The 56,149-nt window shown below is 60.6% G+C and carries 57 protein-coding genes (2 of these 57 only partly in view); 26 read left to right on the top strand and 31 right to left on the bottom strand.

Annotated features, from left to right (window positions below):
* On the top strand, positions 1 to 300 hold the 3' portion of the coding sequence (locus E4631_RS15660) for a DNA/RNA non-specific endonuclease (protein ID WP_133656360.1). 552 nt of this gene lie to the left of the window's left edge; only the last 300 of its 852 coding nucleotides appear in the window; its start codon lies off the left edge, out of view; the stop codon is at positions 298 to 300.
* On the opposite strand, the gene E4631_RS25950 is transcribed toward E4631_RS15660, so the two are convergent.
* On the bottom strand, positions 297 to 461 hold the full coding sequence (locus tag E4631_RS25950; protein ID WP_166647988.1) for a hypothetical protein: 165 nt from the start codon (positions 459 to 461) through the stop codon (positions 297 to 299). The two genes, E4631_RS15660 and E4631_RS25950, sit on opposite strands and share 4 nt — an antisense overlap.
* A gap of 135 nt (positions 462 to 596) precedes the next feature.
* Here E4631_RS25950 and E4631_RS15655 point away from each other — a divergent pair, with 135 nt between their 5' ends.
* Complete coding sequence (locus E4631_RS15655; protein WP_133656361.1) at positions 597 to 1,328, top strand: hypothetical protein; 732 nt, start codon at positions 597 to 599, stop codon at positions 1,326 to 1,328.
* An 86-nt stretch (positions 1,329 to 1,414) separates the two neighbouring features.
* On the opposite strand, the gene E4631_RS15650 is transcribed toward E4631_RS15655, so the two are convergent.
* Complete coding sequence (locus E4631_RS15650; RefSeq protein ID WP_133656362.1) at positions 1,415 to 1,918, bottom strand: DUF4231 domain-containing protein; 504 nt, start codon at positions 1,916 to 1,918, stop codon at positions 1,415 to 1,417.
* 504 nt (positions 1,919 to 2,422) lie between these two features.
* Between E4631_RS15650 and E4631_RS15640 the strand changes: the two genes are divergently transcribed.
* From E4631_RS15640 to E4631_RS15620, 5 genes are all read left to right on the top strand, one after another.
* On the top strand, positions 2,423 to 2,638 hold the full coding sequence (locus E4631_RS15640) for a hypothetical protein (protein WP_133656364.1): 216 nt from the start codon (positions 2,423 to 2,425) through the stop codon (positions 2,636 to 2,638).
* 402 nt (positions 2,639 to 3,040) lie between these two features.
* Positions 3,041 to 3,508, top strand: coding sequence for a LexA family transcriptional regulator (locus tag E4631_RS15635; RefSeq protein WP_133656365.1), 468 nt, complete (start codon positions 3,041 to 3,043; stop codon positions 3,506 to 3,508).
* A 151-nt stretch (positions 3,509 to 3,659) separates the two neighbouring features.
* Positions 3,660 to 4,994 (top strand): Y-family DNA polymerase, encoded by a 1,335-nt coding sequence (locus tag E4631_RS15630; protein WP_133656366.1) that lies wholly within the window; start codon positions 3,660 to 3,662, stop codon positions 4,992 to 4,994.
* Between the two features lie 8 nt (positions 4,995 to 5,002).
* A complete protein-coding gene (locus tag E4631_RS15625; RefSeq protein ID WP_133656367.1) occupies positions 5,003 to 5,329 on the top strand; it encodes a hypothetical protein in 327 nt (108 codons plus the stop codon).
* A gap of 59 nt (positions 5,330 to 5,388) precedes the next feature.
* Complete coding sequence (locus E4631_RS15620) at positions 5,389 to 5,646, top strand: hypothetical protein (protein ID WP_133656368.1); 258 nt, start codon at positions 5,389 to 5,391, stop codon at positions 5,644 to 5,646.
* A 103-nt stretch (positions 5,647 to 5,749) separates the two neighbouring features.
* Here the strand turns inward: E4631_RS15620 and E4631_RS15615 are convergent, their stop codons facing one another.
* The 9 genes from E4631_RS15615 to E4631_RS15575 all read right to left on the bottom strand — a co-directional run bounded on the left by E4631_RS15615 (position 5,750) and on the right by E4631_RS15575 (position 10,874).
* Complete coding sequence (locus E4631_RS15615; protein ID WP_133656369.1) at positions 5,750 to 7,312, bottom strand: hypothetical protein; 1,563 nt, start codon at positions 7,310 to 7,312, stop codon at positions 5,750 to 5,752.
* A gap of 143 nt (positions 7,313 to 7,455) precedes the next feature.
* On the bottom strand, positions 7,456 to 8,121 hold the full coding sequence (locus E4631_RS15610; RefSeq protein ID WP_133656370.1) for a PD-(D/E)XK nuclease-like domain-containing protein: 666 nt from the start codon (positions 8,119 to 8,121) through the stop codon (positions 7,456 to 7,458).
* Positions 8,122 to 8,156: 35 nt separating this feature from the next.
* Positions 8,157 to 8,405, bottom strand: coding sequence for a hypothetical protein (locus E4631_RS15605; RefSeq protein WP_133656371.1), 249 nt, complete (start codon positions 8,403 to 8,405; stop codon positions 8,157 to 8,159).
* A 52-nt stretch (positions 8,406 to 8,457) separates the two neighbouring features.
* Positions 8,458 to 9,147: a hypothetical protein gene (locus E4631_RS15600; protein WP_133656372.1), complete on the bottom strand. Its 690-nt coding sequence runs from the start codon at positions 9,145 to 9,147 to the stop codon at positions 8,458 to 8,460.
* Between the two features lie 67 nt (positions 9,148 to 9,214).
* Positions 9,215 to 9,448 (bottom strand): hypothetical protein, encoded by a 234-nt coding sequence (locus tag E4631_RS15595; RefSeq protein ID WP_133656373.1) that lies wholly within the window; start codon positions 9,446 to 9,448, stop codon positions 9,215 to 9,217.
* 49 nt (positions 9,449 to 9,497) lie between these two features.
* Positions 9,498 to 9,812 (bottom strand): hypothetical protein, encoded by a 315-nt coding sequence (locus tag E4631_RS15590; RefSeq protein ID WP_133656374.1) that lies wholly within the window; start codon positions 9,810 to 9,812, stop codon positions 9,498 to 9,500.
* Positions 9,813 to 9,866: 54 nt separating this feature from the next.
* The gene (locus tag E4631_RS15585; protein ID WP_133656375.1) at positions 9,867 to 10,394 is read right to left on the bottom strand and encodes a hypothetical protein; all 528 of its coding nucleotides are present in this window, start codon (positions 10,392 to 10,394) and stop codon (positions 9,867 to 9,869) included.
* 48 nt (positions 10,395 to 10,442) lie between these two features.
* Positions 10,443 to 10,634, bottom strand: a complete 192-nt coding sequence (locus E4631_RS15580) for a SymE family type I addiction module toxin (protein ID WP_133656376.1) — start codon at positions 10,632 to 10,634, stop codon at positions 10,443 to 10,445.
* A 3-nt stretch (positions 10,635 to 10,637) separates the two neighbouring features.
* Positions 10,638 to 10,874, bottom strand: coding sequence for a hypothetical protein (locus tag E4631_RS15575; protein ID WP_133656377.1), 237 nt, complete (start codon positions 10,872 to 10,874; stop codon positions 10,638 to 10,640).
* 533 nt (positions 10,875 to 11,407) lie between these two features.
* Between E4631_RS15575 and E4631_RS15570 the strand changes: the two genes are divergently transcribed.
* From E4631_RS15570 to E4631_RS15555, 4 genes are all read left to right on the top strand, one after another.
* The gene (locus tag E4631_RS15570; protein WP_240734957.1) at positions 11,408 to 11,836 is read left to right on the top strand and encodes an SLOG family protein; all 429 of its coding nucleotides are present in this window, start codon (positions 11,408 to 11,410) and stop codon (positions 11,834 to 11,836) included.
* 1,075 nt (positions 11,837 to 12,911) lie between these two features.
* Positions 12,912 to 13,220, top strand: a complete 309-nt coding sequence (locus tag E4631_RS15565) for a hypothetical protein (RefSeq protein ID WP_133656379.1) — start codon at positions 12,912 to 12,914, stop codon at positions 13,218 to 13,220.
* A 287-nt stretch (positions 13,221 to 13,507) separates the two neighbouring features.
* Complete coding sequence (locus E4631_RS15560) at positions 13,508 to 13,813, top strand: hypothetical protein (protein WP_133656380.1); 306 nt, start codon at positions 13,508 to 13,510, stop codon at positions 13,811 to 13,813.
* A gap of 3 nt (positions 13,814 to 13,816) precedes the next feature.
* Complete coding sequence (locus E4631_RS15555) at positions 13,817 to 14,341, top strand: M15 family metallopeptidase (RefSeq protein ID WP_133656381.1); 525 nt, start codon at positions 13,817 to 13,819, stop codon at positions 14,339 to 14,341.
* A gap of 97 nt (positions 14,342 to 14,438) precedes the next feature.
* Here the strand turns inward: E4631_RS15555 and E4631_RS15550 are convergent, their stop codons facing one another.
* Positions 14,439 to 14,882: a hypothetical protein gene (locus E4631_RS15550; RefSeq protein ID WP_133656382.1), complete on the bottom strand. Its 444-nt coding sequence runs from the start codon at positions 14,880 to 14,882 to the stop codon at positions 14,439 to 14,441.
* 110 nt (positions 14,883 to 14,992) lie between these two features.
* On the bottom strand, positions 14,993 to 15,496 hold the full coding sequence (locus tag E4631_RS15545) for a hypothetical protein (RefSeq protein WP_133656383.1): 504 nt from the start codon (positions 15,494 to 15,496) through the stop codon (positions 14,993 to 14,995).
* Positions 15,497 to 15,812: 316 nt separating this feature from the next.
* Between E4631_RS15545 and E4631_RS15540 the strand changes: the two genes are divergently transcribed.
* The gene (locus E4631_RS15540; RefSeq protein ID WP_133656384.1) at positions 15,813 to 16,196 is read left to right on the top strand and encodes a hypothetical protein; all 384 of its coding nucleotides are present in this window, start codon (positions 15,813 to 15,815) and stop codon (positions 16,194 to 16,196) included.
* Here E4631_RS15540 and E4631_RS15535 read toward each other — a convergent pair.
* The 11 genes from E4631_RS15535 to E4631_RS15490 all read right to left on the bottom strand — a co-directional run bounded on the left by E4631_RS15535 (position 16,193) and on the right by E4631_RS15490 (position 25,883).
* The gene (locus E4631_RS15535; RefSeq protein WP_133656385.1) at positions 16,193 to 16,465 is read right to left on the bottom strand and encodes a hypothetical protein; all 273 of its coding nucleotides are present in this window, start codon (positions 16,463 to 16,465) and stop codon (positions 16,193 to 16,195) included. The genes E4631_RS15540 and E4631_RS15535 overlap by 4 nt on opposite strands.
* Positions 16,466 to 16,484: 19 nt before the next feature.
* Positions 16,485 to 17,483: a DUF4062 domain-containing protein gene (locus tag E4631_RS15530; RefSeq protein WP_133656386.1), complete on the bottom strand. Its 999-nt coding sequence runs from the start codon at positions 17,481 to 17,483 to the stop codon at positions 16,485 to 16,487.
* Positions 17,484 to 17,648: 165 nt separating this feature from the next.
* The gene (locus tag E4631_RS27050) at positions 17,649 to 18,443 is read right to left on the bottom strand and encodes a toll/interleukin-1 receptor domain-containing protein (RefSeq protein WP_133656387.1); all 795 of its coding nucleotides are present in this window, start codon (positions 18,441 to 18,443) and stop codon (positions 17,649 to 17,651) included.
* Between the two features lie 550 nt (positions 18,444 to 18,993).
* Complete coding sequence (locus E4631_RS26535; RefSeq protein ID WP_317129133.1) at positions 18,994 to 21,714, bottom strand: DNA methyltransferase; 2,721 nt, start codon at positions 21,712 to 21,714, stop codon at positions 18,994 to 18,996.
* On the bottom strand, positions 21,597 to 22,391 hold the full coding sequence (locus E4631_RS26960) for a hypothetical protein (protein WP_205704249.1): 795 nt from the start codon (positions 22,389 to 22,391) through the stop codon (positions 21,597 to 21,599). The genes E4631_RS26535 and E4631_RS26960 overlap by 118 nt, the downstream gene beginning before the upstream one ends.
* Entirely contained in the window at positions 22,369 to 22,857 is a 489-nt protein-coding gene (locus tag E4631_RS15515; RefSeq protein WP_133656389.1) for a VRR-NUC domain-containing protein, read from the bottom strand. Before E4631_RS15515 ends, E4631_RS26960 begins: the two co-directional genes overlap by 23 nt.
* Before the next feature lie 9 nt (positions 22,858 to 22,866).
* Positions 22,867 to 23,562 carry a hypothetical protein gene (locus E4631_RS15510; RefSeq protein WP_240734955.1) on the bottom strand — a complete coding sequence of 232 codons (696 nt, stop codon included), beginning with the start codon at positions 23,560 to 23,562 and terminating at the stop codon, positions 22,867 to 22,869.
* Positions 23,563 to 23,599: 37 nt separating this feature from the next.
* Complete coding sequence (locus E4631_RS15505; RefSeq protein WP_135318614.1) at positions 23,600 to 24,613, bottom strand: hypothetical protein; 1,014 nt, start codon at positions 24,611 to 24,613, stop codon at positions 23,600 to 23,602.
* Positions 24,614 to 24,625: 12 nt separating this feature from the next.
* The gene (locus E4631_RS15500) at positions 24,626 to 25,303 is read right to left on the bottom strand and encodes a hypothetical protein (protein ID WP_174805441.1); all 678 of its coding nucleotides are present in this window, start codon (positions 25,301 to 25,303) and stop codon (positions 24,626 to 24,628) included.
* Positions 25,304 to 25,316: 13 nt separating this feature from the next.
* On the bottom strand, positions 25,317 to 25,619 hold the full coding sequence (locus E4631_RS15495) for a DNA-binding protein (RefSeq protein ID WP_133656391.1): 303 nt from the start codon (positions 25,617 to 25,619) through the stop codon (positions 25,317 to 25,319).
* Between the two features lie 3 nt (positions 25,620 to 25,622).
* On the bottom strand, positions 25,623 to 25,883 hold the full coding sequence (locus tag E4631_RS15490) for a hypothetical protein (protein WP_133656392.1): 261 nt from the start codon (positions 25,881 to 25,883) through the stop codon (positions 25,623 to 25,625).
* A gap of 430 nt (positions 25,884 to 26,313) precedes the next feature.
* Between E4631_RS15490 and E4631_RS26530 the strand changes: the two genes are divergently transcribed.
* Positions 26,314 to 26,868 (top strand): S24 family peptidase, encoded by a 555-nt coding sequence (locus E4631_RS26530; RefSeq protein WP_240734953.1) that lies wholly within the window; start codon positions 26,314 to 26,316, stop codon positions 26,866 to 26,868.
* 480 nt (positions 26,869 to 27,348) lie between these two features.
* Here the strand turns inward: E4631_RS26530 and E4631_RS15480 are convergent, their stop codons facing one another.
* Positions 27,349 to 28,035 (bottom strand): RibD family protein, encoded by a 687-nt coding sequence (locus tag E4631_RS15480; RefSeq protein WP_133656394.1) that lies wholly within the window; start codon positions 28,033 to 28,035, stop codon positions 27,349 to 27,351.
* 374 nt (positions 28,036 to 28,409) lie between these two features.
* On the opposite strand from E4631_RS15480, the gene E4631_RS15475 reads away from it, so the two are divergent.
* The 5 genes from E4631_RS15475 to E4631_RS15455 all read left to right on the top strand — a co-directional run bounded on the left by E4631_RS15475 (position 28,410) and on the right by E4631_RS15455 (position 40,512).
* A complete protein-coding gene (locus E4631_RS15475; protein ID WP_133656395.1) occupies positions 28,410 to 30,587 on the top strand; it encodes a glycoside hydrolase 43 family protein in 2,178 nt (725 codons plus the stop codon).
* 83 nt (positions 30,588 to 30,670) lie between these two features.
* Positions 30,671 to 32,248 (top strand): alpha-N-arabinofuranosidase, encoded by a 1,578-nt coding sequence (locus tag E4631_RS15470; RefSeq protein WP_133656396.1) that lies wholly within the window; start codon positions 30,671 to 30,673, stop codon positions 32,246 to 32,248.
* 445 nt (positions 32,249 to 32,693) lie between these two features.
* Positions 32,694 to 34,001 carry a DNA/RNA non-specific endonuclease gene (locus E4631_RS15465; protein ID WP_240734951.1) on the top strand — a complete coding sequence of 436 codons (1,308 nt, stop codon included), beginning with the start codon at positions 32,694 to 32,696 and terminating at the stop codon, positions 33,999 to 34,001.
* A 67-nt stretch (positions 34,002 to 34,068) separates the two neighbouring features.
* Positions 34,069 to 38,643: a cellulose binding domain-containing protein gene (locus E4631_RS15460; protein WP_133656397.1), complete on the top strand. Its 4,575-nt coding sequence runs from the start codon at positions 34,069 to 34,071 to the stop codon at positions 38,641 to 38,643.
* 396 nt (positions 38,644 to 39,039) lie between these two features.
* Positions 39,040 to 40,512, top strand: a complete 1,473-nt coding sequence (locus E4631_RS15455) for an amidohydrolase family protein (RefSeq protein WP_133656398.1) — start codon at positions 39,040 to 39,042, stop codon at positions 40,510 to 40,512.
* A 167-nt stretch (positions 40,513 to 40,679) separates the two neighbouring features.
* Here E4631_RS15455 and alaS read toward each other — a convergent pair whose 3' ends face one another.
* Positions 40,680 to 43,436 (bottom strand): alanine--tRNA ligase, encoded by a 2,757-nt coding sequence (gene alaS, locus E4631_RS15450; RefSeq protein ID WP_133656399.1) that lies wholly within the window; start codon positions 43,434 to 43,436, stop codon positions 40,680 to 40,682.
* Positions 43,437 to 43,644: 208 nt separating this feature from the next.
* Between alaS and E4631_RS15445 the strand changes: the two genes are divergently transcribed.
* From E4631_RS15445 to E4631_RS15430, 4 genes are all read left to right on the top strand, one after another.
* The gene (locus tag E4631_RS15445; RefSeq protein WP_068334165.1) at positions 43,645 to 44,001 is read left to right on the top strand and encodes a MerR family transcriptional regulator; all 357 of its coding nucleotides are present in this window, start codon (positions 43,645 to 43,647) and stop codon (positions 43,999 to 44,001) included.
* A gap of 34 nt (positions 44,002 to 44,035) precedes the next feature.
* Positions 44,036 to 45,361 (top strand): S41 family peptidase, encoded by a 1,326-nt coding sequence (locus tag E4631_RS15440; protein ID WP_133656400.1) that lies wholly within the window; start codon positions 44,036 to 44,038, stop codon positions 45,359 to 45,361.
* Positions 45,362 to 45,463: 102 nt separating this feature from the next.
* Positions 45,464 to 46,609: a DNA-processing protein DprA gene (dprA, locus tag E4631_RS15435; protein WP_133656401.1), complete on the top strand. Its 1,146-nt coding sequence runs from the start codon at positions 45,464 to 45,466 to the stop codon at positions 46,607 to 46,609.
* 203 nt (positions 46,610 to 46,812) lie between these two features.
* Complete coding sequence (locus E4631_RS15430) at positions 46,813 to 47,616, top strand: aminotransferase class IV (protein ID WP_133656402.1); 804 nt, start codon at positions 46,813 to 46,815, stop codon at positions 47,614 to 47,616.
* A 30-nt stretch (positions 47,617 to 47,646) separates the two neighbouring features.
* On the opposite strand, the gene E4631_RS15425 is transcribed toward E4631_RS15430, so the two are convergent.
* From E4631_RS15425 to E4631_RS15405, 5 genes are all read right to left on the bottom strand, one after another.
* Entirely contained in the window at positions 47,647 to 47,841 is a 195-nt protein-coding gene (locus tag E4631_RS15425) for a hypothetical protein (RefSeq protein ID WP_133656403.1), read from the bottom strand.
* A gap of 621 nt (positions 47,842 to 48,462) precedes the next feature.
* Positions 48,463 to 48,978 (bottom strand): hypothetical protein, encoded by a 516-nt coding sequence (locus E4631_RS15420; protein ID WP_133656404.1) that lies wholly within the window; start codon positions 48,976 to 48,978, stop codon positions 48,463 to 48,465.
* A gap of 221 nt (positions 48,979 to 49,199) precedes the next feature.
* Positions 49,200 to 49,994 carry a thymidylate synthase gene (locus tag E4631_RS15415; RefSeq protein WP_133656641.1) on the bottom strand — a complete coding sequence of 265 codons (795 nt, stop codon included), beginning with the start codon at positions 49,992 to 49,994 and terminating at the stop codon, positions 49,200 to 49,202.
* A 62-nt stretch (positions 49,995 to 50,056) separates the two neighbouring features.
* The gene (locus tag E4631_RS15410; RefSeq protein ID WP_133656405.1) at positions 50,057 to 50,416 is read right to left on the bottom strand and encodes an ankyrin repeat domain-containing protein; all 360 of its coding nucleotides are present in this window, start codon (positions 50,414 to 50,416) and stop codon (positions 50,057 to 50,059) included.
* Positions 50,417 to 50,846: 430 nt separating this feature from the next.
* On the bottom strand, positions 50,847 to 51,095 hold the full coding sequence (locus E4631_RS15405; protein ID WP_133656406.1) for a hypothetical protein: 249 nt from the start codon (positions 51,093 to 51,095) through the stop codon (positions 50,847 to 50,849).
* Positions 51,096 to 51,237: 142 nt separating this feature from the next.
* Here E4631_RS15405 and E4631_RS15400 point away from each other — a divergent pair, with 142 nt between their 5' ends.
* The 4 genes from E4631_RS15400 to E4631_RS15385 form a co-directional block, all read left to right on the top strand.
* Positions 51,238 to 53,553, top strand: coding sequence for an RND family transporter (locus E4631_RS15400; RefSeq protein WP_133656407.1), 2,316 nt, complete (start codon positions 51,238 to 51,240; stop codon positions 53,551 to 53,553).
* Positions 53,554 to 53,698: 145 nt separating this feature from the next.
* Positions 53,699 to 55,009, top strand: coding sequence for an erythromycin esterase family protein (locus E4631_RS15395; protein WP_133656408.1), 1,311 nt, complete (start codon positions 53,699 to 53,701; stop codon positions 55,007 to 55,009).
* Between the two features lie 49 nt (positions 55,010 to 55,058).
* On the top strand, positions 55,059 to 56,075 hold the full coding sequence (locus E4631_RS15390) for a sensor histidine kinase (protein WP_133656409.1): 1,017 nt from the start codon (positions 55,059 to 55,061) through the stop codon (positions 56,073 to 56,075).
* A 46-nt stretch (positions 56,076 to 56,121) separates the two neighbouring features.
* On the top strand, positions 56,122 to 56,149 hold the 5' portion of the coding sequence (locus E4631_RS15385; RefSeq protein WP_166647989.1) for a LytTR family DNA-binding domain-containing protein. Its footprint extends 767 nt past the window's final position; only the first 28 of its 795 coding nucleotides appear in the window; the start codon lies at positions 56,122 to 56,124; the stop codon falls past the right edge of the window.

Genomic DNA, 56,149 nt, shown 5'->3' with positions numbered 1-56,149 from the left:
ACAGGCAGCGCGGGCTACCAGACCACAATTGCAGGCGGTAAGGTCACGGTGCCCGCCAACTGCTGGAAAGTGGTGGTGGTGCTGTCGGTGGGTAGCAACGATGTGGGTCGTATCACGAGCAGCACCCGCGTTATTGCTATCAACACGCCCAATGATAATAATATCAATTCAGCTTGGGGTGGTTACCGCACTACCATCAATGCGATTGAAGCGGCGTCCGGTTTAGACTTGCTTTCTGTCTTGCCGCTAAGCGTGCAGAACGTAGTGGAGGCGCGCATCGACACGGGGCCGACAAACTAGTGGTATGCAAGTTGGCCGCGCATCACCGGGGCGGACGGCTGCGCCCGCTGCCAGGCGTGGTAGGCACGCCAGCTTAGGGCCAGCAGCAGCAGGATGGCCACGGCGAAAACGGCGCGGCGGTTCCAACGGGTGACGTAGCGGTGGCGGCGGTAGGTGAGCATATTACTGTAAAGAAAAGCCACGGCCGGTTGGTCGAGGCTTTTCACCTGACTGCCTTGCCGGCGATGGTGGTGCAGTACTGGCCACGCTTGGGTTAGATAAGCAATGCAAACTCAATAACTAACCAATAAGATTTCATGGTTATATCTTGGAAACAGCAAGAGGTTAAAGAAACCAGTCAATTAGAAAACTTCTATTTTTTTCATGACTCAAACCCTGTTTGCAACTACAAGCATGTATTTCTAAGCTCTGTAACAAGCAGCAATTATTTTGGTGCTTACGTTGGCTGGACTTGGCAATACATGCGTGACAACTTAAAACGAACTATTGTTACAGAAGCTAATTGCAATGAGATGATTAACAATCCTCAGCTATATGGAGTAAACGATGTCATTTATAATCAATATGGCAATGAGTACTCTATTGTAAGTGGCCACCATCGAACTTGTATAGCTAAGTTCTTGGAAAGAAAATGTGTTTTTGTAAAAGTAAATGAATATCGTTTCGATAATGAGCTATTTGATTTATATCACAAACTTTGCAAAAGTAGAATCGAGATTAAGGCTAAAGATAAAGTAAGCCATCCTAAATGGGAATTATACTTCTCAAGCTTTAAAATCACAACCTCTAATCGAGAAGGAATTATTTCCTTTTCCCGGTACTATGAATCATTAAACCCTAACTTTTGGGAAAGCACTTTACTGCGGTTCAGCAGATTCAGGGACTGGATTACATCAAAAGACGACTATTATTACTGGGATATCAACAAGATTAGGCCTTCTCTGCGCTGGTTGTTGCTTATGTATAAGACAAATGCTTCCCAACTACCTCCTATTAATGAGGTAGCTCCATTGATATTGGCTAATTAGAAGCCCCGGCGGGCTTAGCTGGCTCGTCGGGGCTTCTAGTGCTCGATGCACGGTGCGGGCGATGGTGCAGGGTATCTGGGGATACCTTACTTCTTGGTGCCCTCATCATCTTTCGCTAGGCGAGTTTCTCGATAAAAGCTGTTCGTATCGGTACAGACTTGGATGTATTTTTTAAAAAGTATTTCCATTTGCTGCTGAGTCACATTAATATTTTTTAGGCCGGATTCTTTTAAGTAGTCCAGTTCGGCAAGGATAGATGCTAACTCATTCCTTGCTACTTTATATTGTGCCCACAAGTCTTTATAATCGAAGAAATTGTACAGCGTGGTTGCGCCAGACGCGATGGCACTGGTAATAAGTGCCCAGTTTACAAGTTGCTCTACCGTTTTTCCATCTACACCTTTCCAGCCGATTAGAATAGGGGTAGCAACAGAAGCGGCGACAATAAGTACCTTCACTATAGCAGCGCTGTACTTATTTCGCCGGCCTTTCCCGTTAAATTCTTCTATCTTTCTATTGACGCAATTTCTTAAAGCTGCGATTTGTTCCTGAGTGACAGGGCGTACTTCTACTTCAGAATTCGGCTGCATAGCTGCTTTGAAAAAATGGTATACAAACGCAATGTATGCAAATAATTTATTAAGCTACTAGCAATCGCTCGATTGGATAATACTTGATGCAGGATATGGGCGGAGGTGGTCATAGTTACTACTGGAAGATGAAATAGAGTACAGTATCATCCAACGCATTATCAAACGCTATACACGCCACGTCTCCGCTTGGCGCGTAACCCATAAAAGTTTGTGCAAACTCGTTCAGGTACTCGGTTCCGGCATTTTGCTCGAGCAGCAGGATTGAGTTGATGAGGTGCTGGTCACCCATCTCTTTGACACTAATCTTACCGCCTCCCTTCATCGTCCACAGCTAGGAATTATCGGTGTTCATGGTGCCTGGTGTAGGTGCTGCACGATGCCCACGGCTAACTGGTCAGTGCTAATCCGCTGCTCGGCTACGCACCGAAGCAATTTGCTGTACTTCTTGCGCCCGGCCGCCATCTGGTCAGGCGTTAACTCGTGCACCAATACCTGTGGCTCTTGACCCTTCGCTGGCTTCTTTTGCACAGCGATGAGCACCACGCGGTGCGCGCCCAGCGCGGCCTAGCGGTCGTAGCCATACTTATCTACCGTTTCGAGAAACTGCGCGAGGTCTTTGCAGCTGGTGGTTTTGAAGTCTACGAGGGTGCGGCGGCGGCGCTGGGGGCTGACGTGATGGTGGGCGGTTCGTCGACAAGGGATTGGCTTCGTCGGTAGCGGGTAGGTCGTCGGTAAACGCGTCGGCCTAGTCGGTAGCGGGCTGCTCGTCTGTATCGTCGGGATAGGAGTCGGCCTCGGCGGCAGGCTCAGCCGTCAGCCACTCGTCGTCCGGTGCCTGGAGGGACATTTTCAGGGAGGTTGCCATAAGGAAATAAGGTCACTAGCAGGGTAAGGGTACTACCAATTTAGGTAGTACTAACCTTATTGGCAAGTTGGATAGGCTGTGGAATTCAGTTTGCTAAGTGCTGCTAATTCGCTAAATTACCTTGCTATTACTAGACGCTAAAAATAATTTTTACCCTGAGCATCAGCCTACAATACTAATTTCACTGGTGGCCAAACAGACTAATTTGATTAGCAGTCGTTTACTTTGAGGATTATCCTCCATCCCCTCTCTTTATGTACGACGTGCTGCTTATCCCGGTGCAGGAAGCACCGCTACCCACCTGTTTGCCGGTATTCAGCTACCGGGTAACAGCGGGATTTCCCTCGCCGGCGACCGATGAGCTGGAAGGGCTGTTCGACCTGAACCGGCTGCTGTTTCGGCATCCGGACGCCACGTACCTGGTGCGGGTGATGGGCGAGAGCATGGCGGGCGCCGAGATTCACGCCGGCGACCTGCTGGCCGTGGACAAGCACCTGGAGGCCGACCACGGGCACATCGTGGTGGCGGTGGTGGACGGCGACTGCACCGTGAAGCGCCTGGAGCGCAAGGGCGACACGTGGTGGCTGATGCCGGCCAATCCGGCCTTCCGGCCCTATCAGATACAGACGGGTGAGGAGCTGCACATTTGGGGCGTGGTGACGCACGTGGTGCACGAGCTGATTCCGGGTAAGCTAACGGCGCTGCTGCTCAGCCGAGACTGATAGGCAGTAAGCAATGAACAGTGAGCAAGTAGTAGGGAGAAGTTATTCATCAACGACTCATTGCTCCTGACGCGCTAGTGCTACGGCCTTGCTCCTCTCCCACTGCTCCCTACTACTTGCTCACTGTTCATTGCTTATTGCTCCTTATTCTATGTTCGGGCTGATTGACTGCAATAATTTCTACGTGAGCTGCGAGCGGGTTTTTCAGCCGCGGCTGGAAGGGCGGCCGGTGGTGGTGCTAAGCAACAATGACGGGTGCATCATTTCGCGCTCGGCGGAGGCCAAGGCGCTGGGGCTGAAGATGGGCGACCCGTATTTTCAGGTGAAGGCGCAGCTGCAGCGCGAGCAGGTGCAGGTGTTCAGCTCAAACTACACGCTGTATGGGGATATGAGCCGGCGCGTGATGCACTACCTGGGGGCCACGGTGCCGAGCGTAGAGGTGTATTCCATTGACGAGGCCTTTCTGGATTTGAGCGGCCTGCAGCGGCACCTAATGCCCTACTTGGGCGACCTCGACGCGCTGGCCCGGCAAGTTCGGGCGGGGGTGCGGGCGCGCACCGGCATTCCGGTGTGCGTGGGCGTGGCCCCGACTAAGACGCTGGCCAAGCTGGCGAATCGGCTGGCCAAGAAAGACACAGCCCTGGCCGGGGTGCTATACCTGGACTCGGCGGAGCGGCGGGCCTGGGCGCTGGGGCAGGTGGCGGTGGGGGATGTGTGGGGGGTAGGGCGGCAGTACGCGCAGAAGCTGACGGCGGCGGGCGTGGACTCGGCGGCCGACCTGGCGCGGGTGAGCGAGGCCTGGGCGCGCAAGCACCTGGGCGGCGTGGTAGGGGCGCGGCTGGTGCGCGAGCTGCAGGGGTTTCCGTGCGCGGGGCTGGCCCCGAGTGAGGACGGGACGCTGCACCGGCAGAGCATCAGCTGTTCGCGCACGTTTGGGCGACCGCTGCGCGAGCGCGAGTTGGTACTGGGAGCGGTGGCCTCGTTCGTGGCGCGGGCAGCCGAGAAGCTGCGCCGGCAGGGCGAGCTGGCGCACGTGCTGACGGTGTTTATTAGCAAAAACCGATTCGGGCCGGACGCCGACGCGGCGGGCGGGCACTCGCGCTCGGCGGTGCTGACGCTGCCGGTGCCCACGAGCGACACGCGGGAGTTGACGGCGCGGGCCGGGCAGCTACTGGCGCGGCTCTGGGAGCCGGGGGCGGTGTACGTGAAGGCGGGCGTGGTGCTGGCGGGGCTGGAAGCGCCGGGCGGTCAGCAGCTCGGGCTGTTCGAGGCCGCGCCAGCGGCGCAGGCAGCCACTACGGAGCCACGCGGGGCGCAGCTGATGGCAACGCTGGACGGGCTCAATGAGCGGTTCGGGCGCGGTACGGTGCGGCTGGCGGCAGCGCTGGGGCCAAAGGGGGGCGGCCCGGTGCCCTGGCAGGGGCAAGCGGCGTGGCGCACACCGGCCTACACGACCCGGTTGGAAGACTTACTGACAGTTTCTTAATCTTATTTATGGCTACCCCTCCCTTACCTATCCCTGAGCCGGCTGAGCAGCCGGCACGCTTTACGACCAGGCGCTTTGTGCGGCGACGCCTGCACAACCGGCGCATTACGATGGTGATGACGCCTGAAGGCAACTACTATACCCACTTTGCGGCGGTACTGCAGCCCGGTGACGCGGCCGAAATGCGGCGAGCCGGCTATGTGGATAGACAGACTGACTATATCGTGCGGGACCGGGTGCGCTACTGGACACTGGTGCTCACGCCCGAGGCCTTCGGGGCGATGGTGGACTGCTGGCAGGAGCTGCGCGGTAAGCAGCAGCGCAAGCGGGGCTAACCCAGTACGTGGACTTTTTACCAGCCCCAGGGGCTACTACCTACTTTATGGAATCAAACGTGCGTTTTTTGATCGGGGTACAGCTGGAAGACCCGGCGGCGGAGTACCTGAACTTTGTGTTTCAGCAAGACCTGTGGGCGAAGCAGGTGTGGGCGGTGCGGGTGCCGCGGCGGCACTTAGATGAATTGGGGACCGCAGTGCTTGCGGAGCGGGTGACAACGTTTTACCTGTGGCAGTTTCCAGAGGAGTTGGAGCGAGTGGACCGGGCTACGGTGCTGGGGGCGGTGCGGCGGGCGCTGCTGCCGGACGAGAAGTAAAACGGAGTTGTGAGTAGAGGTTATATCTCTACTCACAAAAGGCCACAAGTTTTATTTAACAGCTAATGTATAACTGTTAAATAACTTAATTTCTAGTTGTTTATCAGCCACGACGCCGGGGCCTTTGGGCAATTGTCTTTGGTTTACGAGGTTTAGCAGCACCCTTTACTGCTGGTTGCGCGGCTGTAATTATAGGAGACGCAGGTTGAGTTACGGCAACGGGTTGAGGGACTGGTGCGGGGATTGTTACATCCAGTAAGTCATCCCAGGATTGGGGGTCATTAGACTGCAAACGGAGGTAAGTAGTACCGAATGTTGCCACAGTGCCGTCAGATAAAAAAAATCTGCCGTGAGTGGCAAAAGTCATTCCATCATTTCCATTAGGGTTTTTGTGCACATAAAAATGAATCCGAGAAAGATTATCAATGGTTAGGGTCGGTATATCTGCCGTTCTCATTTTCATGACTATGTTACCAGTACTATTAGGCTTTAGCTCAAGCTTTTCACCGGGGCCCCACTTACTGCCATCGGCAATGAGTAACTCACTTTGCGTTTTAACTTCAAAAGACATATTAGTATCATCATTTTTGCCATCAGCCCAGATAGGGACTTCGATAATAACTTCTCCACTAACAATTGTGCGCGGACGAGGCACAACGCTGACGGTTACTTTTTGCTTAGTAACGGTGCCACTAGCTGTTTTACCTGTTAAGGTATAAGTTGTAGACTGGGTTGGCTTGATAGTCCGGCTATCGATAGCATTAACAGCCTCATTATCTAATTTAATGTCGCTGAGCGCATTAGTTTCCCAACTGAGGTTGGCTACGTCGCCAGTATATAACTGAGTAGGAGAAGCTACAAAACGCACAATCACCCCTACCGGCGGCGCAGGGTAGGTAAGTGATTTATCACCACGGTTGGTATGCAACGTAACCTTTAACGTCTGACCAGGCTTGCGATTCAGGGTAACTGACTTGATTGCACTATTCAACAAGGCGTTTTTTCGTAGGCTATTGGCAGTGAGTGCAGTAGCTAACGTTCCCCCTGTAATCTCAAGAGCAGCCGTTAGCCGGGCATCGTCTACTCCTGCTTGGCCGACAAACTTCGCACGTAGCTCTACTTTCTTATCATCGACGGGATAAAGGCCAATTACCGGGCCGATTTCGTTCTTCATAGTACACGTAGTCCAAGCTTGAATGAGCGGCAAGGATGTGTAAGACCGAACACGGGCGTATGCCTGGTCATATTTAACATGCTGGATTTGCGTAGTACTATAGGTGTGGCGCCATTCCTGGTATTTTTTGCTATCAAAGTTGCCGCTACCGCCAAGAATTATATCCGTACCTGGGATGGGAACACTTAAATCTATTCCGGCTGAGGTGGCTTGGGAAGAACTTTGAAAATTAGCTTCGTATAAATAGTCGAGATAATCGCGCTGGTATTGTGAGTTACTCTTAATTTCATCGTAATTGTAAATACCATGACTCAGGATGGCATTACAATCGGTATTATCCTGCGCGAAACTGTAGGTAATAGAACTGAGGCACAGCGTTACCAAGCATATTAAACGCTGCATCTGGCTCGTAAAAACCAGTGGTTTCTCATTTGTTAACTCCGAAGTACACTGCTTTTGTGCAGTAGGGGCAGAAGCGGAATTGTACTGCATGGGATGGGTACATGAGCGTGAGAGGATGCCCAAAACTAGAACTTCCTTTTCCCCGATACATCGGTGCTAGCACTGAATTTTGTTTGACTTTTACATCACAGTATTAGGCAATAAATACCTCACGCAATATGACTTAAAGTTGCCTACTGGTTAGCGTAGCACTGCAAGAGCTTGCCGTACTTCTTGCGGCCAACCTGCATTTGCTCGTCGGTCAACTCATGCACCCACACGGCCGGCTCCTGGCCTACTGCAGGCTTCTTCTGCACCGCAATGAGCACCACGCGGTGCGCGCCCAGCGCGTCGGCGTAGAGCGCGCCCTGGCGGTCGTAGCCGTACTTATCTACCGTTTCGAGAAACTGCGCGAGGTCTTTGCAGCTGGTGGTTTTGAAGTCTACGAGGGTGCGGCGGCGGCGCTGGGGGCTGTCGATGAGTAGGTCGGGCCGCACCTTCACCGTGAGGCCGGTGGCCGCGTGGGTGGCCGTATATGATTGCTCGGCCTGGCCCAAATAGCAAACGTGGCGTGGGTAGCGGTGGCGTTTGATAACGCGGGCCAACTCGCCGGCCGTGGTCCACTGGCTGCGCTCGCGGCCGGCCAAGTCTTGGCCAATGGCTTGGAACTGCTCAGGCTCCAGTATGGCGCTGTGGAAATGGCTGCCGAAGGTAAGCGCGTCGGTGGTGTAGGAGTTAACGATGCGAAGGCGGCCCAGCAGCTGGTCAGCCAGGTTGCTCAAGTCTGTGTTGCTAATAAAGGGTAGGGCGCGGTGCTGCTCCTGGGTGAGGCTGGGGAGGTGCTGTAGGTTGGTGAACATGGCTTCAATTATCAGTTAGCAATTAGCAATTGGGGTTACTGGTAGTGGTCTAGGATGCAGGCCAGGCGGCGAGGGTCGTCAGCGCGGTGCAGCCAGATGTGGGAACCGCCGCAGCCGACTTCATAGGTAGGTTCGGGAAAGAGCTGGCGCACGGCGGGGGCCAAGTCGCGTAGGTCGGGCAGCGGGGCGGTGGTAGTCATGAGTTGGGCTAGCTGGGTGAGGCGGGCAGCCTCGGCCTCATCGCGGGCGGGCTGCTCTTGGCGGAGTTCGGGTAGCTGTAGCATAGGTCAGTAAAAAGTGGCCCCCTCCCCTGTCGGTGAGTCGGGGGCCGGTGGATTACTCGGTACCTGCAGCGGCTTCGGCGGTGGTGAGCTGCTTGGCGGCCCGCTGCTCGGGGAACTGGTAGCCCTCGGGGATGCGGTAGCCGTTGACCAGGCGCATATCAGCCAGGCCCGTCAGGGTTTCCTCGCGGTAGAGGTCGACATCTTCAGCAAACTCCTGGCGGGCCTGCACCTCGGCCGGGTCGGCGGGGGCGTAGCTGAACTCGGCAATGAAGTAGGTGGCGGGCTTGCCGTCCTTCTCGGTTTGCTTCTTGACGGGGGTAACGGTCAGCTCCACGTCGGTCAGGCTCAAGTCGTCGTAAAACAAGCTGGCGTTGAGCTTTTGCAGGTTCTCGACGCTGTAGCCGTGGAACAGCACGGCGCACACGGCCCCGGTCTTGTCAATGAAAAACAGCTCGGCCCACACCTTGCGGCCCATGCTCAGGATGTTGTCGGAGAAGATGCGCAGGGCCACGGGAATGAAGGTGAGCGACTTGCCCAGCACCTCTTGCCCGTTGAGGTTGAACACGCCGGCTTTGAGGTCGGCGCGAATCTGGCGGGGGTGGCCGGGGAGGTACTTGAAGCGGCTGGTTTCGGTCAGCTCACCGTCCTCGCTCACGGTAGCAGTGAGGTAGGCGCGGCTGGGAGTAACTGCGGCGGCCGGAGCGGCGGCGGGGGCATCGGGGGTGGTTTTAGTAGTTGCCATAATGGGCGGTGGTTGGGGAATGAAAAAGGTGGGGCCGCTCGGCGGCGCGGCCCCTGAGCCGTTTGGGTTAGTTAGTGGCGAGTACCTGGCCTGTGCCCTCGCAGTGGTAGCACTCGTAGATGTCGCCACCATGCACCGGCTGGCCGGGCGGTACGGCGTGCTGGCAGCCGGCCCCGTTGCACTGCGGGCAGTTACTGGTAGCGGGCTGCTCGTCGGGGCTGGTGGTACTCGCGAGGGTCTGAAGGGTAGCAGCTGCAGCGGTGCGGCACGGAGCGTAGGCGCTGAAAATGGGGGCTTTCATAAGATGCTGGTGGGGAATGCGGGGCCGACCTGCGCCGGCCCCTGGGTGGTTATTTGAATTGCTTGTCGTGGCACAGGATGGCGCGGCCGACAATGGAATCGACGCCCCGCGCTTCGGGCTGGTATTGATACCAGAGGTAGGTGGCCAGCAGGTTGAGGTAGGCGGGGTTGCGGAACTTGCCTTCCTCGTCGATTATCAAAATCAGCTCGCCGGTGAGGCGCACCACTTCGACGGTGCGGCAGTCGAGCAAGCGGTACAGCTCGGCTAGTTTGAAGCTCTTGCCATTGGCGGGGCTGATGAACTGGGGCTCGGCGCTGTGCGGGTCGAGCAAATGAGGCTGGTAGGTGGTAGCGGTGGTGGGCATGGTGCTGGGGAGAAAGTGGGGCCGGCGCTGGTGGCCAGCCCTTGGGTGGGTTTATCAATTCTGGCCGGCGCACTCGGGGCACAGCTTGCGGCCAAGGCGGCCGGTGCCGTCGCACACCTCACAGCCGCCGCATTCGTCCTCGTCACTGCTAGCGGCTGCGGCGGCCTCGGCGGCGCTGGGCCTGCCCGTGATGCTGCGTAGCCGCTGTATGGTGCGGGCGTTATCCTGCTCGGTTCGGATGGTTCGGGGCCAATCGGCCGCCTCCGTAGCGGCAGCCTCAGCGGCGGCGAAGCGGGCGGCTACGGGCTGGCCTTCGCTGGCGGCCCACGCCTGGCGGTAAGCGGCGCGGGCGGCGGGGGTGTCGTGGGCATCCTGGGCGGCCTGCTGCGCGTCGTACTCGATGAGCACCTGCGCCACGGCCCCAAGGGCGGCGTAGGGGTCGGGGCTGCTGCGCTCGATGCGGGTACCGCACACGATGGCGCAGGCTTTCCACCCGCCGCGCTGGCTGGTGTGGTAGATATAAGCGCCGGCTCCGAGCAGAGAGGCGGCGAGTTGGTTAAGGGTGATAGTGATAGCGGGCATGATGGGGGTAGTTGTGGCCCGCGCCGGGGTAGGGCGCGGGCCGGATGGCTACTGGACTGGGGCGGCGGTGATGATGAGGCGGCCGGCCTGCACCTCGATGGCGGCGACTGCGCCGGGAGTGAAGCCGGCGGCTTCCAGCCAAGCGCCCTGTAGCAGCAGCTTGCTAGTGATGCGGGTGTCGTAGCGGCGGGCGGCGAAGTGCGGAGCGACCTTGATGCGACGGGCGGTGTGCTGGGCCATGAGTTAGAGGAAGCCTTGCCAGCGGGCGGGGTCGGTGGCGGGCTCGTCAAGGGGGCTGGGCTGGTAGCTGCTGCGGTAGAGTGGGCGGGGTGGCGGGCCAGCGGCGGCGGCCGCTTCCTGGGCGGCAAGGCGGGCGGCCAACTGGGGGTAGCGCACGGCCAGCGCCGCTAACTGCTCGGCCCGCGTGGGGGCCGCGCCCTGAACTGGCGCGGCCGGCTGGGCGGTGGCGGGGCTATGCATGGGCAAAGCAGGCGCAACGGCTGGCCGCGTCGATGGGGCCAGCGCAGAAATGACAAATAGCGGGGGCCTGGGCTACAGGAGCGGCCCGCAAGGGCTGCCAAACCAACTGCGAAGGCACCCCGCCCGCGAGCTGCACAGCACGGGGGTACCACACGCCAACAGGGCCGGGGATGAACGGGAGCCCACAATAGCGGCGGTCTATGGTGCGCTGGGAGAAAGAGCCCCAGGCGGCACGGCGCTGGGAGCGGGCACGGCCTGCGGCAGTGCGGGAGTGGCGGCGGTGGCTGGCGGCCAAAGCGGCGACGAGAACGGGGCAAACAGTAGTGAGCATGGCTGTAGATGCTAGCCGTGAACTGCGCTGTAGTGCTGGCCGGGCCCAGCTGCACAACAGGGGCAAAGCGCCGGGGGCCTCTCCCCCTTTGCTATACAAATATACACCAAAATACACTATAATGGTATACTAAACGAGTGAATAAATGGAGTAAAAATGTAGTAAAATAGGAAGACAATAGGTAACTTGCAGCATGAAAAATGTGCAAAAAGAGACTGCATGTGCAGGTAGTGCCCGCGGGCTGGTGGTGGCGGTGGTAGGCAGCCGGAGCGTGACGAGCTGCAAAGCGCTGGGGCGCCGCCTGGATGCGCTGCACGCGCTAGGCAAGGTGGCCCAGGTGGTGAGCGGCGGGGCCGCTGGGGTGGACACGCTGGCGACGCAGTGGGCCATGCGCAACCTGGTGCCGCTGGTGGAGCTGCTGCCCGACTACCGCGCCCACGGCAAGGCCGCGACCCACCTGCGCAACGCTGAGATAGTGAAGCGAGCCGACCTGGTACTGCTAGTGTGGGATGGCGAGAGCCACGGCACGCTGAGCAGCGCGCGGGCAGCTGCCAAGCTGGGCCGGCACTGTGAGTGGCTGGGGGTAGCCGCGCCCAGCGCGGTCCCGGTGGCCGGCGGGCTGGGGCTGTAGGCCTGGCCCGCCGTGCGCGGCGGTGGTGGCCACGGCTGACGCGGTGGCCCCTGGCGGGGGCGGCCGACCTACCCCCTCTCAATGCCTTGCCCTGGGGGTTTGGGGGACGGGCTGAGGCCCCCAATAAACTCTCCGCGAAGCGGGCCTTGTGAGGCGTTAGCCGAGGAAGATGCTGGCCGGAGGCTGAGCATGATTAGGGGGTTTGGGGGGCCGCCCCCAACAGACACCGTGCGAAGCACACCGACTTCGGGCCGCTGCTACTGAGCCGCTGTTGCCGCACTAAGCCGCTGCTGCTGCATCAGGCCCGCCTTGCGCGCCGACCGGTGGGTGAGAAACGGCCAGGGCGCCCCGCATGGGAGGTGGTGACGTTAGGAGCCGGCGACCTTGCGGATTGGCGACCTGGGCCGGTGCCGGGGGCTGGCGTCCGCGCCATATGGCTATGCGGTGAGGGGAGCCCGACCAACGGGAGCGGCTCCCCCGACGCGCCGCATGAGGTGGAGCCCAGCAACCAGGAGTAACTGCAGAAAGTCCGCCGACACGGCTGCGTAAGCCGTGGCGTGGGGTGACCACGAAACCTAGTAGCTGCGGGGCCAAAGGAGCGGCTGACCAAAGGGAAGCGGCCCGCTACGTGGTGGGCGATTGGTAGCCACGCCTGGCCGACCAACGGGAGGCGGGGCGTGGCGTGGGGCTGCTGGTGAGCTGGCCGACCAACGGGAGGCGGGCGGGTGCGGAGGACTTGCGCTAGGGCCAGTAGCTGCTGGAGCCTGGCCGGGCTACGTGTCCCGTAGGGCGCGCTGCACGGCCTTGGAGTCGCTGATTCAGCAGAAGCGCGCTAGGGATGGGAAGGGCCGGCTAGGGCAGGTATCTGGAGTACCGTCGTGGCTGCTGGTGTCGTCGAGTATCGGCCCCGGCCGGGTGCGTAGCACCGTAGCAAAGCGGAGCCCTGAACAGCCCGGCCCGAAGGGAGCGCCCACTTAGAAAAAAAGTACAATTAACACGGTAGAAAGTGGCGATTAATAATTCCTCATCGACTTCCTACTTTTGTACGTACAAATTTATACTTCTCTACATTTTTATGCAATCTTCTGCCATGTTATTTAGCAGCAGCAAAACGGGTCATTTCGCCCAAATTCTCACCAGCGGCCTTTTGGGCGACGTGGTGGTGAACCAGCTTACCCCTCCTGACCCAGTGGTGATTCAGCAATGGGGGTCGATGATAATTCAGTTTCTGGTGGCCGGCGTGACTATCTGGGCCACCATTCGCAAGGCGCTGCAAAAGCCGGAAGCGGTGGTAAAGGTGCCGGCCGACGTGGTACCCGTCATTGCAGCGGCGGTGGTTCCGAGTGCTGTTTCATTGCCCGCTGCTGATGTTACGGGCGAGTAGAGCTGTGTTGCTGCTGCTGGCCCTGGCCGGCTGCCAGGCCAAACAGCCAGCTATCCAGGGTGGCGCTGAAGCCGCCGCCCGCCGCGATAGTGTCCACGCTGCGCGCCTTGATTCAAGTGCTCACCACTTGTACACCGCCGCGCAGGCCGCGGAAGATTCTGCCACTTTTTACCGCTTACAGAGCCATGCTCAAATTACTCCTACCCTTGATACTGCTACCCTGCGCCGCTTTTTCGCAGACTACGCCCGCTAGGCCAGCGGCTGGTAGTTCTACTATTTGCTTACCCGTGGCCCAGGCCGCTAAGGTGCGCGACAGCCTGCGCATGCTGCCGGTGGTGCGCCGCGAGGCGGCGGCGTATGCCTCGGCCGCCAGGCGCTACCGGGCTTCGGCCGATACGGCCCAGGCGGCTTACTTCTGGCAAACGCGGTCGCTGAATGGTGTGCAGCACGCTTTATGGGAGCAGAAAGCGGAGACTACCCGCCAAGAGGTTATGGTGAAGCAGTGGAAGGGGAAGGCGCGGCGGCGCGGCTTCTGGAACTGGGTTACGGTGGTATCGGTGGCGGCCTTGGTGGGGGTTTTTATTTCTCATTAAGTGATGGCTACTACACCGATTCAGTTGAACAAAACCCAGCAGGCCAGCCAGGCGGCCCGGCTCGCGCAAGTGCGGCCGGAGTTGGCGACAGCCTATGGGGTAGCGCTGGGGCGTTGGATGGGCGACCGGAAGCTGATGCTGTTGGGGCTGCCCATCGTGACGCAAGGCTACCGCAGCTCAGCCGAGCAGGACGCGGTATTTGCGCAGGGCCGCGAGACGCCGTACCAGATTCACTTGCTGCGCAAGGCGTGCGGGCTGGATGACGTCTCGGCTGCTGAAGCAAAGCTCATTGTCACCTACAAGCGGGGCGGGCAGAGCAACCACAACCACTTGCCCAGCTGGGCGCTGGATGTGGCGCACCTGCAGGCCGATGGCTCGGTTAAGTGGGATAATGCGGCGCTGCTGCTGTTTGCGCGGCTGATGCGGGCGGCAGATGAGCGCATTACGTGGGGGGCAGATTGGGACCGGGATGGTCAAACAGTCGATGAGCACTTTCAGGACTGGCCGCATTTTGAGTTGGTGGGGTAGCCGTTCTTATGTGACGGTCATGTGATTTCAGGCAACAAAAACGGCCTTCCTCATAACGGGAAGGCCGTTTTTTTATGTGATGGTCATGTGATTCTCTTTACTCTACTGGTGTTGCATCTGAAACCCCCATTGCAACAGTTGCCACATAACTGGGGGCATCTGTTTTGAGCTTAAACGGAATGGAATGCTTAGCGCGTACCAACTCGTAAATCCGATACTGTTTTGTATCAAGCTCCGTTTTGGTTTTTGAATACCATACTACTGTGAGAATGGGGTCTTTAAAAGTAGCCAGGGTAGCCGTATTCTTGATGGTGCCTTCGAGTACGAGTTGGTCTATGAAATTACGCCGAGAAGTGCCTTTTATTCGCAACTGCTCGTCTGGCGATTGTTCTTCTCTAACTAACAATTCAGCTCGTAATTCTTCGGCTGTTTTAGGTTGCTCAGCTGAGGCTTCATAACTGCCATGAGAATTTGCCTGGGAACAGGATTGTCCTATAACTGCCAAACCAAATAAACAAAGAGCAAGTAGTGTTTTAGGCATATAGAATATGTTTAAATTTGGAATTTAGGCAGCAAAATTTACCGTGACGCAATATAATATGCCTAAACACAAATACTTTCTATTATCCTACTACGAAGCATCAGCTTTTACTATAAACCGGCTCTACCCCGGTCAATAGTTATGCCCACTTTCACGGGTTGATTCGCCGTGAGCACACCTAATAGCTGGGCATCGGTGCGGTAGCGTGGGGCGGCGTTCGGGTCGGCTTCTGGGTAACTCCACGTCAACATGACGCGCTTACCTACCTTGAGTTTACGTGTGAAGCTACCTGGGTCGGCGTCGTACGCATCGGGGCCGACCGCGTGGCGGATGGTCCAGGTGGTGTCAGGCGGAATGGGCGTCAGCGTTGTACCGCCGAAGAGCTTACCTATTTCCTGCACCGAGTAGCTGTCGGCCAGATAGAACACGTTTACGTTGATGGCCGTGTTAAACTGGTTTAGGAAGATGGCGTCGTACACGCGGAAGGTGGCGTCGGCCGTGGGTACTGGGGTAGGCTTTGGGGCTACCATCATTGGGGCCGGGTCACACTCGTGGTCGTGGTGACAGGCCGTGAAGGTCAGTAGGCTTAGGCTTGCGAGTAGTAGTTTCTTCATAGAGTTGAGATTGAGACCAGAAAGATAAAATACTCAATGCTAGCTTAGCAGCATGATACAATTACAATACAGTTCTGTTCTGACTTGCGTATTCATTCTCTCGCTCTGCTGTCTACCTTTTGTACACGCTTCGTTTGGAATCAATTTACAACTTGTATCAGCCGGTTTCGCAATAGTATCGGGCCTTCTTCTTTGCTTACACGCTTGGAAGCGGCTCTTAGAACAGAATTTGCGAAGAATAATATCATTTGACTTATACGAGCAGTACTGGGACCCTACCAAGATTCAGATGCCACCTATTGATGTTATGAATTCCATGAACATCTACAACGGTATTGCACTCCGAAATTATTGGTTCTACCGGGCTCTTGGTGTGATAAGTCTAGCTTCTTCGTTATTTCTAGCGGTTTCTCTTGGCGGAGATAAGGGCGGTCTGATACCAGTGGAAGCAACTAAAATATTAGCGTTTATTTCCTCTCTCTCAACTGGTATAATATTCTCTTTCAACTTGGTGGAGAAAGGAAATCGGGCGCGTAAAGCATTTCGTCACTTACTCAATGCTGTAATGCAGTACCAGCATTGCGAAATCGACATGTCAGAGCTGTTGAAGCGGTATAAGGAAGCTGAAGAAATAATGGGAGATGATGAATTTAGGAGCGCTTCAGGAGGTGGAACATCTGCTGGCAATCCACAAGGCTAATAGCATTTCCTACACGCCCGCCGGCCCATGCCCTCAGCCTCGGCTACCGTCACGGCGTTCACGGTGTGGGTGCAGCGATTGAGGCCGGAACAGCTTTCGTAGTTGTGGTAGGCGTAGGCACTGCCGCCGCTGCACACGTACACCTTGGGACCAGTCGAGGGTGGCGGGCGCGTGGCCGTGGTGCGGTAGTGAGTGGTGTGGTGGTGCGGGTGAGCAGTTTGGGCGGTGGTGGCCAGCGAGGTGCCAAAGAGCAAAGCAGCGAGTAGCAATTGTTTTATAAACGGTGGATTAAGTAACATTTGTTAGTTCCGCTTTACGTACCACTAGTAAATTCGTCATTTCCGCCTCGCCTTTTGGCGTTAGAGACCAGTGAATATCTTTGTTCATACTGGACAATTTAATTAAACCAAGTGCTTTAAATTGAATTCTTAGTAACTGTTTTGACTCATTTGCAAGGTAATTACTATCATACTTGGTACTTGCCTTATTAGAAAATATCTGCGCACCATCGGCTATGTAGCCTGATAGTGTTTGCTCACTTTCAGAATTTGGTATATATGGACTTGCAATCTTGAAAAGCTGTGCCCATGATAAGCTTGCAGTCCAAGAGACTGCTGATTCTGATTCATACCAGCCCCCAAATCCTTTGATTGTCACTACTTCGTCTAATCCGGCGATATTATCCACCGCATATACATCGGCAGAACGCTTAGCAGCAGCTTCTTTTAATTCTTGATTCTCCTTTCGTAAGCTGCTTAACTCTTTATATAACGCAGGGTCTGCAGCACTGTCACCACGTATCCAGCCTATGGTTGGATACGTTTTAATGGTTTTTGATAAGCTTAAGGCTACCAACCCAGGCAATTCATTTGCCACACTCCAAGCCTTTACCAGTCGGCCACTTGCTACCTTTTCTCTAAAAGCGGCTAATTTTTTCTTGGAGCCCGTTACTTGTTCAGTCTTTTTTACGGGTAGTGAATTAGGGTCATTGTGGAGGAAAGCCATCACCTTAAGGCCTTTGTTAACGGCGTACTCATATTCCATCTCGGTGTAGCTCACTCCAGCGTCCGAAAGTGACCCATAGCGGCCACCGATGATTAGAATGTAGTAGTCACAATCATCAATTACTTTTTTGATAAACTCAAATTGTTCTTCATCAATAGCTGGAAATACCTCCATTCCGGCTGGAATGCAGTCCATTTCCATAATGGCTTGTTGGACTTTGGCTCTTTCATCTTGTAGGTCAGTAAACGTAGAGCTGATAAAAACTTGGTAGCGTTTTTCCATTTAATTCTCAATCGAGTGTTTCGGTATTTTGGAACTGTGAAAGGTAGCAAGCAACGGCGATTTTGGCGGTACTCGAGCGATATATTGGCCTTAAAAACAAAAGCCCCAACCAATTGGCTAGGGCTTTGATTAGCGTACAGGTGTTAGCCGTTGTGGGCAACGGAACTAGGGAGTGACCAACTCTGGAGCTACTAGTTCGGCTAGCTTGGCTGCTATGGCTGTCATTGACTCCTCTGCCGTGTCTAAGCCACTTCGCGAGCCGAGTAGAAGACTCACCTCGCGGAGGGCTTCATATGTCGTGTTATGCACAATGGGAATAAGTCTATCCTGTGCAAGTAGAGCCGAAAGTTCTTTGTCTGCGATGCCCATTTTTGGGAGGCCACGCAGAAATGCCGGGGTCACTAACACAATTCCAACTCGCGATTTTATTAGTCCTTTATCAATTTCGCGGAGTAATGTTGAACCGAGAATTACGTCCTTTTCACTAAACCAGACTGAGGCACCATGCGACACGAGTTGGTCATGCAACTCTTTAGCAGCCTCTTTCCGGTCATCCCACGCGTGGCAAAGAAAATAGTCCCGAGTGTCAGGTACGGGCAAGTGCTGCTCGACCAATTGCTTCTCGACGACCAATTGCTTCTCGACGTTTACGCGGACCGGTTCAAGTGCCCGCACCTCGGCAGGTGTGTACAGAATGACCGAACCACCTCCATACCCCGAACCACCTCGCGACCCCGAACCTCCCCGCGACCAGCGTGGCTTAATGGTTCTGCCGCCTCCGCTGCTCCGACTACCGGAACTGCTCCCCGACGAGGAAGGTGCTTGGTAGGAGGGTGTCGGGTAGGAGGGCCTAGAGTAAGAGGGGTAGGAACTGTAGCGTGAGCGACTACTACAAGCAGGACAGTTTGCTTCCGCTTCCGCTGAGTGGTGTCCTCTTACTGGTGCTGTACATCTTGACATACTTTTTGCCTTGTTAGAAGCTGCCCCAAACGTTTGGGGTTAGAGTCACAACCTCATCTGTTCTTCAAAAAGTTTCCTGCACCGTTGGCGTTGGCGGTGCCTTCCGGAATCCTCGGCCGACACCGCCCGTTCTGCCGCTGTATATAAAGAAAAAGCCCGGTTCGCATGTGCGTAACGGGCTTTCTTTCACCGGCAATAAGAGTAAAAACTATTTGCCAGGCGTGTGCTTGTGAGGTTTCAGGTCCGGGTATTTCGGCTGATTTGGTTCTGCTACCCTTCTTCTTTCGTCAAGGGTGCCGTCTTCTTTCTTTGGCTTGGGGCCGGGCTTGATGGGCATAACGGATTGTTGTTTTAATTAAGACTATCCGAAAAATCTCGGATTTATTTACAACTACATCTGAGCTTCAAATGGTTTCAAGCATCATTATTTTTAGCGAGACTGTAGTAGATACCTTACTAACTCATCTGGTGTATTTTCCAGAATCTGGCCCAGGATGCGCTGCTACTCGTGGGGCGGCATCTATGAGCATATCCCCAATAGATGTAGCTGCTAACTTGCTTTAGGTATGCGTGCCCTTGCTTTGGGCACGGCGCTAAGTACTGGGGCGCTAAGTTGCTGGTAGAGGCTGAAGAGGAATTCGAGCCGAGCCAGCTCGGTGGTGAAGGGCTGGGGGCGGTAGCAGCGGTCCACGGCGCGGTCAAGGGTTTGGTGGGCGCGGGCCAGGGCGGGGGGCATGGTATCGGGGTCGTAGAGGGCGGCCAGGCTTTCGGTGGGGAAGGCGGCGCGGGCGGCCAGCACGGCCTCGGCGGCGGCGGTGACGGCTTGGCGCTGGGCCTCGGTGGGCGTGGGCGGGAAGGGGTAGTTGTTGTAGACGATGCCCGCTGAATATCGGAAACGACTTTCTAAACGGCCGCATACCTGACGCATCCAAGCCATGTGCATCTCAGATGTGAGGATGCCAAAATAAAATGGGGTAGCGTTAGGCAGGATGTAAAGCTGATTTGAGGCCACTACGTCTGCGGTCAAATAGGCAATTGGCAAGTAACGGCGACGCTCTGAAGAAACTGTAGGAATGGCTAAATAATCGGAGTTGGGCTGCCTGATTTCTGCAAAAAGCGTGGGGGTAGCTGCCAGTGCTAACGTGTTTTGTCGTTGGCTTAATGCTCGCCATGCTCGGACGCGCTGCACCCGCTCTTTTATAGGTAGAATGGTCTGTATTTCGCTTGGCAGAGCATCTGCCAACCACAAGCAATAGCGTTGCTGCCCACGGATAAGCTCCTGAGCGCCTAGAAAAGGCCGAATGAATTTAGCTGTGCGCGGGTCAGCATTAAGTAAATTCTCTCGGTCAGAGGGAGACAATGTGTATTCGCCGTCGTCGAGGGCAAAGCTCCCATAGTTCAATGCTGGTGCTGCCGAAATGGGCGTTCTCCGATTGGGTAGTAGGACTGTTGCTGCGTCGACTAAGTAGGGATTTATGTTGCTGACCAAGCGTCGTTGAGGCAAGGAAGTGGGTGTTTCGTAGTCAAATAGCAGCTTTTGTCTTTCCTCCTGTACCCCGAACCCGATGATGACGCATTGAACGGCCGCGTTCCCTCGGGCTTCATTGGTCCATTTGAAAGTTCGGTGCGCGAAATTAATTTTAATATTGCGATTTAGTAACACATTCCACAGAAGCCCGACCTGCTCACCCTGAGTAATGGAGTTAGTGGATACAAAAGCAGCTTTGACATGCGTGCTATTCGGGCGGTTGATATACTCTTCCGCCTTCTTGTACCAGCCGCACACAAAGTCCAGAACACCGGCACCTTTGATACCGGTGAATACTCTGAGCAAATCTGCTTTCTGCGTTGCGGTCTGCTCTTTCTTCCCCACAAACGGCGGGTTGCCCACGATATAGTCCAGCGCTGGAAACTCGATTTCCCAATTCACGCGCAGTGCATTATCGTTGACGATGCGGGCGCCGCCAGTAAGGGGTAGGCGCACGTAGCGCTGGTCGAAGCGGGCCGACAGAGCTAGGTTAAGCTGGTGGTCCATGAGCCAGAGAGCCACTTCGGCGATGCGGGCCGCGAACTCCTCGACCTCAATACCGGCTACCTGTTCCACCTTCACCAGCTGGTAAAGAGCTAGGTTGATGCTCACGCCGCCGGCCGCGCCCCTGGCGTAGAGGCGGTCAAGGATTTCATGTTCGAGTATACGCAATTCACGGTAGGCCACCACTAGGAAATTACCGCAGCCGCAGGCGGGGTCAAGCAGGCGCAGACCGGCCACGCGCTGCTGCAGGCGGGTGAGGGCGGGGCGGTTAGTGCCGGCGGCGGCCAGTTCCTGGCGCAAGCTATCGAGCAGCAGCGGGTCGAGCACCTTCAGGATGTTGTGCTCGGAGGTGTAGTGCGCGCCGACGGTGCGGCGCTGCTTGGGGTCGGCAATGCTCTGGAACAGCGAGCCAAATACAGCGGGCGAGATACGCGACCAGTCGAAGTAGGTGCAGTCGATGAGCCGCTGCCGGGTGGCCTCGGTGAAAGCTGGCGGCCTGAAATTCTCCCGAAACAAGGCCCCATTGACGTAGGGGAAGTTGGCCAGGTGCGGGGCCAGGGCGCGGGCACGCTCGGCGGCCGGCGTGTCAAGCACGGCAAACAACTCGCCAAGCTTGGCGCCGAGGTCGTGGCCGTCGGGGGCGGTGTGCTCTTCCAGTAGAGCCCGGAACTCAGCTGTGTCGAAGATGGCGGTGTCCTCGGAAAAGAGGCAGAAGAGCAGGCGCACCAGCAGCACCTCCAGGGGGTGGCCGGCGTAGCCATCGGCCAGCAGCGCGTCGTGGAGCTGGGCCATTAGCTCGGCGGCCTCGGCGTTGGCGGGGTCTTCGGGGCGCTGGGTGCCGGCGGGGCGGTAACCGGTGAGGAAGCCGAAGAGGTGCAGGTGCTCGGGTAGCTCGGCCAAAGCAAAGTCGTGGCGCTCACCAGAGTCGAGGTCGTAAAGGCGCAGGCGAGCAAAATCGCAGACGAGCACGAAGCCGGGCAGGTGGGCCTGAGGCAGGCGGGGCAGGTAATCGAGGGCCTGCTGGTGGGCAGCGTCGAGGTCGCGGTCGCGGCTTTTCATCTCCACCAGCAGGGTGCCGGGCCATAGGGCGTCGATGTAGCCTTGGGAACCGTCAGGCTTTTTTACACGGGTTTCGAAGCGGGCGCGACGGTGACCCTGCGGGGTAAACACATCGAAGAAGTCGCGCAGAAACGTTTGGGCCTGGGATTTTTCGTTGTAGTCGTCGGCGTGCTGACGCACAAAATCGGCGGCGCGGTGGCGCAGTTCGGCAAGGGAAAAGGGCATGCGGGCGAAGGTAATGTAATTAGCTGTTTCACTAATTCTTGCGGTGCGTTCTCCAAAATCTGGCGTAGGATGCGCTGCTGCTCGTGAGGCGTCATCCCGCGGTAGCGGGCTACCCAGCGGGCCACCTTGCGCGTCTGGCTCTGGAACTCGGTGCGCTGCCAATGGCTGAGCTGGTCGGCGTAGAGGTCGTTAGGGTAAGTGCTCACCAGGCAGTCGACGCGCAGCCAGCGCACAGCGTCGAGGAACTCGCGGTGCTGCTGGTCGGTCATCTCGTGGTTATAGATGAGGCGCTGGCTCTTGCGGCTGTCGAGCGGGTAGGGTGGGTCGCAGTAAATGACGACGCGGCCGAGTTCGGGGCACTGTAGTGACTCATGGATGAAGTCGAGAGCAGGCAGGTTGTACACCTCCAGCTGCGTGCCGAGGTTGGCGGCGCGCCAGGCGGCCACCACCGCCACGTCGAGGTCGTTGACGAGCACGCGGCCGGGCCAACGCATGGCGCGGGTCACGGCGCAATTGCCCGCGAATGGAATCAGCAGCGTGTCGTGGGGCCGGATGTGGTTGATGATGCGCTGGTAGGTGCCGCTGGCTCCCTTTCCGCCAAAGTAGGTGTTAAGACCGGGTATTTTGAGCATGGTAAGGGGCGGGCTCGTCGTGGGTGGTGGTGAGGCCTGGCAGGCTCGTTGGGGGCGGCGGTACTCCAGCGTCGGGACTGGCGGTGGTGGCCATGGGCAGGTGCAAGCCGCGCTGCTCGAACGACCACACGAAGCCAGCGAAGTCGTAGGCCACGAATGGCAGGCCGCCGTGCTCCTTCAACTCGTTCAGAAAGTCAATCTGGAAGTTGCTCAGGGTGTCACGGCCGGCTTTGACTTCTACCCCGATAAACCGAGCATCTGACTTGCGGTAGCCGATGATGTCGGGCACGCCTACCCGGTTGTTGGGGTGCGGATACCACTTGCTGGTTTTGGGGTTGTAGCGGCCGCGGTTGTCCTGGGCCCACGCGACGAAGCCTTTGGCGCGTAGATAGCCCAGGATGTGAGCGGTTATCTCGTCGGCTTTGAGGTCGTACAACTCGATAGGAGTTTGAGGGGTAGGCTTCATGGTGCGGGGCTACTGGTTGGGCTGGCTGTACTTGGCTAGCAGGCGGCGGTCCTCGGTGGTGTTGCGGCTCTCGATGCGGCGCTGAGCGGCGGCGTGGGGCTGCCAGTCGGTGCGAGCCTTGCGCTGGTTGGCCTGCTGCACCTGCTGGCGCTGCTGCTCGGCTTGCTCGGGGGTGATGAGGCCGCGGCGGGCCTTGCCGTTGGTGATGGTGAGCTTGCGGCGTAGGCTATCGTGGTTGGGGTGGGTAGGGTCGAGGCGCTGGCCGATGCCGCCCACCGCCGCGCCCGCCGCTACCAGCTGCGCTACTGCGCTGTGCTCGGCGCTGGTGCTGCGGGCCTTGGTGTCGAGGTGCTGCGAATTGAGCCAGTCTACTTTCTTTTCGAAGTAGCTGCTCACGATATCGAACACCTTGCCCGCATCTACTGATTGGTAGAATTTGTAACCGCCTACCCTGGCCTCTTTCAGCGCCAGCATAATATCCTTGATGCTGTCGTGAGTGTAGGTAGCGGCCAATACCTCAGCGGTTTCTATCAGCTCGGCGGCGCTCAGCTTGTCGGGCACGCGCACCGAGTCGCAAAAGCATTTGAGCACTACCACCAGGAGTTTTATCACGGTAGCCTCGCCTAGCCGGTGCTTGAGCTGGAACACCTTGGGCGCGGCGGCGGCCTGGTGGCGGGTAAGACCCATGCTCAGGTCGGCTACCATCTCGCGCAGCTCGTCGCTGTTGCTACGGGCTAGGTCCCTAATCCCAGCGCTTTGAACGGTAGCCAGTAACTGGGATTCCGTCGACGGTTGAGCCAATGCTATTCCCTGGCTCGTGGCGCTGGGTGCCTGGGGCAAGTTTGAGGCGGTTGTCGGCTGCATCGTTGAGCATGAATTTGGTGGCGGTGGCTTTCCAGTCTCGGCGTAGGGGTGGCTCTCCGTCTTTGCGCCAGTTGGCGACCAGGGCGTGGTAGTAGCGCAGGTCGGCCAGGGCGTAGTCGCTGCCTTCAAAAGCAGCGGCAAAAGCTTCGGGGGTAGCTAGCTCGGACTCGGTGAAGGGCAACTCGGGGCGCTGGGGCCGGCCGCCGCGCCGGCGTGGCTCGGCGGTGACCGACGTGAGGGGGGCCTGCGGCCCCTGCCCTACCCCTTTCTTTTTTGGCGCAACTTTTTTCTTGGGGGCTGCACCAGGGACTGGTACTGGCTCGTTAAAACTGGCGGTGTCGTCGAGCACTTGCGCCTCTGAAAATCCTTCTCCTGAAAACACCTCTACCTGTTTTTTTTTCGTGCCGCCGCCGACGTTTGTAGTAGATGTTTGAAAAGAGGTTTGTACTAATAAGGAGTCTTGTGGCAAAACTGCCACAGGTAAAGCATCTATCGGGGGCAAATCTGCCCTAAGCGCTTGTGGCACTTCTGCCACAGGTGAGGGCTTTTTATCCGTGGCACTTTTGCCCCTAGTGGGCGTTTCTACCTGTGGCACTTTTGCCCCTGGTAACTCGGTGAGGTAACAGCGGCTGGCGTGATGCTTTGACCTGCTGGGCTGGTAGGTGAGCAGGCCCCAGGTTTCGAGGTCGTAGAGGGTGGCGGTGTAGGTGCGCTTGTTGCCGATGTGGGCCGCCTGCATGACGGCGGCGTGGTCGAGGTCGAAGCCGTTTTCGAAGTACCCAGCATTCCACGCGAAAAACAGCGCCCAGTACAGGGCGACGTGGTGCGGGCTGGCCTCGGGGCATGCGCGCAGGTGCTCGTGAGCGGCCATGCTGTGCTTGATGTAGTTCACGCTGGGCCTGCACTACTCGCCTATGCGCTTGGCCCTGCGCTTTTTAGTGGCCGGGAAATTTTTGGTCACCTCACCGAACTCGGCAATTACTTCCTCCTTGTTCTGCTCGGCGTCGAACAGGTCGAGCTGCTTACCTACCTCGCTGCACTTCCCACGCAGGGCCGCCTCTATCTCGGCTATTGCATCGAGCACCGCCGTTTCTAGCCGGCCGGCGTGCTCGTAGTGCCAAACATCAGTCTCTACTTCCTCTTCGGGCACTGGCTCAAAACTCACGTACTGGCTGGTCATGTTCAGCACTTTGCTGCTGCTCAGGGTTCGCTTACCCATCAGCGTCACGCCGTTTTTGCTACCCATGATGATGCCTGTTACCTCGTATGTTTCGAAGTGCTCGGGCAGTTCGTTGGTGTTTTCGTAGTTCGGCCAGTAACCAGCGGCGGCCTCGTACTCAGCATGCTCAACCAGCTGCTCGGTGAGTAAGCAGAAATGGGGCACTAGTTGGGCAAAGCAGCGTTCTAGGTCGGGGTGCACCAGCTCGCTGCCCTGCATCGTGAACTCGCGGGGCTTGGCCTCTAGGGTCAGCTGCTCACTGAACTCGGCGGCTAACAGTTGCTTTTTGATGGTAGCCTTCTGAATTTTGAGAAGGGAATTCGGGGCGCTGGGGCCAACGATGGGGGCTACTTGGGTGGTCATGGGTAGGGGTAGATTAGGCTGCTTGGGTGGCACGGTGGTAGCGGCGGGGGTAGGCGTCGAGGTCGCGGCGGCGGTACCCAAAATCCTTTTCGTTGAGTCGCACTCCTTGAAGCTTGCCGGCCCGGCGGGCGCGGCGCAACTGCTCAGGGGTCAAGCCTATGTGCGCGGCGGCTTGGCGCACGGTCAGCACCTCATTGGCATGGGCATCATCTTCGGCGGTGGTGGCTAGGCGGGCAGTTTCAGCAGCTTCGAGGCGGGCGAGGCGGGCGGTGAGGCTGTCCCACTCGGCGGCCGGCACGATGTAGGCGGGTTGCATGGGCTAGGCCTCGGCTACGAGTTGACGGGCGCGCTCCTCTATACCTCGGCGGCGGGCAAACTCGGCCTCAGCTACTTCAAAGAAGGCATCGACTACTTCCTTGCGGTGACTGCGGCCAGCAATGGCTTGGTAAAGTGCACTCTGGCTGATTTTAACGCCTGAATCTTGTAGTTTGGTTAAGGTGTCCTGTACCACCGTATTCTTTTTACCAAGCTTTTGTAGCACAAGCTGTAAAGCTGTCAACTCTTTTTCGTTTGGTTCCATACTATTTCCCGTTTGGGTTGTATATTGTACATGAAAGCGGCTGCTTTCATGTACAATACTACATAAACCCTGGTGTATTTTTTATACCAAAACAGGAATTAGCATGGAAGTTATTGGTAGTGAAGTAGAAAAGTTGCCGTCAATTGTGGGGCGGATACAACAACTATTCGATTACTACGGCTTAAACGCCAGTAGCGCAAGCAAAATGCTTGGGTACAGCACTACAAGTAAATTATATAAAATCCTACAAGGTTCGGAGCCCTCTCTTCCTACTTTGGTAGAATTTCTAGATAAATGGCCGGATGTATCTATCGAGTGGTTGGTGCAGGGGCGTGGGCCAATGCTCCGTGGTGAAACCGGTGGTGCGGCAGCATCTGCGCCCCAGGTGGTGACAGGTGACGGGCGGCTACCCGCCGTAAATAGCGGAAAGGTGCTAACCATCACGGTAGACCGGGATGGGAATGATAATACAGAGATGGTGCCGGTACAGGCCCAAGCGGGCTATGGGCTACAGCACAATGAGGCAGTATTCTTACAAGAATTGCCGAAATACCGCATTCCTGGGTTTGAGCACGGAACCTACCGGGCGTTTGAGGTAGCCGGCGACTCAATGGAGCCGACGTTGAACCACCGTGACATCGTGGTGGCCTCCTATGTCGATAACTGGCGGCTGCTGGAGCCCGGCGACGTGTACGTGGTGGTGACCAGCGAAAGCGTGATGCTGAAGCGCATTCGGGAGCGCATCACTGCGCACGACATGACGGTGATGCTTTACTCGGATAACCACCATCGGAAACCCTACCCGATGGATTGTGTCGACATCACGGAAATCTGGCGGGTGCGCGGCTATATCTCAACCTACCTGCCCAGCGCGCCGGATATCACTGCTGAGCGCTTATGGGAAGTTTTTGAGACCCTGGGCCTCGATAAAGGCGAGATACGGCGGCATTTGGAGGAAAACGCCCCTCCTGACGCCCCTCGCTAGAAATAACAAGCCTTTACCCATTTGGTAAACGGCTGATAATCCATAGTTTACCGAGCGCTTTGAGTGCATGGTTGAGCCCCGACAGGAGGCTCCCTTATTCCTTACCGGAGCACCCGGAAAACCGCTTCTCACGCCGTGAAAGCAGTTTTCCGGGTTTTTTGCGTCTGGGGGAATTGTTGCTATACTGCCAACGGGCTATTTGAGTGTAACGCCTACCCGCCGGTAGCCACCCCAAACACGCGGCAGAAGTTGCCGCCGCCCACTTTGCCAATCTCCTTCTTCGTGAAGCTCGTTTTAGGCAGCGCATCTACCACCGCGTAGTAGCACCCAACTTGCTGGTCGGATTATGCTTTTATCGACTGAACGGGGTAGGGGCCCGACACTTGGCGCAGCTGCCCCGCTTGGGCCACTCAGCCACTCGCTCCTAACGTTACGCAGAACGTGATGCTGAACTCAGTTAAAGCAGGAAAGCCTACCCCCCTACTTCTGCTTGAGCACCTGGTAGCGCAGCCACACGAAGCCACCGGGCAGCTGCGCTACGTGTAGCAGCTGCAGCGGCGCGGGCGGGCCAGGCTGCTCGCCTTGCTCAAATACGGCCGCCGAGCTGGCCGCCCCGTCGATGACGGGGTAGTGCAGCAAACTCAATTCATCAACCAAACCAGCCTGGAGCAGGGAACCATTGAGGTGGCCGCCGCCTTCGAGCAGAATGGTTTTGATGGGAAACAAGCGTCCCAACTTATCCAGCACGAGCGCAAAATCGAGCTCTTTGGCCCCGCCAAAAATGTAGGATACGCCCACGCGGCGCAGGTAGGCCAGGTACTCGTCGCTCACTTGCTCGGTGAGGACGCTGATGAGGTGGTCGGCGTCAATAGCGGCCGATTTCCAGCCTAGCTTGCCGTGGGCATCCACGGCGATGGCGAAGGATTCGGCGCCGTGGTCGGCCACGAAATCGTGGCGGTCGGGCGGCGCAGTACCGGGCCGAAGGTCGGGCGCGAGGCCGTCGGTGAAGTCCTTTTCCATCGTCACGCGGCCGCACATCCAGGCTTGGGACCCGAAGTGAGCGGCGGTAGTTTCGTAGGCTTTGAGGTTGGGGTTTGCGCCCCAGCGGGCAACAATAATGCGGCCGTCGAGCGAGGCTACCATGTGGCAGATGACGTGTGGTTTCATGCTAATCGGGGCAAAAAGAGCGTTGGGAAGCGCCGCTGGGCGACGGCTTTAGCGGTACGAGCCGGGCGAAGCGACCGTTGCCGAGGTAGTGAGTGTGCTTAAATTTTGGCAGTATCGGGCTCAAAATGATTTACGCAAACGGTTGTTGATAGCCTACACTACTCGTACTTGCTCTTCTTCTTCTGATTTCGCGCTACGAAAGAATATTTTTATTCTATTTACACAAACGATTGTGCTGACTACCGAACACGGGCTAGCTTTGCGCCTGGGCGGTACCACCGCCTGCCACGATACTTAGGGCCAAAGCTGGCCCCTTCTTTTCCCACCCTGCCCCACCCTGGCCCGAGCCGGGCGGTGCCATGCGCACTTGTTTCATGCCCCACGTTGCTCCTCTTTCGGGTGCGGGCCGCCGCCGGTTGCTGGCAGGCACCCTTTTGGTGGCCAGCCTACTGCCCCGGCCGGCCCTAAGCCAGCGCCGGGCCGCAGCCCCTACCCCCCCGGCCGCGCCCGAACGCACCTGGACGGCCGACAATGGCAACAGTACCTTCACCAACCCGCTGTTTTACGACGAGTTTTCGGACCCTGATATGATTCGGGTCGGCAACGATTTTTACCTCACCGGCACCACCATGCACGCCATGCCGGGCCTGCCGGTGCTGCACTCGAAGGACCTGGTGAACTGGGAGCTGCTGGGCTACGCTGCCGACCGGCTCGACTTTGGGCCGGCGTACCGGCTGGAAGCGGGCAAAAGCGTGTACGGGCAGGGCATCTGGGCGCCGTCGTTTCGGTATGCCAACGGGAAGTTTCACATTTTTACCAACGTGAACGGGCGCAAAACCCAACTGTATACCGCTACCAACCCGGCCGGGCCCTGGACGCACACCGAGTTGAAGCAGTCGTTTCACGATTTGTCGGTGCTGTTTGACGACGATGGCCGGGTGTACGTTATCTGGGGCTACGATGAGATTCACATCGCGGAGCTGACCGCCGACCTGACCGACATGCGACCGGGCTCCGAGCGGGTGCTGATTCCGAAGGGCAGCGGCGTGGGCGAGGGCTCGCACTTTTATAAAATCAACGGCAAGTACATCATTACCAACACCAACTACGACCCGGTGGGCTACATGGTGTGCGCCCGCGCCGACCAAGTGGGCGGGCCCTACGAGGTGGCCGTCATTAGCGCCGAGGAAACGCTGGGCACGGGCCTGGGCTACCGGCTGGGGCGCGGCACCCAGGTAGCGGCGTTTCCGCTGGTGCCGCCCGCCCGGACCTTTGCCGGGGCCAACCCGCTGCACCAGGGCGGGCTGGTGCAAACGCCGGCCGGCGAGTGGTGGGGCTTCTCGATGATGGACCACAACTCGGTGGGCCGCCTGCTGTGCCTTTCGCCGGTGACCTGGACAGGCGGCTGGCCCTACTTTGGCCTGCCTGGCAACCTCAAGCGCTCGCCCCAGACCTGGCTGAAGCCCGACGTGGGCCCGGCCGGCGCGGCGGTGGCGCCGCGCGCGCCGTTTCGGCGCGGCGACGAGTTTAGTGGCCCGTCCCTGAATCCGCTCTGGCAGTGGAACCACCTGCCCGACGATGCGCGCTGGTCGCTCCGCGAGCGCCGGGGCTACCTGCGGCTGCACACGCTGCCGGCCCCGGACTTCTGGCAGGCGCGCAACTCGCTGACGCAGCGCGCCATCGGCCCCGAATCGACCCCCACTACGGTGCTCGACCTGCGCGGGCTGAAGCCCGGCGACGTAGCCGGCCTGGCCCTGCTCAACTACCCCTATGCCTGGCTGGGCGTGGCCCGTACCGCCCAGGGCCTGGAGGTGCAGCAGGTGGACCAGCGCACCGGCCGCACCCTGCGCCAGCCCCTGCGCGCCAGCAAGGTATGGCTGCGGGCGCGCTGCAACTTCGACACCGAGCAGGCGCAGTTTGAGCTGAGCACCGACGGCCAGGCCTACCGGCCGGTGGGCGACGCGGTGACGATGGTGTTTCAGCTGCGCACGTTTCAGGGCGTGCGCTACGCACTGTTTGCTTATAATACGTTGGGCGCGGCGGGCGGCTACGCTGATTTTGACCGCTTTGCGGTGGCTGAGCCCCGCGCCAATGGCCAGGGCGCCGCTATTCCGCTGGGGCAGCTGATTACGCTCAGCAGCCCGGCCGATAGTACCGTGCTCATCAACTGGCGCGGCTACCTGCGGCCGGTGCCGCTGGGGAGCCCGCTGGCCCAGGGCGCGGCGGCGCAGTTTCGGGTGCTGGACCGGGGCCAGGGCCGCGTGGCGCTGGAGTCGGCGGGCGGCACCGAGTCGGCGGGCGGGCTCGTGACGGTGGAGCGCCTGGCCGGCATGGGCGAGGTGCGCATCGGGCCGGGGGGTAGCCCCGAGGCCACCACCTTTCAGTGGCAGGATATGCAGCGCGGCGACCTGATGCTAATGTCGCTCACCAACCACCGCTACCTGCTGGCCCCGCCCCGCACCGGCAGCCTGTGTGCCGCCGACGCCCCCGGCGCCACCCCCAGCCGCGACAACGGCACCTGCCTGCGCTGGCAGGTGGTGGCCAGCCAGTAGCGGCTTCGCTTTTTACTATGTACAGTACCGGCCTTGCGGCCCTACCCCCTCCCTTTTCACTCACTCGTTCCCATCAGTTGCCCATGTTCACTTTGGTAAAGAATTCCCCTACCCCCTTTCGCCGGCTCGCCTTTGCCGCCGCGCTCGGCCTGGCGCCGCTGCTGGCCCCGGCCCAGACCGTGCAGCTCACGGTGCAGCCCGGCAACCCTAAGCTGGTTATCAGCAAAGACATTCAGGGGCAGTTTGCCGAGCACCTGGGGCGCTGCATCTACGGCGGCTTTTGGGTTGACCCCGGCCTGGACGTGCCCAAGCAGGGGCGTATTCGGATGGACATTGTGGAGGCCCTCAAGAAGATTCACGTGCCCAACCTGCGCTGGCCCGGCGGCTGCTTTGCCGATACCTACCACTGGCACGACGGGGTAGGGCCCGCCGCCCAGCGCCCCAAGATGCTGAACCTGTGGTGGGGCAATACCCTGGAAGACAATAGCTTCGGCACCCACGAGTTTATGGAGCTGTGCGGCCTGCTCGGCACCGAGCCCTACCTGGCCGCCAACGTGGGCAGCGGCACGGTACAGGAAATGGCCGGCTGGATGGAGTACCTCAACTCGGACGAGGATACGCCCCTGGTGCAGGAGCGCAAGAAAAACGGCCACCCCGCGCCCTATAAAGTGAGCTGGTGGGGCATCGGCAACGAGAGCTGGGGCTGCGGCGGCAACATGACGCCCGAGTACTACTCGGACGTGTATAAGCGCTACGCCACCTTTGCCCACGACTACCCCGGCACCCGGCTCAAGCGCATTGTGAGCGGGGCCAACGGCGACGACGCCAACTGGACCGAGGTGTGCATGAAGAACATCGGCCCTAGCAAAATGTGGGGCCTCACCCTGCACCAGTACACGCTGCCCACCGGCAGCTGGAGCGGCAGCAAGGGCAAGGCCACCGGCTTTGGCGAGGATATGTACTTCAGCACCCTGCGCAACTGCCTGAAAATGGACGCCATCGTGACCAAGCACGCGGCCATTATGGACAAGTACGACAAGGAGAAGAAGGTGGCGTTGCTCGTGGACGAGTGGGGCGTGTGGACCGATGTGGAGCCCGGCACCAACCCCGGCTTCTTGTACCAGCAAAACTCGCTGCGCGACGCTCTGGTGGCCGGCACTACCCTCAACATCTTCAACAACCACTGCGACCGGGTGCGCGGCGCCAACCTGGCCCAGGCCGTGAACGTGCTCCAGGCCCTGGTGCTCACGGACAAGGAAAAGATGCTGCTCACGCCCACCTACCACGTGTTTGACCTCTACCAGGTGCACCAGGATGCGGAGTATCTGCCCCTGCAATTCAATAGCCCCGACTACGCCTTTGGGGGCGAGAAAATCCCGGCCCTCAACGCCTCGGCCTCGCGGGATAAGAACGGGGCGGTGCACATTTCACTCGTGAACCTCGACCCCAAAAAGACCCTGACCCTGGAAACGGCGCTGCCCGGCGTGAGCTTCAAGACCGTGACCGGCCGCGTGCTGACCTCGGCCAGCGTGAGCGACTACAACACCTTCGACAAGCCTAATACCGTGACGCTGGCCGCCTTCACGGGCGCCCGCAAGCGCGGCGATAAGCTGGCCGTGGCCCTACCCCCCAAGTCGGTGGTGGTGCTGGAGCTGAAGTAGCGCCGGCGGCAGCCGACAACTGTGCGAGGGCGCGTGGCTGCTGGGCCACGCGCCCTTCTTTTTGGCCGTGGCCCAGCACAACAACCCGTCACCAGGGACCTTTTTTTAGGATTTTACCGCAAATGAATTTGCTATGAAATTGCATTTCAATTACTTCGCCCCGCGACCGGCCGCTACCCAGGCACAGGCATGGTAGCCTGGGCAGGGCGAGAAAAACCTTGGGAAAGGGGCCTGGCTCAAGCCACAAGCGGGCTTTGCGCAATATGCGGCAGTATATTATACAAGCAAATTGCTTACTTATTTAAACGTTTTTTTCTTTTGATTTACAAAGTTTAATTTAATAATTCCGTAATTGACTTGCACTTTTTTTAGTGGTAAATTTGTAACTGGGCCTTGGACGCTTGGGCGATCTGAGACTTGTTCATCTACTTTTTTACCCTAGTACATGCCGCCATTCTTACGTCGCTCTTACCCCTGTTTGCTGTTGCTCGCGGGCCTGTCGTGGCTCCCGGCTCAGGCCCAGACAGCCACCCCTACCACCCAGGAAACGTTTGATACTGGTACCAAGCCGGACTACCCTACTGGCACGGTAGCCCTGCCCACCGGCTCCTGGACCTTCACCGACGCGCTGCTGGGCAGCGACCCGGCCGACCACAAAAACGGCGCCCAGGCCGCCCGCCTCGAAGGCAGCGGCCGCCTCACGATGGAGTTTTACCTAAGCGGCGGCGCCAGCACCGTCACGGTGCAGCACGCCGTGTACGGCACCGACGCCAGCAGCAGCTGGGAGCTGTGGGCACAGTCGCAGTCGTGCAACTGCAACAAGTGGACGAAGGTGGGCACCACCGTGTTTAGCACCAGCGCCACGCTGCAGGCGGCGGCGTTTACGGTCAATATTCCGGGCAGCGTCAAGTTTGAGGTGCGCAAGACCTCGGGCGGCGCGGCGCGGCTCGATATTGACGATTTTGCGGTGGCGCCCTATGGCGTGGCCCAGCCTTCGGTAGACAACGACAACCTGGCCCTGGGCAACCCCAGCGGCGCGGTGGCCGACGTGAACTACCCCAGCAACTACCTGCTGGTGAAACCGCAGTACGTGGTGGGCTACAACGCCCCCCAGGGCAAGCCCAACTGGGTGAGCTGGCACCTCGACATCTCCAACCGCGGCACCAGCGACCGGCAGAACGACTTCCGCAACGACCCCTCACTGCCCGAGGGCTTTTACCAGGTGCAGAGCACCAGCTACACGGGCTCGGGCTTCGACCGTGGCCACAACGCTCCCTCGGCCGACCGCACCAACTCGGTGGAGGACAACTCGGCTACCTTCCTCATGACCAACATGATGCCCCAGGCGCCGCAGAACAACCAGGGCCCCTGGGCCGACCTGGAGAACTACACCCGCAGCTTTTTGCCCGGCTACGAGGCCTACATCATTGCGGGTAGCTACGGGGTGGGCGGCACGGGCTCGTCGGGCTACATGACCACCATTGACCAGGGCCGCGTGACGGTGCCCAACCGCACCTGGAAGGTGATTGTGCTGCTGCCGGTGGGCGATAATGACCTGGCCCGCATCACGGCCACCACCCGCATCATTGCCGTGGACATGCCCAACGACAATGCCCTGAACCAGGACTGGGGCGTGTACCGCGTCAGCGTGGACGCCATTGAGGCCGCCACCGGCTACGACCTGCTCTCGAAGCTGCCCGTGGACGTGCAGGCCACCATTGAGGCGAAAGTAGACGCCGGCCCCACCAACTAGGCGGGCCCGCGCTTTCGACTTCCTTTTCCTACTGGTTTTTTGCGGCCTTGCGGTCCAGCTCTCTCTCATGAAGAAGAATTTTATTCAGGATTACCTTTCCGCCGGGCTAGCCGGCAAGCTCACGGCCCCGCTCGCTACCCTGCTGGTGGCGGCTGGCCTGGCCACGGCCCCGCTTGGGGCGCGGGCCCAACTGGTGCTCACGAGCGCCATCCCCACTACCGAGAATTTTGATGGCCTGGGCACCAGCGCCACGGCCACGGCGCCTTCGGGCATCCGGCTCTCGGGCGAGGCTGCCCCGACCTACGGCAGCGCCAACAACTACACCGCGACCACCGTGGTTGCCAACGGCAACAACTTCACGGCCGGCGGCACCTACAACTTTGCCGCCGCGGCGGGCTCTACGGACCGGGCGCTGGGCTTTTTGAACAGCGGCTCGTATGGCACGCCGCGCAGCATTATGCTGCAAGTGAACAACGGCACGGGCGCCGTCATTCAGGATTTGAGCGTGCAGTTCAACCTGGAGAAATACCGCTCGGGCACCCGCGAGTATAACTGGACCTTTTACACCAGCCTTGATGGCGTGACGTGGACGGCCCAGGCCGATGGCGCCCAGAATTACCCCGGCGACGCCACCAACACGGTGTATTCCTACCCCCCCCTAACTACCGCCAAGGCCGTAACCCTGACGGGTGTGAGCCTTGCCAATGGCGCAGCTTACTACCTGCGCTGGACCCAGATGGGCGTGGGCGGCAGCACCAACGGCCAGGGCGCGGGCCTCGACGACGTGACGCTGACCCCCACGTTGGCCGGCGGCACCACCCCTACCCCCACCGCCAGCATCAGCACCGGCGCGGTAGCCCCAACCTCGTACTGCGTGACGAGCACGGCGGGCAGCGCGCTGAGCGTACCGTTTACCAGCACCGGCACGGCGGGCACGTACAGCGTGCAGCTCTCGGATGCGGCGGGCGTATTTCCGGCCAGTACCACGGCCGGTATTATCGGCAGCGGTACTACTTCGCCCATCGCGGCGACCATTCCGGCGGGCACGGCCAGCGGCAGCGGCTACCGCGTGCGGGTGCTCAGCGACACCCCCGCCACCACCGGCACCGACAACGGCACCAACCTGACCGTGAGCCAGGCCCCGGCCAGCAACCCCGTAACGGTGGCGCCCGGCGCGGCCCAGACCGTGACGAGCACCGGCACCGGCGCTACCCTCATGGCCAGCACCGGCGCCACCGCCACCTACGCGTGGCAATACGGCACCAGCGCCGGCGGACCCTACACCGCCCTGGCCGGCGCTACCGGCGCCACCTACCAGGTGCGCGGGGCCGACCTGCCCGGCGCGGGCACCTACTACCTGGTGGCCCAGGCTACTACTACCTCGACCTGCGGCAGCCTCACCACCACCAGCACGCCCGTGACGGTGACCGTGACGGCCGCTCCTACCCCCCCCGCTTTAGCCGTATCGGTGAGCAGCCTGCCCAGCTTCGGCAACGTGGCCGTGGGCGCGGCTTCGCTGCTGCAATCCTTCACGGTGGGCGGCAACGGTCTGACCGGGCCGATTACCATTACGCCCCCGGCGGGCTTCGAGATTCGGACCGGCGCCACGGCGTTTGCCTGCTGCGCCATTGTGCTCACGCCTACTAATGGCACCGTGCCCAGCACGACCATTGAGGTGCGCTTCGTGCCCACGATGAGCCAGGCGTATGCCGCCACTATTCCGGTCGTTACCCCCGGCCAGCCCGACCAGGCGGTGGCCGTGTCGGGCACCGGCATCGACGCCGTGTACCCGGCTACGCTGCGCACGGCACCCATCACCGCCCTCACGCCCACTACCGCCACCAGCGGCGGCAGCATCCTCACCGATGGCGGCAGCCCCGTAACGGCCCGCGGCGTAGTGTGGGGCAAAACGGCCAACCCCGTACTCGGTACCAACCGGACAGTGGACGGCAACGGCCCCGGCGACTTCAGCAGCGCCATTACGGGCCTGCTGCCGGGCACTACCTACTTCGTGCGCGCCTATGCTACCAACGGCCTGGGCACCAGCTACGGCGATGAGCTGTCCTTCGCGACGGTGGCCGTGGCGATGGCCGATGAGCCCACCAACCCCGCCACCATCACGGCCAGCCAGGTCACCGGCACCACGCTGGTGCTGAACCTGGGCGGCGGCCCCAGCCAGAAATACCTGGTGCTGGCCCACCTCGGCGCGGCCGTGGATGCTACCCCCACCGACGCGACTACCTACACTGCCGACCCGGCTTTTGGCGCGGGCCAGCAGCTAGGCACCGGCAACTACGTGGTGTACAACGGCACCGGCAGCCAGGTAACCATCACGGGCCTGCGCCCCAGCTCGCCCTACTACTTCACGGTGTTTGCCTTCAATGACAACAACACGCCCTACGCCGAGAACTACCTGACCACTACCCCCGGCACCCTGGCCCAAACCACCCAGGCCCTGCCCGCCGCGCTGCTGCTGGAGGAGAACTTTGAGTACCCGGTGGGCGCCCTGCTCACGGCTAACAACTGGAACGCCCACAGCGGCGCGGGCACCAAGTCCATCACCGTGGTAGCGCCCAGCCTAAGCTACGCCGGCTACGGCCCCAACAGCGGCAACGCGGCGGCCCTCACCGGCAGCGGCGAAGACGTGAACCGCTCGTTTGCGCCAGTGTATGCCCGCACGCCGGTCTACGCCTCGTTTTTGGTGAACGTGAGCAGCGTGACGACCACCGGCGACTACTTCTTCCACCTCGGGCCGCAGGCCATTGGCAGCACCTACCGCGCCCGCGTATTTGTGCGCAAAGACGCCAGCGGCAAGCTGCAGTTCGGCATCAGCGGCGGCACGGGCACGGCCAGCTATACCCCAGCTGACTACGACCTCGGCGCGACTATTCTGGTGGTGGTGAAGTACACGTTTGACGAAACCGGCAACACCAGCCAGCTCTTTATCAACCCCACCACCGATACCGAGCCGGCCACCGCCACCGCCACCCAGACCGAAACGGGCTCTACCCCTGCCGCTCCCAACGACAACATTGGCAGCGTGGCCCTGCGCCAGGGCACTACCTCGCCGGTATTAGTAGTAGATGGCATCCGGGTTGGTACTACTTTCCAGGTGGTGAAAACGGGGGTTACCTGCCTCGCGCCGGTGCTCACGGTGCCCACGGTAGCTACCGCCACGGCCGGCTACGGCCAGAGCAGCGCTTCGGTGAGCTTTGCCGCCACGGCTACCGGCACGCCCGCGCCGGCCATTACGTACTCGGTGGTGACGAGCGGCACGACCACGGCCATCACCTCGCCCTACTCCTTCCCGGTGGGCACCACAACCGTGACGGCCACCGCCGCTAACAGCTGCGGCACTACCTCCAAAACCTTCGCCGTGACGGTGCAGGGCACTTCCCGCTCCATCACGGTGCTTTACCAGAATGGCAACGGCAACCCCACCAACAGCTCGATTGACCCCTTCCTGCAGCTGGTGAACACGACCAGCGCGGCCATTCCGTACCAGGAGCTGACCCTGCGCTACTACCTGACGGTGGAGAACTTCTCGCCCATTCAGGCCACCATTGGCTACGCGCAGCTGGGTACCAGCGGCGTGCAGGCCCGCTACGTGGCCCTGCCCCAGCCCGCCCAGGGCGCGCTCGGCTACATCGAGTACAGCTTCACTTCGCCTAAGCTGCTGGAAGCCGGCGCTAACTCGGGAGGTATTCTCTCGCACATCAATAAGCAGAACTACAGCGCCTTCAACGAGACCGACGATTACTCTTACAACACCAACACGACCTACGCCGCTACCGACCGCATCACGGTGTACCGCAACGGCACGCTGGTGGGAGGTATCGAGCCGGCCCCGATGACGGCCGTGGTGCAGCTCCAGGCCCAATCGGCTAACCAAACCACCGAGGACAGTCGCAATACCATCGACGTGGTGGCGCAGGTAGATAACCTGAGCACCCTGGCCGTACCCTACCAGGACCTGACTGTGCGCTACTGGTTCACGCCCGACGGCACCAGCCCCGTGCAGGGCGGGGTTGGCTACGCCCAGCTGGGCACCAGCGCCGTGAGCCTGACCTTCGGCCAGGCCGGCACCCAGCCCTACGCCGAGCTGCACTTCGCGGCCAGCCTGGGCAGCCTGGCTCCGCTCGGCAATTCGGGCCGGATTATTCTGCACCTCAACAAGCAGAATTACAGCAACTTCACCCAAACCAACGACTACTCGTTCCGCCCCGACAACATGCTGGCCGCCAACCTGCACGTGACGGTGTACCAGCAGGGCCAGCTGGTGTACGGCCAGGAGCCGGCCGGGGCCCAGGTGGCCACCTCCAGCGCCCGCGCCGCCGCCCCCACGACCGACGACGGCGGCCCGACGGCCCAGCTGAACCTCACACCGGTGTTTGAGGCCTTCCCCAACCCGTTCGTGGAGCAAACGGAGCTGCACTTCCGCGCGGCTACCAGCGGCCCGGCCCGCCTGGTGGTGTACAATGCCTTGGGGCAGGTAGTGAAAACCTTCTTCGACGGCCCCGCCGAAGCCGGCCGCGACTACCGCTTCTCGGTGCAGGGTGCCTCGCTCGGCGCGGGCGTTTACCTCGGCAGCCTTCAGCTAGATGGCCGGGTGCAAACCGTGCGTCTCCTGCTGACCCGCTAAGCCCACTGGCAGCACAACCGCTACAATTTGAAAAAAGGGAGCCCACTCGGCTCCCTTTTTTTGTGCCCGGCCGGAAGCCGGGGGGTAAGGCCGTTGGGGTACCCGGAACCGAGGGCCAGGCCGGGCGGCAGCCTGACTTAGCAAATACATTTCCAGGCCCTACCCCCCCTACGCGCCGCCGGCAAACCCGAAGCCGCCGCGGGGTACTTTTTGCTGTAAAGTAATTATTTTTAGTATATAAATACTCCATAACAACGCCCCCTAATACCCCTGCGCGCCCCTCACGCACTGCAAAATACCGGCGGCGGCTAGCCCTCAAACCTGGCAACCAAGCGCCTGGGGCGTAGTTTTGCCGCCAGCGCGGGAGTAGGCCCGCCGGCAAAGGGGGCACAAGGTATGAGCAGGATATTTTGGGAATCGACTTTTGGGCGACGCTGCCAGGTGGCCAGCCTGTGGCTGGTGCTGGGCCTGCTAACGCTGCAATGCCGGCGGCTGCCGGGGGTAGCCTACGCGGCAGGGCCCCACGCCGAGCCGGTGGTGGTGCGGCCCGCCGGCGCCACGCGGGCCCTGCTCATCCGGGCCACGCTGCTGCTGCCGCACCAGGTGCTGGCCCCCGGCGAGCTGCTGCTGGATGCCCAGGGGCGCATTGCCTGCGTCGGGCCCGACTGTAGCGCGCACCCCGCGGCCCAGGGCGCCACCGTGATAGAGGCCCCCGGCAGCGTCGTTTCGCCGGGCCTGCTCAATGCGCACGACCACCTGCCCTTCGACCACCTGCGGCCCCGGCCAGTGACCGAGCGCTACACCAACCGCCACCAGTGGCGAATGGGCCTCGATGGCCACGCCAAGCTCGTAATCGTCCCCGATAGCACCCCGGCCCGGCTGGTGTGGAGCGAGCTGCGCCAGCTGGTGGTGGGCACCACGTCCATCGTTGGCGGAGCGCCCGGGCCCGGCCTGCTGCGCAACCTCGACCGCGTCGACCACCGGCTGGGACTAACGCAGCCGACCGTGCAGTACCTCGTGTTTCCCCTTTGGGATAAGCCCACCGGCCCGCGCCTCAACGACTGCGGCTACCCGCTATTTACCAGGGCGCCGGCCCTACCCCCCACCGGCCCGGTAGGTAACCTGGTGGCCCACGTGGGCGAGGGCACCGACGCCGCTACCACCAATGAGTTTCGCTGCCTGGCGGGCCTGCTGCCCGGCAGCTACCAGGCCCTGCCCGATGGCAGTGTCCTCATCCACGCGATGGCCCTGGCGCGCAGCGATGCCCAGTGGCTGGCCGCCCACCGCATGAGCGTGGTGTGGGCGCCGCACTCCAATCTGGCACTCTACGGCCAGACGGCCCCGGTGCTGCGCTACGACTCACTGGGCATCAACCTGCTGCTGGGTACCGACTGGGCGCTCACCGGCTCGGCCACGCTGCCCGAAGAACTGCGCTATGCCGCCGCCTACAACCAGGCCCGGCTGCACAGCCACTTCACCGACCAGCAGCTCTGGCAGATGGTCACCCGCAACGCCGCCCAGGGCCTGGGCCTGGCCGGCCAGCTGGGCGAGCTGACCGTGGGCGCGTGGGCCGACGTGGTGCTCTACGACGGGCGCGGCTGCGCCACGCCTTACCAGGCCGTGCTGCGGGCCCGCCCCGCCACCACGCAGCTGGTGCTACGGGCCGGGCAGCCGCTCTACGGCGACGCGCGGCTGTTGCGCCGCCTGCCGGCCAGCCGGGGACGCAGCCAGCCACTCCGCATCGGCCGGGGCGGCCCACGCAAACGCGTCTGCCTGGACCCGGAAGTGCCCGTTACGCTCCAGGAGCTGCGCCGCGCCAACCGCACGGCTATCGCCCTGGACCCAACCCCGCCGGCCCCGGCTTTTTAGGGTTTTGGGCAAACGCTTTTACCTGCGACTATCACCAGCATAACAGGGGGTAGGAACCCGATAAATACACGCTGGCGCCCAGTTTTCCCAGCTCCGTTCCTACCAAAAAAAAGCGCACTGGCCCACTGCCAGCGCGCTTTTTTTAACTATACCGCCCTACCCCCGGCTTACGCGCCAGCGGCCACCAGGGCCTCGGCGCGGGCCAGGGCGGCGGACAGGCCGGCCGCGTTTTTGCCGCCGGCCGTGGCGAAGAACGGCTGGCCGCCGCCCCCGCCCTGGATATCCTTGGCCAGGTCGCGCACCAGGGTGGTGGCGTTGAGCTTGCCGGCCTTGGCGATGTCATCGTCGAGCATCACGGCCAGCTGGGGCTTGCCGTCGAGGTCGGCGCCGAGCACCAGCACGAGGCCGGGCACGGCCTGGCGCAGGTCGTAGGCCAGCTTCTTGAGGTCGTCGGCGCTACCGGCCTGCACCTGGGCGGCCAGGAACTTCACGCTGCCCAGGTCTTTCACCTGGCCCACGAGCTGGGCTTTTTGCTGGTTGATTTGCTGCTGCCCAAACTGCTCGATTTGCTTGCGCAGGGTAGCGATTTCCTCGGTCTGCTTTTCCAGCGAGGTGAGCAGATGCTGCGGGTTGCCAAGGGCCTCGCGCACCTGGCCGAGCAGGTCGAGCTGCTGGTCTACGAAGGCTTCGGCGGCGCCGGCCGTTACGGCCTCAATGCGGCGCACGCCCGCGCCCACGGCGCTTTCGGCCGTGATTTTAAAGTAGCCAATGCTGCCCGTATTGGCTACGTGCAGACCGCCGCACAGCTCCACCGAATACTCCTTATCGAAGGTGATGACGCGCACGAAGTCGCCGTACTTTTCGCCAAACAAGGCCATCGCGCCCAGGTTTTTGGCCTCGGCGATGGGCACGTTGCGGCGCTCAACCAGCGGAATCTGCCGGCGGATGCGCTCGTTTACTACCCCCTCAATTTCGCGCAATTGCGCCTCGGTCACCTTCGTGAAGTGCGAGAAGTCGAAGCGCAGCAGCTTCTCATTCACCAGCGAGCCCTTTTGCTGCACGTGGCTGCCCAGCACCTGGCGCAGCGCGGCTTGCAGCAAGTGCGTGGCCGTGTGGTTGTTGCGGATGAGCGTGCGCCGCGCCACGTCGGGCCGGGCGCGCAGCTCGGTGGTCAGCTCCAGCGGCAGGCTCAGCGTGGTGTGAATGATGAGGTCGTTTTCCTTCTTGGTGTCGATAACGCGCACCTTGTCGAAGTCGCTTTCGAGGTAGCCGGTGTCGCCAATCTGGCCGCCGCTTTCGGCATAGAAGGGCGTCTGGTCGAGCACCAGCTGGTACTCGGTCTTGCCCTTCTTGTCGATTTTGCGGTAGCGCAGCAGGCGGGCGGTGGCCTCGTCGTGGTCGTAGCCTACAAACTCGTTGGGAGCGTCGTGCTGGGTCACGGTCACCCAGTCGCTCTGCTCGGTTTCCTGGGCGTTGCGGCTGCGGTTTTTCTGCTGCGCTAGTGCCTCTTGAAAGCCCTTTTCGTCTACTTTAAAACCACGTTCACGCGCAATTAGCGCGGTCAAATCAAGCGGAAAGCCAAAAGTGTCAGACAATTCAAAAGCGGTTTTACCATCGATTTGACGCAGACGCTCTTGACGCTTATACCAGATGGCATATTCTGAATTGTTAGCATCTCCATCCTCTGGCGTGTAATCAAACTTATCGTTTTCTGCAATTTGAAATATTGCTTCGAGGCGGCGCAGGCCGGTTTCAAGCGTTTTCAAAAACGCAATCTCTTCTTCCTCAATCACGCGCGTCACGAAGGCCTGCTGGGCTTTCAGCTCGGGGAAGATGCCGGCCATCTGGTCGGCCAGCACCGGCACGAGCTTGTAGAGGAAGGGCTGCTTCTGATTCAGCGACGAGAATGCGTAGCGCACCGCCCGGCGCAGAATGCGCCGGATAACGTAGCCAGCCTTCACGTTGCTCGGCAGCTGGCCGTCGGCGATGGTGAAGGCAATGGCCCGGATGTGGTCGGCAATAACCCGAATGGCGATGTCAATTTTCTCGTCCTCGGTGGCGGGCAGGTCGGTAACGGTGGCCGGCGAGGTGCCGTGGTACACTACCCCCGCTTCCTTGGCGATAAACTGGATAAGCGGCTGAAATACGTCCGTATCGTAGTTCGATTTCACGCCCGACACGGCCATCATCAGGCGCTCGAAGCCCATGCCGGTATCCACGCTCTGGGCGGGCAGCTTGATGAGCGACTTGTCGGCCAGGCGCTGAAATTCCATGAACACGTTGTTCCAGACCTCCACTACCTGCGGGTGGTCGGCGTTCACCAGCTCGCGGCCCGAAGTGGCGGCGCGCTCCTCGTCCGAGCGCAGGTCGATGTGGATTTCGGTGCAAGGGCCACACGGACCCGTGTCGCCCATCTCCCAGAAGTTGTCCTTCTTGTTGCCGGGCAGGATGCGGTCGTCGGTGGTGTACTGCCGCCACAGGGCCTGCGTCTCGGTGTCGGGGCCGGTGCCGTCGGTAGCATCACCCTCAAAATACGTCACGTAGAGCCGGTCCTTTTCGAGCTTATACACGTCCGTGAGCAGCTCCCAGGCCCAGTTGATGGCGTCCTTCTTGAAGTAGTCGCCGAAGCTCCAGTTGCCCAGCATCTCGAACATGGTGTGGTGGTAGGTGTCGTAGCCTACCTCCTCCAAATCATTGTGCTTGCCGCTCACGCGCAGGCACTTCTGCGTGTCGGCAATGCGCTTGTAGGGCGCGGGCTTGTTGCCCAAAAAGTAGTCTTTAAACGGCGCCATGCCGCTGTTGATAAACAGCAGCGTGGGGTCGTCCTTGACCACGAGCGGGGCCGAGGGCACGATGTGGTGGCCTTTGGAAGCGAAGAAATCGAGGAACTGCTGGCGCACGTGCGCGGCGGTAGGGAGCGACATAGCTGAAGTAAAAACGGCCCGCCGCGACAACGCCGACGGCAAGGCAAAGGTAGCCTGCTTAAACCCGCGCGCGAAACCAGTGGTTCACGCCCCGGCGCTTGCGGCCCGCGGAGGGGGGGTAGGGAGCGGCCACGGGCCGCCGTGTATCTTGCGAAGCTGAACCGGACTTTTTCTGCTAACCAGCTACCCCGCCCCCGCCCCGCCCATTATGCCCTACAAAGAGCGCGACATTACCAAGCAATATTTCACCATCGGCGAAGTGGCCGAGCAGTTTGGCGTGGCCACGTCACTCATCCGCTTCTGGGAAACGGAATTTGACGAGCTGGCTCCGCGCAAGAGTAAGAAGGGCAACCGCCTCTTCACGCAGGCCGACGTAGATATCTTTCGCACTATCTATCATTTAGTTAAGGAGCGCGGCTACACCATTGCCGGCGCCCGCGAGATGCTAAAGCAGAAGGGCGGCCAACTCAAAGACAAGATTGACGTGATTCAGAGCCTGGAAAAAGTGCGCGGCTTTTTAGTAAATCTGAAGAAGGAAATCGACGCGGCGCAGAAGGGCGAGTAGGCCCGTGCCAGCCTCACAGGCAGCCATACTATACATGCACCTCACTACTAGCGCCTTTGCCTTTCTGGCTACTGCCCTGGGCATTGGCGTGGCGGCCTCCACCGGGGCAGCTTTGGCCGGGAGCCGCTACCCGCGGCCTACCCCCCCTGCGCAGGCTGTGCGCGCGGTGCCGGCGCACCACCCGGCGCAGGCAGTGCTTTTTGACGCGGCAGCGGCGTGGGCCGAGTTTACGGAGCTGCTCCGCACCAATTACGGGTACTTTTCCCGGCCCGGCGTGGCGGGCAGCGCCATTCTTGCTTATTTCGAGCCGCAAGCGCTAGCTGCCAAATCGAAGGAAGAATTTCGGGACGTGCTGCAAGTTGTGGCCCACAACTTTGCCGACCCGCATTTTATCGTGGGGCCGCTTGATGCGCAGGATTACAACGTGGTGCCTACCAGCTCGGACCTCTCGGCGCGGTACCGCGCAGGCCGCTTCGAGCTAGTAGACGTTCGGCGCGACAGCGACGCGGCGCAACAAGGCATCCGGCCCGGCGCGCAGATTATACGCATCGACGCACGCACGCCCCAGGCAGCCGTCGAAGCCGTGATGGGGCGGCCCCTGGCGGACCTCTCCCCCGTGCAAATCGATGCGGGCCTCAACATTGCCCTGGGCGGCTTGCGCCAGCATTCGCGGCAGCTCACGCTGGGGGTCGGAAAGGCGCGCCAGCAGTACCCGCTGCGCTCGCCCGGCGAGCAAGCCGAGCGGGTGCGGGCCGCTCCCCCCCTCAGCCTGGAGCAACGGGGCGAGGTAGCTATCATTCGCCTCAACAACTCGTTGGGTCGGAACGAAACCATCGCGGCCTTCCGGGAGGCGCTGCAACAGGCCTTGCCGGCGAAAGTGCTCGTGCTGGACCTGCGCAATACGCCTAGCGGTGGCAACACGACCGTGGCCCGCAGCATCATGGGCCACTTTGTGCAGCGCGAGCAGCCCTACCAAATCCACGTGGTGCCCAGCGAGGAGCGGCGCTTTGGCGTGCCGCGCAAATTTGTGGAATACGTGCTGCCGCTCGCCCCCTACTACCCCGGCAAAGTAGTGGTGCTTGGGGGCCACTGGACCGGCAGCATGGGCGAGGGCCTGCTGATTGGCTTTGATGCGCTGGGCATTAAAACCGCGGGCTCCGAGCTGGCCGACTTGCTGGGGGCGCTCTTTAATGAGCGCCTGGCGCGCTGCGAGGCCAAGGTAGACTTAGGGGAGGAACAGTTATTGCAGGTGAACGGCCAGCCGCGCGAGGACTTCATTCCGGCCCTTTACCGGGAAGCCAGTGAAGGCCGTGCCGACCAGGATGTGCTTTTAGAAGAGGCCATCCGGGCCGTGAGGTAAGTCGCCGGTCGGGGCGCTTGCGCGGGCCAGGCACCGGGCGGCACCTGTACTTTCCGAGGCATTAACCAGCTCACCAAAAGCGTAAGATTACCAACCGGTTGCATGACCCCTACCCCCCCTACGAGCACCGACGACCTCTACCACGAGCTGGCCCTGACGCTGCTGCCCGGCATCGGCCCGCAGCTAACGCGCCAGCTGATGAGCTACGGCAGCTCGGCCAAAAACGTGTTTGCGCTGCCGCCCGGCAAGCTGCGGCGCATTCCGGGGGTAGGCGAAGCCACTCTCAAAATCCTGACCGGCCCCGCGCGCGGCCAGGCGCAGGCCCAGGCCGAGGCCAGCCTGCGCAAGGCCGAAAAGGAGGGGGTAGCGATTTTATTTTACACCAGCAAGCAGTTTCCGGCGCGCCTCAAGCTCATTCCCGACGCGCCGGTGCTGCTCTACTACCAGGGCCCGGCCAACCTGAACGCACCCAAAACCGTGGCCATCGTGGGCACGCGCCAGGCCACCGACTACGGCCGCGAGCAAACCGAGGCGCTGGTGCGCGGCCTGGTGCCGCACAACCCGCTCGTCATCAGCGGCCTGGCCTACGGTATTGATATCCTGGCGCACCGCGCGGCCTTGCAGGAAGGCCTGGCCACAGTGGGCGTAATGGCCACTGGCCTCGACATAGTTTACCCCGCCGCGCACCGCAAAACGGCCGAAAAAATGCGCGAAACGGGTGGCCTGCTCACCGAGTTTGCCTTCGGTACCCAGCCCGACCGCTACAACTTTCCGCAGCGCAACCGCATCATCGCCGGCCTAGCCGATGGCACGGTGGTAGTGGAAGCCGCCGCCAAGGGCGGCGCGCTCATCACCGCCGAGTTGGCCCTGAGCTACGACCGCGACGTGCTGGCCATCCCCGGCAATGTGTCGTCGGCCGCCTCGGCGGGCTGCAATGCGTTAATCAAAAACAATAAGGCCGCGCTCTACGCCGAGCCCGCCGATTTGGAGCAGCTCCTAAATTGGGACGCCGCCCTGTACCAGACCGGGAAATTTCAGCCTACCCCCTGCTACTCGCCCGACGACTTCACGGGCGAAGAGTTTGCTCTGGTGGGTGTGCTGGCCGCCGCGCCCGGCCGGGAGCTGCACATCGACGAGCTGGCCTGGCGGGCGCAGCAGCCCATTCATACTGTAGCCGCGCTGCTGCTGGCGTTAGAATTCAGCGGAGTAGTGCGGGCGCTGCCGGGCAAGAAATTTGGGCTTATCTAACTGAATTTATTGTTGATGACCTTATAAGCGGATTTACGCAGAAGCGTCCGTCATTCTGAGCTTACCGCGTAATCGCGCGTTGGTGTAACGACGCCCGAACGACGAGGAGCGAGCCTCCCCAACGAGCCGGGCATAAGGGCCGGCCGGCTTCCCAACCAACTTTCACTGCAACCTCACGCAGCTTCTCCCTATCTTTAGTATCGATGTTACTTTATAATAACAAGCTACTAGCTACTGCTACCCTACCCCTACCCAACCGCGGCCTGGCCTTCGGCGACGGGTTTTTTGAAACCCTGATTTTTATGGCAGGGCGCCTGCGCCTAGTCACTGACCACCTGGCCCGCATGCAGCAAGCCGCCGCTACCCTGCACCTGGAACTGCCCACCGCCCTCGCCACCGCGGAGGCGCTGCAAACTACGCTGGCCCGGCTGGCCATTGCCAACGAGCTGCCCGCCGCCCGCCTGCGGCTGCAACTATGGCGCGCCGGCGGCGGCCGCTACACGCCGCCTACTGATGCGGCCGAGTGGCTGGCCACCGCCGAGCCGTTCGCGGCCGATAACTCTGCCCTGATGTACGTCGATTTTGCCCGCGAAACTACTACGTTGCCCTCCCCGCTGAGCTTTTGCAAAGGGCCACAGGCCTGGCTCTACGTGCGCGCCGCCCACGAGCGGCAGCAGCGCGGGCTGGATGAGATTATTCTCTGCGATGCGGCCGGGTATGTGGCAGAAACCGGCGCAGCAGCTATTTTTTGGCTAAAAAACAACGTTTTGTACACTCCGGCGCTGGCTAGTGGCTGCGTGGCGGGCGTGCGCCGGGCGGCCGTGCTGCGGGCGGCCCTGGCCGCAGGCCAGGCCTGCCAGGAGGGACTCTACCAGCGGGAAGCACTCCTGGCAGCCGACGCCGTTTTCACGGCTAACGCGGCCGCTTTGCGGCCCGTGCGGGGGGTAGGCACTCACCAATTTGCTGCGCCCAGCGCAACGTGGCTGGCGTGGCTGAGCCAGTTTTAAGCTTTGCTATTACCCGCGGCCAGGAGAGTATTACCGTAGCTCGTTGTTGGCCTGATCGGCGTTGCGCAAGGCTTGCAGGCGCTGCCAATCGGCTTGGTGGCGATGCAGGTCGGCCTCCGTCACTTGGTGGGTAGCCAGCACTATTGCCCGCGGGCCGTAGCCTAAGTGCAGGGCGCTGAAGGCAATCAGCGAGCGATGCAGGGTTGAGAGCGGGGAAATACGCACGACTAAATAGCTGATGGGTGGACAAAAATAAGTACAATTTAGGTGCCAATTTTATCCATATTTGACCTGAACAAAAATATCCCTTAAAACACTTTAAAAACCTTTTTTTCGATAAAGAAGGTAAATTACTGGCTGAAAAGCTGAAAATACACGTCAAATAATTATAAAAAAAGTTATATCACGAAATCTAATACGCTATTCTGAGACAGCTGCTATTCTGGAGTAACTCAGGGTCAGCAATTTATTCCTATTCCTGCAAGGCTTCTCAGCTGTATTCACATTCTTCTCTGAAGAATGTGAATACAGCTGAAATAGCTCGATAAATAAATACGCATTCCAGCCAGAATTAGTAGCACCGCAGTCAATAAATAGTGCGTGGCCAGACGCAAGTGCTTTACTACCAACAGCAGAGAAGTCAGCAGCAGTGCGGCTTCCTGCCCGCCGCAACGGTACAGCCCATCAACAAATCCACTAGCGTGAATTTCAAGTCAGTGTACGCTTGTTGCCAGTTTGGCTCCCCCTCTCCTTTGCGGAGAGGTGACCGGGGGTGAGGCGAACGCGAGAACGAGCCGTGTACACCGACTTGAAAACCGCTCTGTAAAGCGCTAGCAATCTGAGTATTCACTTCGCGATAAAGCGCATGGGCACCACCAGCGAATCCTGGGTAGCGGGCGAGCGCACGAAGCGCAGGGCACCCAGCACCCGCTGGGCCTCGGTATCGAGGGCCCGGATGGCGGGGGGGGGGTAGGCAGCCTCGGGCTGCGTAAGCTCGCGGCGCACAATGCGCGGGGGCTGGCGCACCGAGCCGTTGGGCCGCACCTGAATGCTCACAAAAATGCGCCCGGTGGGCATAAGTACGTTGGGCTGGTCGGGGGCCGGGCGGGCCGACTCGGGGTACTGGGCCTGGGCCGACACAAACTCAAAAAACTGGTCGCGGCCGGCCGCTTGCCGCGTGGGGTCAGTTTCGTGCCAGAAGCGGGGCAGCACCGGCGACCGCAACGGCAAGGGCGTGGTGGCGGGGGGTAGGGGGCGCCGGTGGGGCAGCATCGGGAAGCCGGGGGCCGCGTAGCCCTCCTGGGCCTGGGCGGCCCCGGCGGCCAGCAGCAGCGCGCCCAACAGCGCCAATCTGATTATCATCCGCCTAAATTACTGCTAATTCTTCTTTTAAAGCTATTTAGGAAGTTTTGGGCTAACCGCATGGCGGGCCTTTCCAGTTCGTGCGCGCGTTGGCGGGCAGGATGGAATGGCGCGAACGATGATGCTCGCTGCGCGCACGAACCGGAAAGTAAGCGCTACTACCCTTTCACTTCTTCAACATCTTATTTATAAGCTATTGGTTAACACTTAACCCAGGAATACTACACCGCGACGGGCGCTTTGATGGCCGGCCAGGGGTCGTAGTTTTCGAGCTGGAAGTCGTCGTATTGGAAGCCCAGGATGTCCGTCACGGCCTGGTTGAGGCGCATGGTGGGCAGCGGGCGCGGGGCGCGCTCCAGCTGCTGGCGGGCCTGGTCGAGATGGTTGCTGTAGAGGTGCGTGTCGCCGCCGGTCCAGATAAATTCGCCGGGCTGCAGGCCCGTCACCTGCGCCACCATCAGGGTGAGCAGCGCGTAGCTGGCAATGTTGAAGGGCACACCCAGAAACACATCGGCCGAGCGCTGGTAGAGCTGGCAGCTCAGGCGGCCATCGGCCACGTAAAACTGAAACAGCGCGTGGCAGGCGGGCAGCTTCATCTGGGGCAGGTCGGCCACGTTCCAGGCGCTCACCACCATGCGGCGCGAGTCGGGCTGGGTCTTTAGCTGATTGATTATCTGCGCAATCTGGTCGATGTGGCCGCCGTGGCCATCGGGCCAGCTGCGCCACTGGTAGCCGTACACGGGGCCGAGGTTGCCGTTCTCATCGGCCCACTCATCCCAGATTTTCACGCCGTGCTCTTTGAGATAAGCGATATTGGTATCGCCCTGCAAAAACCACAGCAGCTCGTGGATAATGCTCTTCAGGTGCACCTTTTTGGTGGTGACGAGCGGGAAGCCCTCGGCCAGATTAAAGCGCATCTGCGGGCCGAAAATGGACAGCGTACCCGTGCCCGTGCGGTCGGTTTTGAGCGTGCCGTGGTCGAGGATTTCCTGTAGAAGAGCTTGGTATTGGCGCATGGGGGTAGGCGGGTTGCGAGCGGGCAAAAGTAGCGCCGGCCGGCCTTGCCTGCCCCGGGCGGCTACTTCGGCTTCTGCTCCAGCAGGGCTGCGGTTTCCTTGCTACCCCCCTCTTTGGCCAGGGCCAGGGCATCTTTGCCGTCGTCGTCCTTGGCTTTGGCATCGGCGCCGCTGGCCAGCAGCAGCTCCACCAGCGCCTTGTTGCCTTTGCCAGCCGCGGCCATGAGGGCGGTGGTTTTGAAGCCATCGGGCTGGTTGACCTGCGCCTTGTGCTTGAGCAGAACCTTTACCAGGTCGAGGCTGCCATTGCCGGCGGCCGTGACGAGGTAGGTAGTGGGGAAGCCTGGCACTATTTCGACCGGGGCATTGGGGTTGGCCCCGGCCGTCAGCAGAGTTTCGACAGCGGCGACGTTATTTTTCATAACTGCCGTTGCCAGTTCCTTGCTCGGCGCCTGAGCTTGGGCAGTAAAGGCAAAGCAGAACAGGGTAGCAATGAAGAGTATAGGCGTTTTCACTTTATAAGAATAAGTCAATTCGGGGACTAAGTTACGCAGGAATTAGCCTTACCGTATTGTTTTCAACACATACACGCCTACTACCGAAGCTGCATACTTCAGCAGTATTCAGGCGCAAAAAAGCCGCCTTCCAGGCGGCTTTTTTGCAATTAATTACTGGTTTATCAGAGCTTATCAGAGCTACGAAACTGTCGAAACATGAACAGAAACCCAGCAGCTATTCCCACGTGGCGAATTGTTGCCCCAAATAAATGGCCAAGCTCATAAGCAGTCATGACAGAAAAATACTAACTAGCGTGCGGGGCTCAGTGACGCGTTGCAGATATAACTGCTGCTTTTACAGCGAGGTCGTCTTCGTTTTTACCTCCACCGTGGCGGGCATCGCGGCCTTTACGGTGGCCATTTTGGCGCGGCAGCAGGCGGGCATACCGGCCATGCTGGTGCCGGCCATTCCTGTTGAGCACTTGGCGGCGGCCGCGGCGGTGCAATGGTCAGCTTTTTTGCCTTTGGCGGGCTTATCGCCGTCGTGAGCAAAGGCGGTGGCGGCCGAAGCCAGCAGGGCAAACGCGAGCAGGGACTTTTTCATGTGCTTGGGGCGAAACAATTGCGAAAATTAGGGGGTTAGAGGTAGTTGCGGCTTCTAAAGTACAACGCGTTTCGGACATCCCGAAGCGGGTGCGGGGCCGCATTTCACGCGCGGACTCGCAGAGTCTGCGCTACCACTTGTTATGCCTCTTCGCCGAACTGCCTACCTCACGCTGCTGGTGCTGGCCCTGCTCACGGGGCTGGCCGGCTACTTTGCCGCCCAGCTGCGCTTTAATTACAATTTCAACGACTTTTACCCCGCTGGCGACCCCGACCTGGACTACTACCAGGGCTATACCCAGCGCTTCGGCAACGACAACGACTACCTGCTGCTGGCCCTGGAGGCCGGGCCGGGCCAAACGGCTTTTTCGCCCGCTTTTCTAACCCAAGTTGATAGCCTCACACGGGTGGCGCGGCGGCAGCGCAACGTGCTGCACGTGACTTCGCCCACCACGCTTAGCCAGACCGTGGTGGAGGGCGTCGGGGCCTACACCCTACCCTACCTGCACCCGGCCGAGTACCGCGCCGACCCCAGCCGCCGCGCCGCCGACTCGACGCTCATTTATAAGACGCCGGGCCTGGTGGGCAACGTCTTCAGCCCCGATGCGCGGGCCGTGGCGCTGGTCATCCAGACCACGCCCGACCTCAAGAAGCCGCCCGGCGACTCGCTGCTGACGGAGTTGCGCGCCGGGCTGGCGCGGGCGGGGCTGCCCGAGGCGCGGGTGCATTTTGCGGGCAAGGTGGTGGCGCAGTCGGTATTTGTAGACCGCTTGCAGCGGGAGATGATTATCTTCATGTCGTTATCTTTCGCGCTGGTAATGGGGCTATTATGGCTCACGTTTCGCACCTGGTGGGGCGTTATTCTGCCGCTGGTGGTGGTGGTGGGTGCTATCATCTGGGGCCTGGGCGTGATGGGCGCCTGCGGCATCAGCATCGACCTGATGACGGCCCTGCTGCCGCTGATGCTGTTTGTGGTGGGTATGTCGGATACCATCCACATTATCAGTCGCTACGTGAGCGAGCTGGGCTACGGGGCGGGCAAGAAGCACGCGCTGCGCACCACGATTAAGGAGTCGGGCTTTGGGTCGGGGCTGTCGGCGCTGACGACGAGTATTGGCTTTTTTACGCTGATGACGAGCACCATCCGGCCCATTCACAACTTCGGGCTGTTTACGGGCATTGCCGTTATTCTGGCTTTCTTTCTGAGCTTCACGCTGTTGCCGGCCATGCTGGTACTGCTCAATAAGCCGGCGCTGCGCGAGCCGCGCAAGCATGGGCACGACTGGGACGGCGTGCTGGGCCGCCTGTTTGTGGGCGTGCTGCGCCGGCGCCGGCTGGTTTTTGGGCTCAGCGCGCTCATTCTGGTGGCCAGCGTTGGGCTGGCCACGCGGGTACGCATCAACTCGTCGCTGCTCGATGACTTGTCAAAAAACGACCCGGTGCGGAAAGATTTTGCGTTTTTCAACGGCCACTTTGCCGGCGTGCGGCCCTTCGAACTGGAGCTGAAGCCGGCCGGCGGGCGCGATGTGTACGACCCCGCCGTGCTGGCCCAGACCACGAAAATTGAGCACTACCTGGGTACTACTTACGGGCTGAAGTTTTCGGCCTCGCCGGCCACGCTGGTGCGCACGGTGCACCAGGCGCTGCACGGCGGCGGGCTGGCCGAGTACCGCCTACCCCCCGATTCGGCAGGCCTGGCGCGGTTGCGCGGGCCGTTGCGGCAGTTCAGGAAGCGGCCCGAGTTTCGGGCGCTGGTGCTACCCGATGGCAGCGCCGGCCGCCTCACCGGCCGCATGGTGGACGTGGGCAGCATCCGGGCCGACGCGCTGAATGGCGCGCTGCGCCACTTTTTACGCACCGGCATTGATACGACCATTTTGCGCACCCGCCTCACGGGCTCGTCCAACCTCATCGATAAGAATAATGAGAACCTGACCCTGAACATGATACAGGGCATGGCCATTGACGTGGCGATGGTCGTCGTTATCGTGCTGCTGCTGTTTCGGTCGGTGCGCATGACCCTGGTGGTGCTGGTGCCCAACCTGCTGCCCATTCTGGTGGTGGCGGGCGTGATGGGCCTGGCGGGCGTGAGCATGAAGGTGAGCACGAGCATCATCTTCACCATCGCCTTTGGCATTGCGGTGGATGATACTATTCACTTTATCAGCAAGTTGCGCCTCACGATGGGCCACGAGCCGGACTTGTTCAAGGCGGTGCGGCGCACGTATATTCTGGCTGGGCAGGCGGTCATTGTCACTTCGCTCATCCTGGTGGGCGGCTTCGGGACGCTGCTGTTCTCGTCGTTCGACGGCACGTTTTACGTAGGGCTGCTGATTGGGCTCACGCTGCTGTTTGGGGTGGTGGCCGAGCTGACGCTGCTGCCGCTGCTGATACTGGGCGTGTATGGGCGCAAGCGCAAAAAGGCGGGGGCGGTGCCGGAGCTGGTTGGCGGTAAGTGAGGGGGTAGGGCCGGTTGCGGGCGCAAAGTCGTCGGATTTTTCGGCGGCTTCAACCGCTTTTTCCCTTGGTTAGAAAGAATGTGCAGTAGCTCAGGCAGGGCCGAGAGCGTGGTTTGGGCCACGTTTCACCCTAGCCTTTCTGCGCATGAGCCTACCCCCCTTCTTCCGCCCGATGCTACTGGGCGCGGCCCTGCTGCTGGCTGGCGCCGCCCGCGCCCAGCAGCCCGACTCCGTTTTTGCCGACGCGCCCCGCGAAACGCTGGACCTGGCCAGCCCGCCCCGGTTTGCGCTGTACGACCAGGCTTTTTACCAAAATAAAGTGTTCCTGCTGGGCGAGTCGCACGGCGTGCAGCGGCTGCAAGACGTAGATTTTGCCCTGCTGCGCCACCTCAACCAGCGGGCCGGCGTGCGCCGCTACCTGGCCGAAGTCGATTGTGCCAAAGCCTATTACCTCAACGAGTACCTGCGCACCGGCGACGAGGCCACCCTGGCCCGCGTATTTGCCAGCTGGGTGCGCGAGCAGGCGCAGTGGGGCAACGCCGATTTCGTGGCCAAAATCCGCCGCATCCGGGGCCTGAACCAGACGCTACCGCCCGCCCGGCGCATTCAGTTTGTGGGCATCGACGGCGTGCAGGACTACGCGCTACTGGCCGATTACCTCAGTGACCAGCGCGCCGCCGGCCGGCCCCTACCCCCCCAGTTGGCCGCCGGCCTCGACTCGGTGCAAACTGCCCTGCGCGCTACCCCCGCCTTGGCCACCGACCTCGCCCTGCGCACCCAGCGCGCGCTGCGCCAAGCCGCGCCCGCCGCCCGCCGCGCCCTCGGCCGCCAGGCTTATGCCGAGGTGCTGCACGCGCTCACCAACCTGGGTTACGCCCGCACGCTGCCGGGCCGCGAGCAGCAGCTGTTTGCCAACTACCAGGCGGCCCTACCCCTCTGGCACCTAACGCACGAGAAGCTGTATGGCCTGTGGGGCCTGGGCCACGTGCCGCAGCAAAAGGGCCTGAATTTCAGTAGTCTGGCCGCTTACATTCGCCAAAGCACACTACCGGGCCACGACAAAATCGTGTCCATTCTCAGCACTTATTCGGGCTGCCGCATGCTGATGGCCTCGGCCGGGCTGCCCGCGCCCTGGCGCACGCCGGGCCAAGAGTTTACGGCAGTTGATAAGTTCAACCACGACGGGCCACTGGTGCGGCTGCAAGGGATAGCGGCGCTTAAGGCGCGTACGCTGCCCGGCAGCACCACACTCGTGCGGCTCGACGCGCCCGGCACGGCCGCCCACCGCCTGCCGGTGCACATCACCTACGCCCCCGGCCTTCCCGCCAGCCAGCAAATGCAGTTCGACCCCGCCCAGCCCGCCACCGCCTACGTGCAGTACCTGCTGCTGGTGCGCGACTCGGAGGCGGTGGCGCCCCTGCTGCCAGGCAGCGCCGGCGCCATTGGCCAGCGGTAGGCACCCCCGAAGACCATGCCAGCCGCATCTTGCACCTTCTTTGTCTGCTATGGCTTTTTCCTTCGCTACCCGGCGGCCCTCCCGCTCCGACCTTGGCCTGGTGACGGCCTACTGGCTGGTGGTGGCACCCGTGCTGCTGCTTCAGTACCGGGCCGATACCAGTGCGACGCTTGGCCGGCTGCTGCCGATAGTCGGCGCCACGGTGCTCTTCGATACCGCTACCGTGGCGCTGCTGGTAGGCGGGCTGCTGCCGCTGTTTTTGGGTGGCCGGCACTGGCTGGGGCTGGCGCTGCTGCCCGTATTTTTACTGCTGAGCGGCGGGGCGTACATCGGCCTGTATAGCCACCTGTTTGGGCACGCTCCGACGCTGTCGGCGGGCCGCGTGGTGCTGGGGGCCGTGCAGCACGCCAAAAGCTACGGCCTACTGGCGGTGCTGCTCACCGGCAAGCGCTACTTCGAGGCCCAGCGCCACGTGCTGCACCTGCAAAAGACGCAGGCCGAAAGCGAGCTGCGCGCCCTCAAGGCCCAGCTCGACCCGCATTTCCTATTCAATAACCTGAACGTGCTGCATATGCTCATCGGCCAGGATGCGGAGGTGGCGGGCCACTACCTGAGTTGCTTTGCCAACCTGTACCGCTACCTCATCCGGCACCGCGACGCCGATTTCGTGACGCTGGCCGACGAGCTGCGCTTTCTCGACGACTACGTGTATTTGCTGCGCCACCGCTTCGGCGCGGCCTACGCCTTTGCCACTACCCTTGCCCCTGGGGTAGACCCGGACCGGCTTTACACGGTGCCCGGCACGCTCCAGATTTTGGTGGAGAACGCGCTCAAGCACAATAGCGGCGACGAAGAAGACCCGCTGCTCCTCAGCCTGCACGTGCTGCCCAGCCAGCTGCGCGCCCACAACCCCCAGCGCCCCAAGCGCACGCGCCCCGAGCCCGGCGGCACCGGCCTGCGCAACTTGCAGGAGCGCTACCGCCTGCTGGCCAGCCAGCCCGTGCAGATTTTCGCTGATGCGGAGTCGTTTGTCGTCACGGTGCCGCTGCTGCGCCAGGGGCAGTAGCGCGCAGCTTCCGCTTCGCGCTACTTATTCATCTGTTTCCTTCCCTATGCGCCTGCTCCTTATTGAAGACGAGG

The organism is Hymenobacter sp. UV11 (assembly GCF_004684095.1).
GTDB lineage: Bacteria > Bacteroidota > Bacteroidia > Cytophagales > Hymenobacteraceae > Hymenobacter.
Note: the sequence above shows the minus strand (reverse complement) of the source record. Positions and strands in the feature narration are given on the sequence as shown.

Bases quoted from the DNA above. Each gene is read 5' to 3' on its own strand.
- E4631_RS25950 (WP_166647988.1), bottom strand. From the start codon at position 461: ATGCTCACCTACCGCCGCCACCGCTACGTCACCCGTTGGAACCGCCGC.
- E4631_RS15655 (WP_133656361.1), top strand. From the start codon at position 597: ATGGTTATATCTTGGAAACAGCAAGAGGTTAAAGAAACCAGTCAATTA.
- E4631_RS15650 (WP_133656362.1), bottom strand. From the start codon at position 1,918: ATGCAGCCGAATTCTGAAGTAGAAGTACGCCCTGTCACTCAGGAACAA.
- E4631_RS15635 (WP_133656365.1), top strand. From the start codon at position 3,041: ATGTACGACGTGCTGCTTATCCCGGTGCAGGAAGCACCGCTACCCACC.
- E4631_RS15630 (WP_133656366.1), top strand. From the start codon at position 3,660: ATGTTCGGGCTGATTGACTGCAATAATTTCTACGTGAGCTGCGAGCGG.
- E4631_RS15625 (WP_133656367.1), top strand. From the start codon at position 5,003: ATGGCTACCCCTCCCTTACCTATCCCTGAGCCGGCTGAGCAGCCGGCA.
- E4631_RS15615 (WP_133656369.1), bottom strand. From the start codon at position 7,312: ATGCAGTACAATTCCGCTTCTGCCCCTACTGCACAAAAGCAGTGTACT.
- E4631_RS15610 (WP_133656370.1), bottom strand. From the start codon at position 8,121: ATGTTCACCAACCTACAGCACCTCCCCAGCCTCACCCAGGAGCAGCAC.
- E4631_RS15605 (WP_133656371.1), bottom strand. From the start codon at position 8,405: ATGCTACAGCTACCCGAACTCCGCCAAGAGCAGCCCGCCCGCGATGAG.
- E4631_RS15600 (WP_133656372.1), bottom strand. From the start codon at position 9,147: ATGGCAACTACTAAAACCACCCCCGATGCCCCCGCCGCCGCTCCGGCC.
- E4631_RS15595 (WP_133656373.1), bottom strand. From the start codon at position 9,448: ATGAAAGCCCCCATTTTCAGCGCCTACGCTCCGTGCCGCACCGCTGCA.
- E4631_RS15590 (WP_133656374.1), bottom strand. From the start codon at position 9,812: ATGCCCACCACCGCTACCACCTACCAGCCTCATTTGCTCGACCCGCAC.
- E4631_RS15585 (WP_133656375.1), bottom strand. From the start codon at position 10,394: ATGCCCGCTATCACTATCACCCTTAACCAACTCGCCGCCTCTCTGCTC.
- E4631_RS15580 (WP_133656376.1), bottom strand. From the start codon at position 10,634: ATGGCCCAGCACACCGCCCGTCGCATCAAGGTCGCTCCGCACTTCGCC.
- E4631_RS15575 (WP_133656377.1), bottom strand. From the start codon at position 10,874: ATGCATAGCCCCGCCACCGCCCAGCCGGCCGCGCCAGTTCAGGGCGCG.
- E4631_RS15565 (WP_133656379.1), top strand. From the start codon at position 12,912: ATGCAATCTTCTGCCATGTTATTTAGCAGCAGCAAAACGGGTCATTTC.
- E4631_RS15555 (WP_133656381.1), top strand. From the start codon at position 13,817: ATGGCTACTACACCGATTCAGTTGAACAAAACCCAGCAGGCCAGCCAG.
- E4631_RS15550 (WP_133656382.1), bottom strand. From the start codon at position 14,882: ATGCCTAAAACACTACTTGCTCTTTGTTTATTTGGTTTGGCAGTTATA.
- E4631_RS15545 (WP_133656383.1), bottom strand. From the start codon at position 15,496: ATGAAGAAACTACTACTCGCAAGCCTAAGCCTACTGACCTTCACGGCC.
- E4631_RS15540 (WP_133656384.1), top strand. From the start codon at position 15,813: ATGAACATCTACAACGGTATTGCACTCCGAAATTATTGGTTCTACCGG.
- E4631_RS15530 (WP_133656386.1), bottom strand. From the start codon at position 17,483: ATGGAAAAACGCTACCAAGTTTTTATCAGCTCTACGTTTACTGACCTA.
- E4631_RS27050 (WP_133656387.1), bottom strand. From the start codon at position 18,443: ATGTCAAGATGTACAGCACCAGTAAGAGGACACCACTCAGCGGAAGCG.
- E4631_RS26960 (WP_205704249.1), bottom strand. From the start codon at position 22,391: ATGCTCAAAATACCCGGTCTTAACACCTACTTTGGCGGAAAGGGAGCC.
- E4631_RS15515 (WP_133656389.1), bottom strand. From the start codon at position 22,857: ATGAAGCCTACCCCTCAAACTCCTATCGAGTTGTACGACCTCAAAGCC.
- E4631_RS15510 (WP_240734955.1), bottom strand. From the start codon at position 23,562: ATGGTAGCCGACCTGAGCATGGGTCTTACCCGCCACCAGGCCGCCGCC.
- E4631_RS15500 (WP_174805441.1), bottom strand. From the start codon at position 25,303: ATGACCACCCAAGTAGCCCCCATCGTTGGCCCCAGCGCCCCGAATTCC.
- E4631_RS15495 (WP_133656391.1), bottom strand. From the start codon at position 25,619: ATGCAACCCGCCTACATCGTGCCGGCCGCCGAGTGGGACAGCCTCACC.
- E4631_RS15490 (WP_133656392.1), bottom strand. From the start codon at position 25,883: ATGGAACCAAACGAAAAAGAGTTGACAGCTTTACAGCTTGTGCTACAA.
- E4631_RS15480 (WP_133656394.1), bottom strand. From the start codon at position 28,035: ATGAAACCACACGTCATCTGCCACATGGTAGCCTCGCTCGACGGCCGC.
- E4631_RS15475 (WP_133656395.1), top strand. From the start codon at position 28,410: ATGCCCCACGTTGCTCCTCTTTCGGGTGCGGGCCGCCGCCGGTTGCTG.
- E4631_RS15470 (WP_133656396.1), top strand. From the start codon at position 30,671: ATGTTCACTTTGGTAAAGAATTCCCCTACCCCCTTTCGCCGGCTCGCC.
- E4631_RS15465 (WP_240734951.1), top strand. From the start codon at position 32,694: ATGCCGCCATTCTTACGTCGCTCTTACCCCTGTTTGCTGTTGCTCGCG.
- E4631_RS15460 (WP_133656397.1), top strand. From the start codon at position 34,069: ATGAAGAAGAATTTTATTCAGGATTACCTTTCCGCCGGGCTAGCCGGC.
- E4631_RS15455 (WP_133656398.1), top strand. From the start codon at position 39,040: ATGAGCAGGATATTTTGGGAATCGACTTTTGGGCGACGCTGCCAGGTG.
- alaS (WP_133656399.1), bottom strand. From the start codon at position 43,436: ATGTCGCTCCCTACCGCCGCGCACGTGCGCCAGCAGTTCCTCGATTTC.
- E4631_RS15445 (WP_068334165.1), top strand. From the start codon at position 43,645: ATGCCCTACAAAGAGCGCGACATTACCAAGCAATATTTCACCATCGGC.
- E4631_RS15440 (WP_133656400.1), top strand. From the start codon at position 44,036: ATGCACCTCACTACTAGCGCCTTTGCCTTTCTGGCTACTGCCCTGGGC.
- dprA (WP_133656401.1), top strand. From the start codon at position 45,464: ATGACCCCTACCCCCCCTACGAGCACCGACGACCTCTACCACGAGCTG.
- E4631_RS15430 (WP_133656402.1), top strand. From the start codon at position 46,813: ATGTTACTTTATAATAACAAGCTACTAGCTACTGCTACCCTACCCCTA.
- E4631_RS15420 (WP_133656404.1), bottom strand. From the start codon at position 48,978: ATGATAATCAGATTGGCGCTGTTGGGCGCGCTGCTGCTGGCCGCCGGG.
- E4631_RS15415 (WP_133656641.1), bottom strand. From the start codon at position 49,994: ATGCGCCAATACCAAGCTCTTCTACAGGAAATCCTCGACCACGGCACG.
- E4631_RS15410 (WP_133656405.1), bottom strand. From the start codon at position 50,416: ATGAAAAATAACGTCGCCGCTGTCGAAACTCTGCTGACGGCCGGGGCC.
- E4631_RS15405 (WP_133656406.1), bottom strand. From the start codon at position 51,095: ATGAAAAAGTCCCTGCTCGCGTTTGCCCTGCTGGCTTCGGCCGCCACC.
- E4631_RS15400 (WP_133656407.1), top strand. From the start codon at position 51,238: ATGCCTCTTCGCCGAACTGCCTACCTCACGCTGCTGGTGCTGGCCCTG.
- E4631_RS15395 (WP_133656408.1), top strand. From the start codon at position 53,699: ATGAGCCTACCCCCCTTCTTCCGCCCGATGCTACTGGGCGCGGCCCTG.
- E4631_RS15390 (WP_133656409.1), top strand. From the start codon at position 55,059: ATGGCTTTTTCCTTCGCTACCCGGCGGCCCTCCCGCTCCGACCTTGGC.